The organism is Candidatus Baltobacteraceae bacterium, assembly GCA_036488875.1.
Lineage (GTDB): Bacteria > Vulcanimicrobiota > Vulcanimicrobiia > Vulcanimicrobiales > Vulcanimicrobiaceae > JAFAHZ01.
The window spans coordinates 172,624-229,001 of the sequence record DASXGW010000003.1 but is presented as its reverse complement, the minus strand read 5'-3'; the positions used below and the strand labels follow the sequence as shown (position 1 = coordinate 229,001).

General features: G+C 62.9%; 59 protein-coding genes (2 of these 59 only partly in view). 22 read left to right on the top strand and 37 right to left on the bottom strand.

Annotated features, from left to right (window positions below):
* The 6 genes in view from VGG89_05430 to VGG89_05405 are tightly spaced (at most 25 nt apart) and all read right to left on the bottom strand, a layout consistent with a single transcriptional unit that may run on beyond the window.
* A protein-coding gene (locus VGG89_05430) for an acyl-CoA dehydrogenase family protein (GenBank protein HEY1975960.1) crosses the window boundary here: on the bottom strand, positions 1-475 show its 5' end (the start). It extends 698 nt beyond the left edge of the window; 475 of the gene's 1,173 nt are visible here — the first part of the coding sequence; it begins with the start codon at positions 473-475; the stop codon falls past the left edge of the window.
* Between the two features lie 3 nt (positions 476-478).
* Positions 479-1,468, bottom strand: coding sequence for an aldo/keto reductase (locus tag VGG89_05425; protein ID HEY1975959.1), 990 nt, complete (start codon positions 1,466-1,468; stop codon positions 479-481).
* A gap of 25 nt (positions 1,469-1,493) precedes the next feature.
* Positions 1,494-1,919: a hypothetical protein gene (locus VGG89_05420; protein ID HEY1975958.1), complete on the bottom strand. Its 426-nt coding sequence runs from the start codon at positions 1,917-1,919 to the stop codon at positions 1,494-1,496.
* Between the two features lie 15 nt (positions 1,920-1,934).
* Positions 1,935-2,477: a chromate transporter gene (locus VGG89_05415; GenBank protein HEY1975957.1), complete on the bottom strand. Its 543-nt coding sequence runs from the start codon at positions 2,475-2,477 to the stop codon at positions 1,935-1,937.
* Positions 2,474-3,067 (bottom strand): chromate transporter, encoded by a 594-nt coding sequence (locus tag VGG89_05410; protein HEY1975956.1) that lies wholly within the window; start codon positions 3,065-3,067, stop codon positions 2,474-2,476. Before VGG89_05410 ends, VGG89_05415 begins: the two co-directional genes overlap by 4 nt.
* Positions 3,057-3,500, bottom strand: a complete 444-nt coding sequence (locus VGG89_05405) for an HIT domain-containing protein (GenBank protein ID HEY1975955.1) — start codon at positions 3,498-3,500, stop codon at positions 3,057-3,059. The genes VGG89_05410 and VGG89_05405 overlap by 11 nt, the downstream gene beginning before the upstream one ends.
* Before the next feature lie 56 nt (positions 3,501-3,556).
* Between VGG89_05405 and VGG89_05400 the strand changes: the two genes are divergently transcribed.
* A complete protein-coding gene (locus VGG89_05400; protein ID HEY1975954.1) occupies positions 3,557-4,000 on the top strand; it encodes a hypothetical protein in 444 nt (147 codons plus the stop codon).
* A gap of 10 nt (positions 4,001-4,010) precedes the next feature.
* Here VGG89_05400 and VGG89_05395 read toward each other — a convergent pair whose 3' ends face one another.
* The 4 genes from VGG89_05395 to VGG89_05380 all read right to left on the bottom strand — a co-directional run bounded on the left by VGG89_05395 (position 4,011) and on the right by VGG89_05380 (position 7,565).
* The gene (locus tag VGG89_05395; protein HEY1975953.1) at positions 4,011-4,271 is read right to left on the bottom strand and encodes a DUF5654 family protein; all 261 of its coding nucleotides are present in this window, start codon (positions 4,269-4,271) and stop codon (positions 4,011-4,013) included.
* A gap of 98 nt (positions 4,272-4,369) precedes the next feature.
* A complete protein-coding gene (gene rpsJ, locus VGG89_05390; protein ID HEY1975952.1) occupies positions 4,370-4,678 on the bottom strand; it encodes a 30S ribosomal protein S10 in 309 nt (102 codons plus the stop codon).
* Between the two features lie 169 nt (positions 4,679-4,847).
* Entirely contained in the window at positions 4,848-6,047 is a 1,200-nt protein-coding gene (tuf, locus tag VGG89_05385; GenBank protein HEY1975951.1) for an elongation factor Tu, read from the bottom strand.
* Positions 6,048-6,164: 117 nt separating this feature from the next.
* Positions 6,165-7,565: an MFS transporter gene (locus tag VGG89_05380; GenBank protein HEY1975950.1), complete on the bottom strand. Its 1,401-nt coding sequence runs from the start codon at positions 7,563-7,565 to the stop codon at positions 6,165-6,167.
* Positions 7,566-7,601: 36 nt separating this feature from the next.
* Between VGG89_05380 and VGG89_05375 the strand changes: the two genes are divergently transcribed.
* Positions 7,602-8,507, top strand: coding sequence for a hypothetical protein (locus VGG89_05375; protein ID HEY1975949.1), 906 nt, complete (start codon positions 7,602-7,604; stop codon positions 8,505-8,507).
* Here the strand turns inward: VGG89_05375 and VGG89_05370 are convergent.
* The 6 genes from VGG89_05370 to rpsL all read right to left on the bottom strand — a co-directional run bounded on the left by VGG89_05370 (position 8,445) and on the right by rpsL (position 17,565).
* Positions 8,445-10,754 (bottom strand): hypothetical protein, encoded by a 2,310-nt coding sequence (locus VGG89_05370; GenBank protein ID HEY1975948.1) that lies wholly within the window; start codon positions 10,752-10,754, stop codon positions 8,445-8,447. The genes VGG89_05375 and VGG89_05370 overlap by 63 nt on opposite strands.
* A 104-nt stretch (positions 10,755-10,858) precedes the next feature.
* Positions 10,859-13,306: a hypothetical protein gene (locus tag VGG89_05365; GenBank protein HEY1975947.1), complete on the bottom strand. Its 2,448-nt coding sequence runs from the start codon at positions 13,304-13,306 to the stop codon at positions 10,859-10,861.
* Between the two features lie 3 nt (positions 13,307-13,309).
* Complete coding sequence (locus VGG89_05360) at positions 13,310-14,365, bottom strand: hypothetical protein (protein ID HEY1975946.1); 1,056 nt, start codon at positions 14,363-14,365, stop codon at positions 13,310-13,312.
* A gap of 160 nt (positions 14,366-14,525) precedes the next feature.
* Positions 14,526-16,619: an elongation factor G gene (fusA, locus tag VGG89_05355; GenBank protein HEY1975945.1), complete on the bottom strand. Its 2,094-nt coding sequence runs from the start codon at positions 16,617-16,619 to the stop codon at positions 14,526-14,528.
* Between the two features lie 30 nt (positions 16,620-16,649).
* Entirely contained in the window at positions 16,650-17,120 is a 471-nt protein-coding gene (gene rpsG, locus VGG89_05350) for a 30S ribosomal protein S7 (GenBank protein ID HEY1975944.1), read from the bottom strand.
* A gap of 4 nt (positions 17,121-17,124) precedes the next feature.
* Positions 17,125-17,565 (bottom strand): 30S ribosomal protein S12, encoded by a 441-nt coding sequence (gene rpsL / locus VGG89_05345; GenBank protein ID HEY1975943.1) that lies wholly within the window; start codon positions 17,563-17,565, stop codon positions 17,125-17,127.
* 257 nt (positions 17,566-17,822) lie between these two features.
* On the opposite strand from rpsL, the gene VGG89_05340 reads away from it, so the two are divergent.
* Positions 17,823-18,230 carry a DUF302 domain-containing protein gene (locus VGG89_05340; GenBank protein ID HEY1975942.1) on the top strand — a complete coding sequence of 136 codons (408 nt, stop codon included), beginning with the start codon at positions 17,823-17,825 and terminating at the stop codon, positions 18,228-18,230.
* On the opposite strand, the gene VGG89_05335 is transcribed toward VGG89_05340, so the two are convergent.
* Genes VGG89_05335 through aroF form a run of 3 tightly spaced genes read right to left on the bottom strand, consistent with a single transcriptional unit; the run spans position 18,198 to position 21,132 of the window.
* Positions 18,198-18,956, bottom strand: coding sequence for a prephenate dehydrogenase/arogenate dehydrogenase family protein (locus VGG89_05335; GenBank protein HEY1975941.1), 759 nt, complete (start codon positions 18,954-18,956; stop codon positions 18,198-18,200). The genes VGG89_05340 and VGG89_05335 overlap by 33 nt on opposite strands.
* On the bottom strand, positions 18,953-19,351 hold the full coding sequence (aroH, locus tag VGG89_05330; protein ID HEY1975940.1) for a chorismate mutase: 399 nt from the start codon (positions 19,349-19,351) through the stop codon (positions 18,953-18,955). Before aroH ends, VGG89_05335 begins: the two co-directional genes overlap by 4 nt.
* The gene (gene aroF / locus VGG89_05325) at positions 19,348-21,132 is read right to left on the bottom strand and encodes a 3-deoxy-7-phosphoheptulonate synthase (protein HEY1975939.1); all 1,785 of its coding nucleotides are present in this window, start codon (positions 21,130-21,132) and stop codon (positions 19,348-19,350) included. Before aroF ends, aroH begins: the two co-directional genes overlap by 4 nt.
* Before the next feature lie 227 nt (positions 21,133-21,359).
* On the opposite strand from aroF, the gene VGG89_05320 reads away from it, so the two are divergent.
* Positions 21,360-23,207 carry a hypothetical protein gene (locus VGG89_05320; GenBank protein ID HEY1975938.1) on the top strand — a complete coding sequence of 616 codons (1,848 nt, stop codon included), beginning with the start codon at positions 21,360-21,362 and terminating at the stop codon, positions 23,205-23,207.
* A 90-nt stretch (positions 23,208-23,297) separates the two neighbouring features.
* Here VGG89_05320 and VGG89_05315 read toward each other — a convergent pair whose 3' ends face one another.
* Genes VGG89_05315 through VGG89_05305 form a run of 3 tightly spaced genes read right to left on the bottom strand, consistent with a single transcriptional unit; the run spans position 23,298 to position 25,000 of the window.
* Positions 23,298-24,365: a hypothetical protein gene (locus VGG89_05315; protein HEY1975937.1), complete on the bottom strand. Its 1,068-nt coding sequence runs from the start codon at positions 24,363-24,365 to the stop codon at positions 23,298-23,300.
* Positions 24,366-24,404: 39 nt separating this feature from the next.
* Positions 24,405-24,788 carry a GntR family transcriptional regulator gene (locus tag VGG89_05310; GenBank protein ID HEY1975936.1) on the bottom strand — a complete coding sequence of 128 codons (384 nt, stop codon included), beginning with the start codon at positions 24,786-24,788 and terminating at the stop codon, positions 24,405-24,407.
* Positions 24,785-25,000, bottom strand: coding sequence for a hypothetical protein (locus VGG89_05305; protein ID HEY1975935.1), 216 nt, complete (start codon positions 24,998-25,000; stop codon positions 24,785-24,787). Before VGG89_05305 ends, VGG89_05310 begins: the two co-directional genes overlap by 4 nt.
* A 512-nt stretch (positions 25,001-25,512) precedes the next feature.
* Here VGG89_05305 and VGG89_05300 point away from each other — a divergent pair.
* The 4 genes from VGG89_05300 to VGG89_05285 are packed head-to-tail and all read left to right on the top strand — an operon-like array spanning position 25,513 to position 29,944.
* The gene (locus VGG89_05300; GenBank protein HEY1975934.1) at positions 25,513-27,666 is read left to right on the top strand and encodes a penicillin acylase family protein; all 2,154 of its coding nucleotides are present in this window, start codon (positions 25,513-25,515) and stop codon (positions 27,664-27,666) included.
* Positions 27,666-28,859 carry an acyltransferase gene (locus VGG89_05295; GenBank protein ID HEY1975933.1) on the top strand — a complete coding sequence of 398 codons (1,194 nt, stop codon included), beginning with the start codon at positions 27,666-27,668 and terminating at the stop codon, positions 28,857-28,859. The genes VGG89_05300 and VGG89_05295 overlap by 1 nt, the downstream gene beginning before the upstream one ends.
* Positions 28,817-29,245 (top strand): hypothetical protein, encoded by a 429-nt coding sequence (locus VGG89_05290; GenBank protein ID HEY1975932.1) that lies wholly within the window; start codon positions 28,817-28,819, stop codon positions 29,243-29,245. Before VGG89_05295 ends, VGG89_05290 begins: the two co-directional genes overlap by 43 nt.
* A 9-nt stretch (positions 29,246-29,254) precedes the next feature.
* Positions 29,255-29,944, top strand: a complete 690-nt coding sequence (locus tag VGG89_05285) for a hypothetical protein (GenBank protein HEY1975931.1) — start codon at positions 29,255-29,257, stop codon at positions 29,942-29,944.
* Positions 29,945-29,950: 6 nt separating this feature from the next.
* Here VGG89_05285 and VGG89_05280 read toward each other — a convergent pair whose 3' ends face one another.
* The gene (locus VGG89_05280) at positions 29,951-30,319 is read right to left on the bottom strand and encodes a hypothetical protein (GenBank protein ID HEY1975930.1); all 369 of its coding nucleotides are present in this window, start codon (positions 30,317-30,319) and stop codon (positions 29,951-29,953) included.
* 155 nt (positions 30,320-30,474) lie between these two features.
* Here VGG89_05280 and VGG89_05275 point away from each other — a divergent pair, with 155 nt between their 5' ends.
* The 5 genes from VGG89_05275 to VGG89_05255 are packed head-to-tail and all read left to right on the top strand — an operon-like array spanning position 30,475 to position 34,073.
* A complete protein-coding gene (locus VGG89_05275; protein ID HEY1975929.1) occupies positions 30,475-31,383 on the top strand; it encodes a DMT family transporter in 909 nt (302 codons plus the stop codon).
* Position 31,384: 1 nt separating this feature from the next.
* On the top strand, positions 31,385-31,579 hold the full coding sequence (locus tag VGG89_05270; GenBank protein ID HEY1975928.1) for a DUF3311 domain-containing protein: 195 nt from the start codon (positions 31,385-31,387) through the stop codon (positions 31,577-31,579).
* Positions 31,572-33,041 (top strand): sodium:solute symporter, encoded by a 1,470-nt coding sequence (locus VGG89_05265; protein ID HEY1975927.1) that lies wholly within the window; start codon positions 31,572-31,574, stop codon positions 33,039-33,041. The genes VGG89_05270 and VGG89_05265 overlap by 8 nt, the downstream gene beginning before the upstream one ends.
* Entirely contained in the window at positions 33,025-33,414 is a 390-nt protein-coding gene (locus VGG89_05260) for a RidA family protein (protein ID HEY1975926.1), read from the top strand. The genes VGG89_05265 and VGG89_05260 overlap by 17 nt, the downstream gene beginning before the upstream one ends.
* The gene (locus tag VGG89_05255; protein HEY1975925.1) at positions 33,411-34,073 is read left to right on the top strand and encodes a VOC family protein; all 663 of its coding nucleotides are present in this window, start codon (positions 33,411-33,413) and stop codon (positions 34,071-34,073) included. Before VGG89_05260 ends, VGG89_05255 begins: the two co-directional genes overlap by 4 nt.
* Here VGG89_05255 and VGG89_05250 read toward each other — a convergent pair whose 3' ends face one another.
* The 6 genes from VGG89_05250 to VGG89_05225 form a co-directional block, all read right to left on the bottom strand.
* Positions 34,074-34,490, bottom strand: a complete 417-nt coding sequence (locus VGG89_05250) for a hypothetical protein (GenBank protein HEY1975924.1) — start codon at positions 34,488-34,490, stop codon at positions 34,074-34,076.
* A gap of 80 nt (positions 34,491-34,570) precedes the next feature.
* Positions 34,571-35,212 (bottom strand): hypothetical protein, encoded by a 642-nt coding sequence (locus tag VGG89_05245; protein ID HEY1975923.1) that lies wholly within the window; start codon positions 35,210-35,212, stop codon positions 34,571-34,573.
* Positions 35,209-36,831, bottom strand: a complete 1,623-nt coding sequence (locus VGG89_05240) for an AMP-binding protein (protein HEY1975922.1) — start codon at positions 36,829-36,831, stop codon at positions 35,209-35,211. The genes VGG89_05245 and VGG89_05240 overlap by 4 nt, the downstream gene beginning before the upstream one ends.
* Positions 36,828-37,982, bottom strand: coding sequence for an acyl-CoA dehydrogenase family protein (locus VGG89_05235; protein ID HEY1975921.1), 1,155 nt, complete (start codon positions 37,980-37,982; stop codon positions 36,828-36,830). The genes VGG89_05240 and VGG89_05235 overlap by 4 nt, the downstream gene beginning before the upstream one ends.
* Complete coding sequence (locus tag VGG89_05230) at positions 37,982-38,773, bottom strand: enoyl-CoA hydratase family protein (protein ID HEY1975920.1); 792 nt, start codon at positions 38,771-38,773, stop codon at positions 37,982-37,984. The genes VGG89_05235 and VGG89_05230 overlap by 1 nt, the downstream gene beginning before the upstream one ends.
* A 6-nt stretch (positions 38,774-38,779) precedes the next feature.
* Complete coding sequence (locus VGG89_05225; protein HEY1975919.1) at positions 38,780-39,241, bottom strand: hypothetical protein; 462 nt, start codon at positions 39,239-39,241, stop codon at positions 38,780-38,782.
* Between the two features lie 79 nt (positions 39,242-39,320).
* Here VGG89_05225 and VGG89_05220 point away from each other — a divergent pair, with 79 nt between their 5' ends.
* The 3 genes from VGG89_05220 to VGG89_05210 are packed head-to-tail and all read left to right on the top strand — an operon-like array spanning position 39,321 to position 44,115.
* Positions 39,321-40,355, top strand: a complete 1,035-nt coding sequence (locus VGG89_05220; protein HEY1975918.1) for a hypothetical protein — start codon at positions 39,321-39,323, stop codon at positions 40,353-40,355.
* Positions 40,352-41,890 carry a glycosyltransferase family 39 protein gene (locus tag VGG89_05215; protein ID HEY1975917.1) on the top strand — a complete coding sequence of 513 codons (1,539 nt, stop codon included), beginning with the start codon at positions 40,352-40,354 and terminating at the stop codon, positions 41,888-41,890. Before VGG89_05220 ends, VGG89_05215 begins: the two co-directional genes overlap by 4 nt.
* Before the next feature lie 35 nt (positions 41,891-41,925).
* Positions 41,926-44,115, top strand: coding sequence for a type II secretion system protein (locus VGG89_05210; protein ID HEY1975916.1), 2,190 nt, complete (start codon positions 41,926-41,928; stop codon positions 44,113-44,115).
* 3 nt (positions 44,116-44,118) lie between these two features.
* On the opposite strand, the gene VGG89_05205 is transcribed toward VGG89_05210, so the two are convergent.
* The 3 genes from VGG89_05205 to VGG89_05195 all read right to left on the bottom strand — a co-directional run bounded on the left by VGG89_05205 (position 44,119) and on the right by VGG89_05195 (position 48,199).
* Positions 44,119-45,096 carry a hypothetical protein gene (locus VGG89_05205; protein HEY1975915.1) on the bottom strand — a complete coding sequence of 326 codons (978 nt, stop codon included), beginning with the start codon at positions 45,094-45,096 and terminating at the stop codon, positions 44,119-44,121.
* Positions 45,097-45,198: 102 nt separating this feature from the next.
* Complete coding sequence (locus VGG89_05200; GenBank protein HEY1975914.1) at positions 45,199-45,927, bottom strand: SDR family oxidoreductase; 729 nt, start codon at positions 45,925-45,927, stop codon at positions 45,199-45,201.
* On the bottom strand, positions 45,917-48,199 hold the full coding sequence (locus VGG89_05195) for a bifunctional salicylyl-CoA 5-hydroxylase/oxidoreductase (protein HEY1975913.1): 2,283 nt from the start codon (positions 48,197-48,199) through the stop codon (positions 45,917-45,919). Before VGG89_05195 ends, VGG89_05200 begins: the two co-directional genes overlap by 11 nt.
* A 17-nt stretch (positions 48,200-48,216) precedes the next feature.
* Between VGG89_05195 and VGG89_05190 the strand changes: the two genes are divergently transcribed.
* Positions 48,217-48,981 (top strand): retropepsin-like aspartic protease, encoded by a 765-nt coding sequence (locus VGG89_05190; GenBank protein ID HEY1975912.1) that lies wholly within the window; start codon positions 48,217-48,219, stop codon positions 48,979-48,981.
* Position 48,982: 1 nt separating this feature from the next.
* Here the strand turns inward: VGG89_05190 and VGG89_05185 are convergent, their stop codons facing one another.
* The 3 genes from VGG89_05185 to VGG89_05175 form a co-directional block, all read right to left on the bottom strand.
* Positions 48,983-49,486, bottom strand: a complete 504-nt coding sequence (locus tag VGG89_05185) for a hypothetical protein (protein HEY1975911.1) — start codon at positions 49,484-49,486, stop codon at positions 48,983-48,985.
* Between the two features lie 160 nt (positions 49,487-49,646).
* Positions 49,647-50,309, bottom strand: a complete 663-nt coding sequence (locus tag VGG89_05180) for a class I SAM-dependent methyltransferase (protein ID HEY1975910.1) — start codon at positions 50,307-50,309, stop codon at positions 49,647-49,649.
* Positions 50,306-51,829, bottom strand: a complete 1,524-nt coding sequence (locus VGG89_05175; GenBank protein HEY1975909.1) for an NAD(P)/FAD-dependent oxidoreductase — start codon at positions 51,827-51,829, stop codon at positions 50,306-50,308. Before VGG89_05175 ends, VGG89_05180 begins: the two co-directional genes overlap by 4 nt.
* Before the next feature lie 25 nt (positions 51,830-51,854).
* Between VGG89_05175 and VGG89_05170 the strand changes: the two genes are divergently transcribed.
* Both VGG89_05170 and VGG89_05165 read left to right on the top strand, forming a co-directional pair.
* Positions 51,855-52,040: a DUF3311 domain-containing protein gene (locus VGG89_05170; protein HEY1975908.1), complete on the top strand. Its 186-nt coding sequence runs from the start codon at positions 51,855-51,857 to the stop codon at positions 52,038-52,040.
* Positions 52,040-53,488 carry a sodium:solute symporter family protein gene (locus VGG89_05165; GenBank protein ID HEY1975907.1) on the top strand — a complete coding sequence of 483 codons (1,449 nt, stop codon included), beginning with the start codon at positions 52,040-52,042 and terminating at the stop codon, positions 53,486-53,488. The genes VGG89_05170 and VGG89_05165 overlap by 1 nt, the downstream gene beginning before the upstream one ends.
* Positions 53,489-53,497: 9 nt before the next feature.
* Here VGG89_05165 and VGG89_05160 read toward each other — a convergent pair whose 3' ends face one another.
* Both VGG89_05160 and VGG89_05155 read right to left on the bottom strand, forming a co-directional pair.
* The gene (locus VGG89_05160) at positions 53,498-53,800 is read right to left on the bottom strand and encodes a zinc-ribbon domain containing protein (GenBank protein HEY1975906.1); all 303 of its coding nucleotides are present in this window, start codon (positions 53,798-53,800) and stop codon (positions 53,498-53,500) included.
* Between the two features lies 1 nt (position 53,801).
* Positions 53,802-54,269, bottom strand: coding sequence for an Mpo1-like protein (locus tag VGG89_05155; protein HEY1975905.1), 468 nt, complete (start codon positions 54,267-54,269; stop codon positions 53,802-53,804).
* An 81-nt stretch (positions 54,270-54,350) separates the two neighbouring features.
* Between VGG89_05155 and VGG89_05150 the strand changes: the two genes are divergently transcribed.
* The 3 genes from VGG89_05150 to VGG89_05140 all read left to right on the top strand — a co-directional run.
* Positions 54,351-55,529, top strand: a complete 1,179-nt coding sequence (locus VGG89_05150; GenBank protein ID HEY1975904.1) for a M20 family metallopeptidase — start codon at positions 54,351-54,353, stop codon at positions 55,527-55,529.
* Positions 55,526-56,044, top strand: a complete 519-nt coding sequence (locus tag VGG89_05145; protein HEY1975903.1) for a DNA-3-methyladenine glycosylase I — start codon at positions 55,526-55,528, stop codon at positions 56,042-56,044. The genes VGG89_05150 and VGG89_05145 overlap by 4 nt, the downstream gene beginning before the upstream one ends.
* 250 nt (positions 56,045-56,294) lie before the next feature.
* Positions 56,295-56,378 carry the 5' portion of a hypothetical protein gene (locus VGG89_05140; protein ID HEY1975902.1) on the top strand. The gene runs 78 nt beyond the window's last position, so 84 of the gene's 162 nt are visible here — the first part of the coding sequence; the start codon lies at positions 56,295-56,297; its stop codon lies off the right edge, out of view.

Here is a 56,378-nt window from a genome sequence, read left to right as displayed (position 1 = left end):
CGCTTCCGTCGCGACGCGCGAACGTACGCATGCCGCCCGGATTGCTGCCGAAGTCGGGTTCGGTGAGACCGAAACACCCGATCGCCTCGCCCGCCGACATACGCGGCAGCCACGCGTCTTTCTGCGCGTCGTCGCCCCACCGGTAGATCGCGTACATCGCAAGCGATCCTTGAACCGACGCAAAACTGCGCACGCCCGCGTCGCCTGCTTCCAGCTCCATGCACGCGATGCCGTACGCAACGGCACTCGCACCCGCGCAGCCATAGCCTTGCAGATGCATGCCCAGAAGTCCGAGTTCGCCGAGCTGCTTTCCAAGCTCGCGCGGCAAGGTGCCTTCTTCGAACCACTCGGCGACGTTGGGGAGCACGCGGTCGCGCACGAACGAGCGGACCGTGTCGCGCACGATGCGCTCCTCGTCGGTGTACAGGCTCGCGACGTCCAGGAAGTCGACGGGATCGAGGGCGACTGCGTTCATCTATTACCTATTCACGAAGCTCATATCGGGATAGCGCGCGCCGCTGGCTACGTGGGGCGGAAAGACGGCGTCGAGATCTGCGAGCTCCTCCGCAGAGAGCACTACGCCTTCAGCGGCGAGGTTCTCTTCCAGAAATTTCACGCGTTTGGTTCCGGGGATGGGCACGACGTCGCCGCCTTGCGCGAGCAACCACGCCAGTGCGACCTGCGCGGCGGTGCAGCCTTTCCCATCGGCGACACGCCTGACCTGTTCGACCAACTCCAAGTTCTTGCGGAAGTTATCTCCCATAAAGCGGGGAGAAGTACGGCGGAAATCGTTCTCCTGGAAATCCTCGGGCGACTTCAGTTCTCCCGTGAGAAAGCCGCGCCCAAGCGGGCTGAACGCCACGATGGCGCTTCCGCATTCGCGCGCCGCCGCGAGTTGACCGTTCTCTTCGAGGTCGCGCGACCACAGCGACCACTCGTTCTGCACCGCCGCAATAGGATGCACCGCGTGCGCGCGTCGCAGCGTCTGCGCGCTTGCCTCGGAGAGGCCGAGATAGCGGACTTTTCCCGCGTGCACCAGTTCGGCCATCGCGCCGACAGTCTCTTCGATCGACACGTCGAGGTCGACGCGATGTTGATAGTAGAGATCGACGTACTCTACACCCAGACGCTGGAGCGACGCCTCGCACGCGGCTTTGACGTATTCGGGCCGGCCGCTGATCGTTCGCTTCGACGGATCGTCCGCGTCGCGTACGAATCCGAATTTCGTCGCGAGGAAGACGTCGGATCGCCGTCCGGAAATAGCTTTGCCAACGAGCCGTTCGTTTTCGCCGGCACCGTACACGTCTGCGGTGTCGAGCATCGTGACGCCCAAGTCGAGCGCGCGGTGGATCGTGCGTATCGATTCGGCGTCGTCGCGCGCTCCATAAGCATCCGACATTCCCATGCAGCCCAAACCGATGGCCGAAACGGCCGGGCCGTTGGATCCTAGTTGCCGTTTTCTCATCATGGAGGCAAGACCGGGATTACGCCGGCTATCGTTTCAGAACGCGCGCCAGTTTATCGAAGAGCGCCTCGGTCGAGCGCTCGAACTGATCTTCGAAGCGCCGCCACAGCAGGCGGCCGTCCGTTTCCGAGAGCATTGCGTCGACGCGGTATTCGAGAATGGTTTCTTTGCCTTCGCTCGAGAGGTGGAACCCGTGCGTACCGTCGACGCCCTCGTTCTGGAAGCGCCAGACGATACGCTCTTCGGGGACCGATTCTTCCAATAGGCCGTGGATGCCGAGATGCCACTCTTCGGTCTTGCCGGCAGTCAGCGGTCCGGGCGACCGCATGAAGGGCTGCGACGCGAAGGGCCAGATCTGATCGCCGGACGTGCCCATCTCTTCCAAAAGATGAAAGATGCGACGTTTCGTGCCATGGAACGTTCGCGAACGGGATTGATGCAACTCGATCGGCATGGGTACGCTCGTTCGCTATCTTAAGGCGATTATCCCCACGGCGCCCGACGCCGCGATGAGCAGCGGCGCGCTCAACTTCGTTCGTAGCATCAGCACCGTCACGACCAAGGTAACGGCATAGGCCACGAGTCCCGAGGCGGTGCCGCGGCTAATCGTCCAGACGCTCGACCAGACGAGTCCCACGATCGCCGGCGCCAAGCCGTGCGAGACGATCGCCCGCCACGGCGAAGCCGCAAAGCGCGCCCAGAAGACGTCGACCACCACCATGATGACGCTCGACGGCACGAACATGCCGATCGTCGCCGCCGTCGCGCCGAGCCACGGCCGTCCCGGCATCGCGGCATAACCGATGAGCGCGGCAAACACGGTGGTCGGTCCCGGCACGAGCTTGCCGATCGTGTAGAACTGCGCGAACTGATCGCTCGTGATCCATTGAAACGTCACGACCGCGTCGCGATGCATCTGCGGAATGATGCCTTTGCCGCCGCCGAAGCCGAGCACCGACAGTTGCGAGAAGGTCCACAGAATGTGCAGGACGGTCGTGACGGTAGCGTTCACGAGCCGGCTTTCTTCGCGGGCGCTTTCTGCGAGCGCCGGTACTCGTTGACGATGCCGGCGCCGCCGAAAAGCACGAGCGTCAACAACAGCGGCATCTTGAAGATCGACACGGCCAGCGCCGTGAGAATCAGCAAGGCGATGCGAATCCAGTCGCCGCGCTCGTCCCAGCTCAACTCGAGCGCGTTGCCCACCGTCAGACCGAGCGCACCAACTGCGCAGCCGCGCAGCGCGCCGTGCACGTACGGGTTCGACGCATATTTAAAGTAGAGCGCGCCGGCAATCAGGACGATGACGAACGGCGGAACGCCGGCGCCCAAAAACGCCGCGACCGCGCCGGCGACACCTCGAACGCGCTGTCCGCAATAGATCGCCAAGTTGAGAATATTCGGGCCCGGCAGAACTTGCGCCAGTTCGAGACCGTCCATGAAGATCTCGTTGTCCATCCAGCCCTTGGAAACGACCGAATGGCGTATGCTGGCCTTTTGCCCGCCGCCGAACGCCGTCGATGAGATTGCCGCGAACGTCAGCGCGACGGATAAAAGTGAGGGCCTTGACGTCGGTACCGCGGGTGCGGCGGCGTCAGCTGACATCCGGAAGCGGGCCGTCTACGGTGGGATAGGTGTGCTTGCCCGAGAGAATGTGAATGTGCACGTGCTCGGTGTGCTGGTACGGCGGCAGCACGCCCATCCGAATCATGAATCCCTTTTCTTGTAGACCGAGCTTGAGCGCGACCTTTTGAATGCCGGCGATGAGCCGGTTCCAAATGCGCGAATCGCCCAAACCGAAATCAAGCAGTGTTGGAACCCATCGCTTCGGGATGATCACGACGTGAATTTCCCACCACTCTTCTTTGCTTTGGTCGACGTTGTGCCGGAATGCGAAGACGTCTTCGTCTTCGTAGACGACCTCGTCGGCTTTGGCTCGCGTACCGTCCAAGCGGCCGCGGAACGTGTGCTGCGGGTCGGGCTTCTCCCAATGCTTTTGTTCGGGCCCGGATACGAGCTCGGAAATCCACTGCGACATGCCGAGCAATTCCCCACGCTCCAGGATTTTCCCGGTGCCCGCGATAAGTGCGCACAATGGCTACGGTCGATCGCAGAAAGCTGAAAATCACGCCCGCCGAAGTGCTCTCGGGCGAGCCGAGCTGGCCAAAAGAGCAGCGCGGGTGGGAGAAGATCGTCGGCGACAACCCAGTCGTCTTCCAGGACAAGCACATCGTCGTCTTCCACGACCCGGTTGACGAAGAGCATGAGTCGAAGCGCGTCACCGGCGAGATCCGGTGCACCTTGATCGTCAAAGACAAGGTTGACGTGCACAGCCTGATGGATCTCGGCATTACCGACGAAAATCTGAACGCGCACATCTTGCACGGCATCCAGCAGGCTGCGTACGCGTTAGGTCTCGAGAAGAAAGGTTTCGAGGTGCGCGCGCACGTCTATCCGCCGCTGCAGCACCGTCCGGAGCTCGCGTTCAAACTGCGCGCCGGCAAGCCGCCCAAAAAAGGCGACGCTGCCGCGGGCTAGGCGCCCGCCCTTACTTCTCTTTTTCCACGACGACGACGGTCTTCGGACCGAAGTCTCTTTCCGCGATCTTCCCGAGGAACTGCACGAACACGATCGCGATGACCGTGATGATAACCGCGTAGAGCAGTTCGGCCCAGACTCCGGCGCCCGGCTTGAGGAAAATCGCGATGACATCGGTGATGAACTTGTTCCACGCGCCGGCGGCGATCAGACCGAAAGCCACGGTCGCCAGCGAGATCATCGTGCCTAAGTACGTCGGTTTGATTTCCATGCCGCCGCCTTGCACGGCAAGACAGGGCGGCCCTTCCAAAAATAAAGCAGCCCGGGGCTTTCTCCGGGCTGCTCGTTTCCTTGCTTGAAAACCGAAAACTACGCTTTGAGTTCGATGTCGACGCCGGCCGGCAAGTCGAGGTGCATGAGCGCATCCATCGTCTTGGGCGACGCCTGCAGAATATCGATCAGGCGCTTGTGCGTGCGCATCTCGAAGTGCTCGCGCGACTTCTTGTCGTTGTTGGTCGACCGCTGCACGCAAAACCGGTTGATCTCCGTGGGGAGCGGCACCGGTCCGCTGACGAACGCGCCCGTGCGCTTCGCCGTCTCGACGATGCGCTCGGCGGACTGATCGAGGACCTTGTGGTCGTATGCTTTCAAGCGAATGCGAATCTTCTGCTTAGACATCTTTCTCTTTATTATCGGTAGCGTAGTTCAGTTTTCAAGGATCGTGGTGTCTGGCTTGCTCCCGGCCAAGGATTTTCGTTCGCAGCTAGGCGCGGAAGGGTGAAGCGTACTACGGTACGCGATCCCTTACGCAACGACGCTGCAGGCGAAAAGACTAGGCCGCCGTTGCTTACTCCGACACCGACGTTACGACGCCGGCGCCGACGGTCCGGCCGCCTTCGCGGATAGCGAAGCGCAGACCCTCTTCACACGCGATCGGCGTGATCAGCTCGACGTCCATTTGGACGTTGTCGCCCGGCATCACCATCTCGACGCCTTCCGGCAACTTGATGGTGCCCGTCACGTCGGTCGTGCGGAAGTAGAACTGGGGGCGGTAGTTTCCGAAGAACGGCGTGTGACGGCCACCCTCTTCTTTCGAGAGGACGTAGACTTCGGCTTTGAACTTCTTGTGCGGCTTCACCGAGCCCGGCTTGGCCAACACTTGTCCGCGCTCGATCTCGTTACGATCGATACCGCGCAACAGCACGCCGATGTTGTCGCCGGCGATGCCCGAGTCGAGCAGCTTGCGGAACATCTCGATGCCCGTCACGACGGTCTTCTTCGTCTCTTCCTTCAGACCGACGATCTCGATCTCTTCGCCGACCTTCACCTGGCCGCGCTCGACGCGTCCAGTTCCGACCGTACCGCGGCCGGTGATCGTGAAGACGTCTTCGACCGGCATCAGGAACGGCTTGTCGGTCTGACGCACCGGCTCCGGAATGTAGTCGTCGACGGCATCCATCAGCTTGAAGATCGGATCGGCATCCGGGTCGCCCTTCTTGCCGCTCGAGTTGAGCGCCTTGAGGGCCGAGCCGCGGATGATGGGCGTGTCGTCGCCGGGAAACTCGTACTTGCTGAGCAGCTCGCGGATTTCCATCTCGACGAGCTCCAGCAGCTCTTCGTCGTCGACCATGTCGACCTTATTGAGGAAGACGATGATGCGCGGCACGCCGACTTGGCGCATGAGCAGAATGTGCTCGCGCGTCTGGGGCATCGGACCGTCGGTTGCGGCAACGACCAGGATCGCGCCGTCCATCTGTGCGGCACCCGTGATCATGTTCTTGATGTAGTCCGCGTGACCGGGGCAATCGACGTGCGCGTAGTGACGCTTGGGCGTCTCGTACTCTTGGTGCGAGATCGCGATCGTAATACCGCGTTCTTTCTCTTCGGGCGCATTGTCGATCTGGTCGACGCCGACTTTCTGCGCCAACCCTTCCGTCGAAAGACAGTGCATGATCGCAGCCGTCAGCGTCGTCTTACCGTGGTCGACGTGACCCGTCGTTCCGATATTGACGTGCGGCTTGGTGCGCTCGAATTTTTGCTTCGCCATCTTTTTCCTTACGCGTAACGCGAGCTATAACTGACACAGACGCGCACGACGATCCCCACACCGAGTCCACGGACCCTGGCGTTTAGGCTCGCGTGCGCCAATGACCATGGGAATGTATCAAGCGGGCCCGGCTTCTGTCAAGGCTTGCCCCTGAAGCGCCCGGTGCTCGCCGCGCAGGTGGAGGCGCGATCCGGCATAGAGCTCGTCCCTTAGGAAGACCGAAACCAGCAGCCCGGCCAGGGCCACGCCGGCGACTGCCGCTATCGTGACCGTTAGCCCCCATTGGGCCTGCATGATCGGCATCAGGAAAATCCCGACCGAGGCGCCGATCTTCCCGGCCGACGTTGCCAGCCCGTCACCCGACCCCCGAATGCTGGTTGGAAACTCGACGGCGGCGACGATGTAGGTCGTCCCGTTCGGTCCCGCGTTGACGCTGAGATTGAAGACCGCGAAGCCGGCGAAAATCAGCCACGAGTCGTTGCGGGCGCTGCCCACCGCGACCAGACCGAGGCCGACGACCATGCCCGCGAAGCCCGCGATCTGCATGCGGATGACGCCGGCGTGCTTGACCAGCCAAATACCGGCCGCAAACCCGAGCACGAGCAGAATGTCGAGCCACAGTGCGCCGCGCAGCGCGTGAATATCGCGCGACCAAAACGTGTTCTTCGCGTGCCCGAATCCGGTCGAGGCCAAGATGATCGGCGTGAAAAGCGCCATGCCGTACAGCGCGACGTCCATGCAGAACCACGGCACCGTCGCAAAGATCGTTCGCCCGATGAACTCGCGCGAGAACAACGCGCGAAACGGCAGCATCTCGACCTTCGGCTCTTGCGCAATCGCAAGCTCCACCGGTTGCTGCAGCAGCTCGGACAGCACACGTTTGGCGTCGTCAAGGCGCCCGACGTTATAGAGCCAGCGCGGGCTTTCCGGAAGCTGTCCGCGCAAGATCAAAATCAATATGGCCGGCACGAAACCCATGCCGAGCATCAAGCGCCATGCATCGAGATTGTGCGTGTGCACCAAGAGGATGCCGAGATACGCGCCGGCAACGGCCCCCAATGCCTGAAAACTCAGGCTCGCAAAGAGCAGCTGCGGACGCTGCTTGACCGGCATGAACTCCGCGACGTACGACGCGCCCGTCGGATAGTCGGCACCGATCGCCATGCCCAGCACGAAGCGAATTGCAACGAGCGCCGCAATGCTCCACGCGAAACCGCTCGCAACGGAGATCACGGCGAACAACGTCATCGTCAGCATCGCGACGCGACGCCGTCCCCAGATGTCGGCGTAGCGGCCAAGCAAGGCTCCGCCGGCCACTGCACCAACGGTCGCCGCCGCGCCTATCAACCCGAGCATCGCCGGTTCGGGATGCCAGTACTCCTGGATCAACGGCAGTGCGGCGGCGATGATGAAGAAATCGTAGCCGTCCATGAAAATGCCGAGCGCTGCGAAGATAAAGACCTTCCAATGGAGGCGCCCCATGCGACATGAGTCCATCGCCTGCGCAAAAGACGTCACGCGGACCATAACCCGTGCGTTTCGGTGCACAGAACGATGACTCCGGCCTTATGCCTTGCCGCACTTGTTGCCCAGGCGACCGTCACGCCGACGCCCACACCACAGCCGCTTGCCGACGCGTGGTGGACTGGGCCGATGCTGGCCGCGTCGGCAAACACGTTACCGCGCGGGCACGCCTACTTCGAGCCGTACCTTTACGACGTACAGACGCCGCATACGAACGGATACGGATCGCTGACATATCTGCTTTACGGCGTCAGCGACCGTTTTACGTTCGGCTTCACGCCGACGTTCGGTTACACCGCGGTCGCAAACGCGCCGAGCAGCTCCGGCATCGGCGTCGGTGATACGACCCTTATCGCGCAATACGGATTGACGCGCTTCCAAGTCGGTCACTCGATGCCGACGACGGCAGTCGTTTTGCAAGAGGCGGTGCCGACGGGGCGGTATGACAACCTAGGAAATCGGCCCGCAGATGGACTAGGCGGCGGTGCGTATGCAACGTCGATCGGATTGTACGTGCAAGACTTCTTTTGGCTTCCGAATCGGCGCATCTTTCGCGCGCGACTGGACATGCTTCAGACGTTTTCGCGGCGCGTTGCCGTTTCGGATGTAAGCGTTTTCGGTACGGACGCGGCGTTCCACGGGTATGCCTATCCTGGAAGCAGTTTCTACGTCGACGCCGCGGGCGAGTATAGCGCAACGCGCAACTGGGTGCCCGCGCTCGACGTCACCTATCGCTATACCGACAATACTAGCGTCGTCAGCAATTTAGGTACAGCAACAAACTCCGGCGTGAGCGCCGAATACGCCGTTGCTCCCGCAATCGAATACAACTGGACACCGAGCTGGGGCGTGCTGCTCGGCACGCGTTTCATTCTACGGGGTCGTAATGTGACGCCCAGCACGACGCCGGCGATCGCGATTAGCTTTTTCGATTGACGGCGCGTTGCTGCCGAGCGCGCTTGCAACACCGCCCGTCGTCGCATCGCTGTTTACGGTGCCGGCATAGTTAAAAACCGGAGTCGAATCGCTTCCACCCGCCGACGCACCGCCACCGCCTGCACCCCCGCCGTTTGCCGAACAGCCTGACGCACCGCTATTCGTGGTCGTGAGCGTCCCGGTGTTGACGAAGATCGCCGGTCCGGCAGCAGCACCGCCGCCGCCGTAAATAGTGTCGGCGTCGCCACCCTTTACTGCACCAACGAGGGCCGCCCCGGTTCCGCTCGCTGCGCCGCCGCCGCCGCCCGCTCCGCCGTTTCCGCCCGGCCCGGGAGTGTCGGCGTTTCCGACCGCGATACCACCGCCACCGCCGCCGCCGCCGAATCCGCCGGCACCGCCGGCGCCCGCGGTCGTGCTATTATCCTGGCCGCCGCCGCCGCCGCCGCCGCCGACCCCGCCATTACCGCCGTTACCGGCGATGGTGCCGCCGCCTCCACCGCCGCTTTGGCCCGCGCTGCCTGCGCTATTACCGAAATAGCCGGCGCCGCCCGCGCCACCGGAACCGCCTCCCTCAAAGCCGCCGCCTCCGCCACCGCCGCCGTAACCTCCGGCGCCGGATGCAGCGTTGAGTGCAGGGGCGCCCGCGCCAAGTACCCCGCCGCCGCCGCCGCCGTTGGTCCACACGAAGCCGCCGCTCGAGTTTGCGCCGCCGTCGCCGCCGAGGCCACCGCCACCGCCGGAACCGCCTGCGCTGGCCGATCCGGTTCCGCCGGTACCGCCGGTCACCACGCAGCTCAGAAAATATGCGTTCGTCACGCTGACCGTCGCACCGTTGACGAATATGCCGCCGCCCAGACCGGCGCCGCCGCCACCGCCCCCGCCGGTACCGTTGCCATTACCACCTTTTGCCAGCACGTTTTGAATCTGTAGGTTGTCGATGCCGATCGTTCCCGAGTCGGCCCACAACGCGCGGTACTTACTCGCGCCGTCGATTTTCACGCGCGGCCCCACGCCTCCGAAAAGTACGCCGCCATCAATCGTTTGATTCTGTACCATCGCCGGCAGCGGCGCATTGAGCGTCACCGCGCAACTGCCGCCAAGCGCACTCGCAGAGCACATCGCCGTCGTATCGAAAACGATCGTGTCGCCGCTGCTCGCGTTACAGATTGCGTAACGCAACTCGCCTGCGCTGCCATCGGGGCAGATGCCGGGCTGCGCGTTATTCACCGTATCGGTCGCGAGCGTGACCACGTCGGCACCCGTCGTTGTGATGCTGAACCCGCCGCTTTGCGATTGGCTCGACGCTCCTGAACTGGTCTGAGCGGTGAGATTGACCGCACCGGCATTCGCCGTGTGCGGATCGATGAAGAGCGAGGCTGAGACGGTTGTCGAGGTTGCCGTAACGCTGCTCGGGACGACGAGCACGCCCGTGGGGCCGCTAACCGTGGTCGCCTCCGTCGCAAAGTTTCCGTTGAGCGTCACGTTGACGGCGGTACCGATGAGTCCAGTGCCGCTGTTGAGCGTGACGGAGCTGAGCACCGGTATGGGCGCGAACGTCGCGCTACCCTGCGTCGCGCCGCTCGCGTTCGCGTGAATCACCGCCGACGCGATTCCCGCGCCGTTGTACCCGAGGGTAGCGACGTTGCTCGAGCCGAGCAGCTTGCCCGCCGGCGGGTGATCCGTTCCAGACGTGACGACCGAGGTGGCGCCACTGGTATCGCCGTCGCTTAGCGTAATCGGGTTATCGTAGCTCCCCACAATGGTATTGCCGCCGGCGTCTTTCGCGACGACCGTAAATGCTTTACGCGACGTAAAGGCAGTCCCGATCGTTCCGCTCGGCATAGCCGCAACGCTCAGGGATGCAACGACGCCGTCAAGCGTAAAGTCCGCCGCGTTCGCTTTGCCCTTCAGGACTGACAGCGGCAGCTTCGAGGCTGTCGAGAGCAGCTTCGCTCCGCTGGGAATGTGGCCGCTGACCGGCGCTTTATTGTACGTCGAAATTGTCGCCGAATACGTTCCGGCTTCCAGAGAAAGGGCGATTCGATTGTCGCCCGGCGTCAGCGCGACGGATTCGGTCAGATTCTTCGGACCGGTAAGGCTCAGCGTCGCACCGCGTGTCGATGCGGAGATGTAACGTGCGTGCCGCCGGCCGCGGGGAACGCGAATGTGAACCGTCAGCGTCGCTTTGCCGCGCTGCGTTCGAACTTGCATTTTCGCAATCGCCGTCACCTCGGGATTCGCGGGCAAAACGGTCGTTCGCCCACCTCCGCAAGCAGTAAAAATACCGGCGCACGCAATTAGCGCGCACGCAGGCCGCAAGCGATTGAACACTACGAGCCTCCCGTCGATGATTAACGTACCACCTTGCGACGATGACGCACGCTAAGTGGATGACGCACGCGTAGTGACGGAGTGCTGCTTCCGAGCGCTCCCGAGATGCCGCCCGTCGTCCCGCTCCCGTTCACGGTTCCGCCGTTATTGTAGACCGGCGTCGTATCGGTACCGCCGCCCGTCGCTCCGCTTCCGCCCGCAGCTCCCGCCGTAGCGGTCGTGCAGCTCGATGAACCACTGTTCGTCGTCGTCAGCGTTCCGGTGTTCACAAAGATTGCCGGTCCGGCGGCCGCGCCGCCGCCACCGAAGCCGTATCCTGACGACGCCGATCCGTTGCCGCCGCTAATCGTTGCTAACGCGCCGCCCGAACCGGCCACGGACGCGGCGCCGCCTCCGCCGCCACCCGCGCCACCGTTTGCCCCGGCACCTCCGGTCGTCCCAAACGGATAACCGCCACCGCCACCGCCGGCGCCGAATCCGCCGATCCCCCCTGCACCGGCCGGAAAGCTATCGCCGTAACCACCGCCGCCGCCGCCGCCGCCGAATCCGCCGGCTCCGCCGTTGATCGTGGAGTACGCGCTCCCGGCGGTATTGCCGGCATAAGCTGCGCCACCGGTTCCCCCGGCAAAGATGGGGCCACTGGAGTAATTAATTTGGCCTCCGCCGCCGCCGCCGCCGACTCCGCCGTTACCACCTTGGCCGATGCTCGGGGCTGACCCGGCCCCCAGCACGCCGCCGCCGCCCCCGCCGGGGATCGATTGCAAATTACTCAGGCCGAGATCGCCACTGCCGGGGCCCCCGAGACCGCCGCCGCCGCCGCCGCTCCCCACGCCGGCCGCCGGCGTCCCGCCGCCGCCACCACCGACGGCAGCACAAGTGAGAAAATAAGCGTTCGTTACGTTCACCGCTGCAGTGTTGACGAAGAGGCCGCCCCCGAGACCCGCACCACCTCCACCGCCGCTCAATCCGTACGCGCCGGCGCCGCCTTGGGCTTTGACGTTTTGAATCTGCAGGTTCTGCAGAGTGACCGTACCGCTGTCGGTCCAAAAAGCGCGATACGCAGAGTTACCGTCAATCGTCACGCGCGGACTACCGCCTAAGAAATAGCTGCCGTCGATCGTCTGGTTTTGCACGATTGGTGGAAGCGGGCCGGCCAGCGTAATCGTACACGCTCCGGTTCCGTCGGCCGCGCCGCACATGTCGACGGTGTCGAAGACGATCGTATCGCCGGCTGCTGCGTTACGCATCGTGTAACGGAGATCGCCGGCGGATCCTGAACCGTTCCCGACGACGCCGTTGGAATCGGAAGCCTTTGTGTCGGTCCCGATGGTCACGATGTCGACGCCGGTACCGGAGACCGTAAAGGTCTTTCCGCTACTGGTGCCTCCCGCCGATGTGACCGCGGTCAAACTCGTCGTTCCGTTCGTCGCCGTATGCGGATCGATCAGCACCGTCGCCGTGATTTGCGACGATGTCGCCGTTACGGTTCCCGGGACTGCCACGAGTCCGGTTCCAGCCAGCGTCGTTGCCCCCGCCGCGAACACGCCGGTGGCTGTCTCGCTCGCGGTGCCCCCAATCGTACCGCTATTGACCGTGATCGACGTTAACACCGGCGCCGGCATGAACGTCGCATTGCCGCCCGTTGCGCCGCTCGCGGCCGCACCGATGGCAGCGGAGAGCAGCGAGGTGTTGCCGTCGTAACTCAGCGTCGCTGAATCGCTGGAACTCAACAGCTTGCCGGCCGGCGGCCCATCCGTACCTGATGTTGCAACTGCGGTATGACCGCTTCCGTCGCCGTCGGAGAGCGTTACCGAATTGTCGTACGTGCCGGTGATAATGTTGGCGTCGGCATCTCTTGCGACGACTGTGAACGTTTGCGGCGAACCGAATGCCGTTCCCAGCGTTCCGCTCGGCAATCCGGAAACTGCGAGCGAGGCAACGACGCCGTCGAGTGTAAAGTTCGCGCTATTTGCGACGCCGAGCTGAATAGTAATCGGCAAGTCCGCCGCCGTCGAAAGCAGTTTTGCGGCAACCGGAATGCTGCCGCCGACGGGCGCCTCATCGTACGTTGAGATCGTTCCGGTGTAACTCCCGACGAGCAGCTTCACCGTAATCGTGCAGGTCGTGGTGCCCAAATGCGTCGAGCACCCGTTCGGATTCGCGCCGGGCGTCAACCCGATCGAAACCGTCAGACTCTGTGCACCCGTGAAAGCCAGCGTCGCACCGAGGGTGGAAGGCGATACGTACCTTGCCCGGCGGCGGTGATGCCGGTGACGCGGAATGCGAATCCGGATCGTGAGCGTCCCCTTGTGACGGTGCCTTACGGGACGCTGGTTCGCACCCGGCGCCGTTTGATTCACATCCGGCGCAGTTTGGTTCGTCCCGGCGATCGGCAACGAGTTCCCGGCCGAGCAGCCGACGAGAAGAGCCGTTATGCAGGCGACGGCTGCAAGTTTCGATTGTTTCACCGGCTACGGCCTCCGCTGCTTGTGCGTTTTGAGGTTGATCCCGACGCCATCGGTAGTCACCGCAATGTCGATCGTGACTTTTTGGTCGATCGCGTCGCTGATGACGGCATGGCATGTTGCGGGATGCGTGCTCGTACCAGCGTTTTGAGCCGTCACCGTGAACGCACTGCCGGACTTGCCAAGGCCGGGTGAGAACGTCGCCCAGTTGCCGGCGGCCGACGAATCGTCGGTCTTGTTGCACGTGTCGCTTAACAGCGTAAACGGCGAGGGATGGCTTTCAGACGGCACGAGCGACGCGGTATCGCCGATTGCATAGAGTTGTGCGACGCCGTTGGTCGATTCGCTGCCGTCGCTGCAGACGTCGCCGGCCTGGTTGCATGTAACGGTAACGCTAAGCGCTCCCGGTGTCCGACTCGGGCTTGGACTTGGCGATGGCGTCGTGCTCGAAGCCGCAAGCGCGACGTCGTCGATGAAGAGCGACGCGTACTGTTTGGCGGTGCTCGCTCCGCGTCGGTCTACGCCAAAAAGCACGTACAGTTTTTGGCCGGCGTACTTGCTCAGATCCCAGTTGAACGGTGACCACGTCTTGTTGTTGAGTGCCTGTTTCGCAAGAACGGTCACGTTCGGAGATCCCGTCTTGCTAAGAGCGGCCGCAATCCCGACCTCCATGTAGCCCGTCTTTACGGACTTTACGTTCGTCCGGCCGTAGAGATACGCACTCAACACGCCGCCCACGGGAACCGTTACCTGCTGACAAATGGCCGACAAACCGTGTTTCCATCCCGAGGTTGCCGTCGGCGAGCCGGTAAGTGCGGCAAACTTCTTGCTATGCGGATGTTGCGAGGAAACCTTGACCTTCAGACTCCCGCAACTCACCCAAAACTTCAGCTTCTGACTGAAGCTGCCGTTCTTGATGACGTTGGTGCCGCTTAGGCCATTCGGTTGCGCGTACGATGAGTCGCCAGCGATAGAAGGCGTCAGGGGTGAGGAATAGCCCGAACATCCCGCCGCAATGGCGAGCGCGCCGGCACTAACCAATATAAAAAGACGGCCGTGCATTTAGTCGCTCCCGTTCCGTACACGCGACGTTAATAGGTCGACAGGTTTACTTCGGTTCGAAAGGTATCCTGCGCCCGCCTGCTTGCCTTGGAGCGTCTGCACAAGGGAAACGGCGCCTCTTGCGAAGCGCCGTTCGTGCATTTGGATGAGGTCGACGCCGTTATGCGGATTTCTTCGCGCCGGTCGACTTGGCGACGATCTCTTCTTCGATCGAACGTGGCGCTTTCTCGTAGTGCGCGAACTCCATCGTGTACGTCGCGCGGCCTTGCGTCGCCGACCGCATGTCGGTGGCGTAACCGAACATCTCTGAAAGTGGAACGTTTGCCGTGATGACCTGAGCGCCGCCCGGCGCTTCTTCCGTTCCCATAATGATTCCGCGGCGACGATTGAGATCGCCGGTGATCGCCCCGTAGTAGTCCTTGGGCGTCGTCACTTCGACTTTCATGATCGGCTCGAGCAGAATCGGACCGGCAGCGCGATTGGCTTCCTTCCAGCCCATCGACGCGGCGATCTTAAAGGCCATTTCCGACGAGTCGACGTCGTGGTATGAACCGTCGAACGCCGTCACCTTGAAGTCGAGCACCGGGAATCCGGCGAGCACGCCGCTCTGCGCCGACTCGCGAATGCCCTCTTGCACGGCCTTGGAGTATTCCTTGGGAACCCTACCGCCGACGATCTTCCATTCGAAGATAAATCCCGTACCGGGTTCTTGCGGTTCGACCTTGAGCCAAATGTCTCCGTATTGTCCTTTACCGCCCGATTGACGAATGAACTTGCCTTGTTTTTCGACCGTTTTCGTGATCGCTTCTTTGTACGCCACTTGCGGTTTACCGACGTTGGCCTCGACCTTGAACTCGCGGCGCAGACGGTCGAGAATGATCTCGAGATGCAGCTCGCCCATCCCGGCGATAATCGTTTGCTGGGTCTCCTCGTCGGTGCGCATGCGGAAGGTCGGGTCTTCTTGCGCCAAGCGCGTTAGCGCGGTACCCAGCTTGTCCTGATCGCCTTTGGTCTTCGGTTCGATGGCTTGCGAGATGACCGGCTCCGGGAACGTGATCGACTCGAGCGTGATCGGGTGCTTCTCGTCGCAGAGCGTGTCGCCGGTGCGCGTGTCGGCCAGACCGACCGCTGCGGCGATGTCGCCTGCGCCGATCGAATCGATGTCTTCGCGATGATTGGCGTGCATGCGCAGAATGCGGCCGATACGCTCCTTGCGCCCGGTGCGCGAGTTCAGCACGTAGCTGCCCTTTTCGAGCACGCCGGAATAGACGCGGAAATACGTCAGGTTGCCATAGGGATCGGTAGCAATCTTGAAGCCGAGCGCGCAAAACGGTTCGTTGTCGCTGGGCTGGCGGACGATCTCTTCACCGCTCTTGGGATCCTTACCGACGATCTTCTTTGCGTCGATCGGCGACGGCATGTAGTCGACGACGGCGTCGAGCAGCGGCTGCACGCCCTTGTTCTTAAACGCGGAACCGCAGAGCATCGGCAGCACGGTGCCGGCGATACACGCCTTGCGCAACGCCGTCTTCATGCGATCGATGGGCAGATCTTTGCCTTCGAAGAACATCTCGAGCAGCTCGTCGTCCTGCTCGGCGATAGCTTCGACGAGATTCTGTCGCCACTTCATGGCGACATCCTTGAGCTCGCCCTCGACGTCTTCTTGCTCCATCGTCGAGCCGAGATCGTCGGTGTAGACGACCTTCTTCATCGTGAAGAGATCGACGATGCCCTTGAAGTTGTCTTCGGCACCGATCGGCACTTGGACCGGGACGGCGTTGCCGCCGAGGCGTTCGCGAATCTTTTCAACGACGTTGAAAAAGTCGGCGCCCATGCGGTCCATCTTGTTGACGAAGATGATGCGCGGAACTTTATATTTGTTGGCTTGGCGCCAGACGGTCTCCGACTGCGGCTGCACGGCGGCAACCGAGTCGAACAGCGCGACGAGACCGTCGAGCACGCGCAGCGAGCGTTCGACCTCAACGGTAAAGTCGACGTGGCCGGGCGTATCGATGATGTTGATACGCGTGTCGCGCCACGTCGTCGCGGTCGCGGCCGACGTAATCGTGATGCCGCGCTCCTGCTCTTGGACCATCCAGTCCATCGTCGCGGCGCCGTCGTGCACTTCGCCGATCTTGTGCACGCGGCCGGTGTAAAAAAGGATGCGTTCGGTACACGTGGTCTTGCCCGCGTCGATGTGCGCGGCAATGCCGATGTTCCGCGTCCGTTCGAGCGGATATTCTCTCGTTGCCATGGTTTTTGTCTGTAGCTTGTCTTTAAAGTCTTACCAGCGGTAGTGAGCGAACGCTTTGTTCGCCTCCGCCATCTTGTGCGTATCTTCGCGCTTCTTGATCGTCGCGCCGGTGTTATTGGATGCGTCGAGCAGCTCGTTGGCGAGTTTTTCTTCCATCGAGCGGCCGGCGCGAGAGCGCGCGAAAGCGATCAGCCAGCGCATCGCCATCGCCTGGCGGCGATCGGGGCGCACTTCCATAGGAACTTGGTAGGTCGCACCGCCCACGCGCCGCGGACGGACTTCGACCAGCGGCATCGCGTTGGATAACGCTTGCGAGAAGATGTCCATCGGATCGCGTCCGGTCTTCTCGGCAATGATATCGAGCGCGCCGTAGGTGATATGCTCGGCGGTCGACTTCTTGCCGCGCAGCATCACCTTATTGATGAAGCGCGCGAGCACTTTCGAATTGAACTTGCCGTCGGGCAGAATCTGTCGCTTGGGAGCGGGACCTTTGCGTGGCATCTACTTACTTCTTCTTCTCGCGCTTAGCGCCGTATTTGGAGCGACCTTGTTTGCGGTTGGCGGCGCCGGCCGTATCGAGCGTGCCGCGAATGATGTGATAGCGAACGCCCGGCAAATCTTTCACACGGCCGCCGCGCACGAGCACGACCGAGTGCTCCTGCAGGTTGTGGCCGATGCCCGGGATGTACGCCGTTACTTCCTCGCCGTTGGTCAACCGGACGCGGGCGACTTTACGCAGCGCCGAGTTCGGCTTCTTAGGCGTAACCGTCTTGACTTGCGTGCAGACGCCGCGGCGCTGCGGGTTCCCCGCGACTTCGAAGTTACGGGTCGGCAAGTCCGGATGGCCCGGTTTGGGTCCGGTGAGGATCACGCGGAACGCACGCGTCTTGACCTTTTGCTCGGTCTTTTCGCGACCCCGGCGAACCAGCTGATTAATAGTAGGCAAAGCCTAGCTTCCTCTCAAACACGGTGGCACGCTAAAAAGCGGTCGACATCCCCTTCGACTCCGGGCCTATGGCCCTACGCTCAGGACTGCGCTCGCTTACGCGAGCTTGCCGCTGAGGAAGTTTTAGGGGCAACCCCAGGAGCACCCCCGACACCGCGTCGGGACCCTAGGCTGGACCGCCACGGCAGTATATCAGGGCGTTCGGACGCAGTCAAACGCAGATTGGGCAAGAACTAGTATATCCTGGGGGAACCGCGATGAGCGCAGCCACCGATATCGCCTACGGCCGGGTCGTCGACGTCAGCCTTCCATTCGAAGGTGCCGTCGAGGCGACCATCCGCGCGCTGGAGGCCGAGGGGTTCGCGGTCGTGACCGACTTCGACATCCAAGCCTCCCTACAAAAGAAGCTCGGCGAGACGTTCCGCCCGTATCGGATCCTGGGCGTCTGCAACGCTCAGCTCGCCCGGGCCGCGCTCTCGGTCGAACCCCAGCTCGGTCTCTTGGTCCCCTGCAACGTGGTCGTTCAGGAGATCGACGGACGCGTCATCGTTTCGGCGATCGACGCCAATCTCATCGTGCAAACGGTCCGGAACCGATCGCTCGAGCACGTGGCCGCCGACGCCAACGCGCGCCTAAAGCGTGCGCTCAACTCGATCGCACGATAAGGCCAGCGCTCGCAAGACGGGCTCGACGTTTTCGGCGTTCGCGCTGAGGATCTCGCGCCACATCTGCCGATCAGACTCTCCCAGGCGCAATAATTCGCGCGCGGCAGTTCCCGACAAGGCATAGACGAGCTCAGGGTTGAGCTCGCGAGCACGCTCGGCGTAAGCCCACGCCAAAACCTGAATCGCGTGCGAGGTAAGCGCAGCTATGCGATCGTGTTCGTTGGCGTCGATCGCTAGCGGCGCAGAGCCGAGCGACGCGATGAACGCGCGCGCCCGTGAATCGAGACGAGGATCGCCGCTGGGAACGTACGCCCACGTCTTTGCTTCGAAGAGATCAGCGCGAGCCGCGCGCACGCCGCTCTTCTCGCGACCGGCCATCGGGTGCGTCGCCACGAAGTTGGGAAGGCAGCCGGCCGCATCGACAATCGCGCGCTTGACCGAGGCGACGTCGATAACGAGCGTCGCGCGAATGGCGCGTTCGTTCCTGAGGCGTTCGAGTTCGGCGATCGTATCGTCGACGTGTGCCGCGACGACGACCGCGCCGGCCTGCGCGTACAGTTCGTCGCGCGTTGCCGCCATGTCGATCGCCCCGACCTCGATCGCTTGTGCGAGCGCGCCGGCGTCGGGGTCGTAGCCGACGACGAAGCCGCCGTTGCGCCGAATCCGCATACCGATCGAACCGCCGATCAGCCCGGTCCCGAGGATACCGAGAACGTTCTCTTTCATCTGAGTTGCGCCGCGCGTTTAGCGAGGTCCGGTCGAAGCGCCGCCGCTTTGTCGAGGTAGACGTGTTCGATCGCTTCGAGCGCGCGCGTGGTGTTCACGTGCATCAGCACGCGAATGCAATGGGCGAGCGCACCGGGAACGTCGATTTCGGCGAAGTGCAGCATCGGCACGTGCACCCAGCCCATCTCGCGCGCGGCAAGCGCCGGAAAGCCGGCATGAAGATCGGGCGTGAGGCTAAAGAGCACCGACGCGATATCGTCGAGCTCCACATCGTTGCGCGCGACCATCTCGCCGAGCAGACGCTTGGTCGCCGTAACGATCGCCTCGGCCTCGTCGCGTTCGACCGAAATCGCACCGCGAATGCCGCGAACGCGCCACGGCACGTCCTCACTCACGTGAGCGCGCCGTTGGCGTGCAGTTGATGACTGGAGATCGGGATGCGGTCGAGTTCGGTAACGATCCCCGCAAAATCGGCGAACGTTAGCGCTTGATCCTTGTCGCTCTTGGCTTCGGGCGGATTGGGATGCACTTCGATCAAGAGGCCGTGCGCACCGACGGCTTTCGCTGCGCGGCAGAGCGGACCGATCCAGCGGCGCACGCCGACGCCGTGACTCGGATCGACGAAGACCGGCAGATGCGAACGCTCGCGCAGCACCGGAACGGCCGACAGATCGAGCGTGTTGCGCGTGGCGGGCTCGAACGTGCGGATGCCGCGTTCGCAGAGAATCACGTTGGGATTGCCTTCCGAGAGCACGTATTCGGCGGCGGCGAGCAGTTCGTCGATGGTCGCCGAGAGCCCGCGCTTGAGCAATACCGGGCGGCCGGCGCGTCCGACCGCTTTGAGCAAGTCGAAGTTCTGCATGTTGCGCGCGCCGATCTGCAGCACGTCGATCTGCTCGGCCATGCGCTCGACCTGATCGATCGTCATGACTTCGCTAACCGTCGGCAAACCCGTGGCGCGGCCCGCTTCGGCCAGCAGCGCAACGCCTTCCCATCCGAGGCCTTGAAACGCATATGGACTCGTGCGCGGCTTGAACGCACCGCCGCGCAGCATCATCGCGCCGTGCGCTTTGACCGACTTGGCCGTCTCGAGAATCTGTTCGCGCGATTCGATCGAGCACGGTCCCGCGACGATCACGAACTCGCCGTCGGCGACGCGGACGTTCCCAAAGCGTAAAGCGGTGCCTTCAGGCCGCGAGATCCGCGAAACGCGCGGAAAAGGCGTCTCGGCGGGGACGTTAATCGGCTCGATGCGACGCGCGTGCAGGGCCGCTGCAACCGCTGCCGCGGCAGGCGGATGTTCGTTCGCGCCGATCGGCGCACCGGCGTGCGCGTCATAACTGCCCAGCACCGTCACCGTTCTGCAGCAGCGCTTGAGCTCGGCGATAGCGCTGGCGACGTTGGCGTCGTCGACGTCGCCGTCGAAATCGATATAAAAGATGCGCTCGGTACCGTGTCCGAGGTACGGCTTCGATTCCAGCTTGTCGCCGTTGATGTTGCGCTCGGCCAGAATCGTCAAGCAGCGGGCGAGCGATCCGGTCTTCTCTTCCACGCCGAAGATGAGCGACGTCTTGCGGTGCTTACTCTGCGGATGCGACGACAGCGGATGATCGCCGTTGACGTGTCGCGAGCGCACGATCAAAAAACGCGAGTACGTGTTGGGATCGTCGGTGCAGTTGGCGGCTAGCTCGACGAGATCGTACGTCACGCCGGCGGCCGGCGGCGCCAGTGCGGCAACCGCGGGATTTCCACCGCGTGCGACTTCGCGCGCCGCCACGCCCGTATCTTCGCACGGAATCGCGCGCGCTTGTTCGAGGCCGCCTAAGAAGCGGCCGCATTCGGCGATGACTAGCGGATGCGCGAGAACTTCGCGAACGTCGCGTAGTTCGGCACCAGGAACGCCGAGCAAACGATGATCGGTGCGCCAATGCACTTCGGCGATTGGGGCGAGATTGAACTCCGCAAGCAGATCGTAGCCTTCACGCACCGTGCCGCCGATCGCGTTTTCGATCGGAATCACTCCCACGTCGGCGCGCAAGCTGGCGACTGTCGTCGCCATTTCGCGATAACTCGGCACGCCCACCGTCGTCGCATCGAGGCCGGCTTCGCGCAGGTAGTGCGCAATCACCAGCTGTGAGTAGGCTCCGTCGACCCCTTGGTATACCGCAATCGTCATGTCTATGCTCCGCGTCGTCTCTTCGATGGAAAAAAGAATGAGCCCCCGCCGGTCGGCGGGGGCTCACGTTCAGCTGCTCGTGCTTCGCGCAAACGCCTACCCGTCACCGGCCTCCGAGGCCGCTGAAAGAATACCAGTAAGCGTACGCGCGAACGTTTTTCACGGTGACGGCTATCGAACCACGCGAACGGCGGGTTGTCAACAGCGGCTAAGTGAAAAAGGGGGCCATGCAGCACGAGCGAGCGCAATCGTCCCTGGCTTTCGACTGGTTCATGGCCTTCCTGGCCTTCCTCATGATCTGCGGCCCCCTCATCGACGGATGGGCACACGCGCATGGGGAAGTCGATCAGTCGTTTCTGACACCCTGGCATGCCGTGCTCTACGGAGCCATGGCCATTAACGGCCTGGTGCTGTTAGCCGCCGGCATCGTGGGATTGCGCCGAGGTTACACCTTCCGCAACGCGCTGCCGCCGGGCTATTGGGTCGCGGCGCTCGGCGTCGTGCTCTTTGTCGTGGGCGGCGGGTTCGACGCGTGGTGGCACACGATGTTCGGCATCGAAACCGGCATCGCGCTGCTGATCAGCCCGTCGCATCTCGTGCTCGCGGTTGCCGGCGGAATGATCACGAGCGGACCGCTGCTTTCGATCGCCGCGCAGTACGGTCGCGACGCATCGGGCTGGAAGACCGTGGGCCCGGCGGTGATTTCCGCATGGGCGTTGCTCGTCAATCTCAGTTTCTTCTTGGCGTATGCGCAGCCCATCGAGGACGGCTTCACGCCGCTAACGATGAAGCCAGGAACGGGCGATAACGTGTATCCGAGTTTGTATCGCCTGGAACGCAACGGCGACCTGACGCGTCTTGCCCTGCCGCCGAAGCTCGATCTCGAGACCGTTGACGTTGCGCCCGACGGTAAGCACGTCGTCTATCGCGTCAATCGCTATCAAAATCCCGACTCGCTGCCGCCGAGCGACATCTACGTGGCCGATGCTGACGGTGCGCACGGTGCTGCAATCACGCATTCCGGACGTCACGACACGCAGCCGGTGTGGTCGCCGGACGGGAAGTCGATTGCCTACGTCTCGATGCCAGCTGAAAGTTCCGGTGATTTCGACATTCGCCTGATCTCACCTGACGGCCGCAACGCGCGCGACGTCTTGGCGCAGACCACGACGATCTCGCAGCTTTCGTGGTCACCCGACGGCCGTTCGATCGCATATGGATCGCGAAACGGTACGATTGGTATGATCGCCGTCGTCGACGTTGCAAGCGGCTCGACGCACTGGCTCCCCTTCACCGCCAACGGCAGCACGCCGGTGTGGACCAAACATGGGATCGTTTTCGCGTCCGGCGACGGATCGATTCGCATCGGTTCGCCCGACGGCAAAGACTCGCGCAGCATCGTTCCCAAGAGTGACGGCAGCCCCGCCGTGTCGCGCGACGGGCGTTCGATCGCGTTCCTCAATAACGACCTCGGCGCGGAGCAACTCTGGGTGAGCGACTTCCACGGCGCGCACGCGCGCGACGTGTCGCAGTTTTCCGGTATGGACGTTCAAGATGCCGCCTGGAATCCGGATGGAACGCTGCTATTCGTCGCGCAAGGCCGGCGCGATCCGACGCGCACCGGTATGGGAAAATCCCTTGCCATGACGGCGATGATTCTCGAAGCCGCCGTTCTGGCCGGCGCGATGCTCGCGCTGCTTCGCCGATTCCGCGTACCGTTCGGCACGTTCGCCTTGATGTTCGGCGCGTACGCGCTTGCGATGGCGCTGCAAAGCGACTTCTACGTCTACGCAATTGGGGGTTTCGTTGCCGGATTGGTAGCTGACGTCGTCGTCGCCGTGCTTGGCGAGAAAGCCCGCAGCGGCATTGCCTTCTACACGCTCGGCGCGCTGGTTCCGCTGCTGTTTACCGCGTTCTTCGAAATCACGACCGCGCAAGTCAACGGCGGCAACGGCTGGATCTGGAATCTCACGTCAGGCGCACCGCTATTAGCCGCAGCGGCGGGATTGTTTATTGCCTTCTGCTTTGACTCACCGCTTGGGCAAGGGACTCGTCAAGACGCCGTGTCGTCGTGATACCATCTCGAAGGTGCTGCAGTTTCTTTCGGTCGTGGGCCAGTTAGTGGTTTCGATCATTCAGCCGATCGCAGATAAATTCGTCACGCACTAAGGCTGCCAGACAGCCAAACCGGACGGATATGTCACGCCGTTGCGCCCACCGCCGCTGGCCGTCCACGCGGGGATGCCCTTTCCTGGCGGATACATGACGACGTTTCCGCTGCCGGTACCGCCGCGCCCATTGGCGACGTAGAGGTCTCCCTGCGGATCCACGATCATGGCACGAATGCGGTGGATCCCCTGATTCACTGAGCGGAACAACGTAAAGCTGTAGGGCTTGTAAACGGCTACGGCGCCGTCGAGATCGCGCCATGCTCCTTGGTATCCCGCATAGAGATAATCGTTTTGATCCAGTGACAGGAAATACGAACACCCAGGTTTGCTGCGAATCAATACACCCGTTGGGGAGTATACATCGATGCCGCCGCTGCCTTGCGGACAAACATCCGCGTAGACGTGCCCCGCCGAATCGACGGCTATCGCGTCTGCGTTAGACGCGGGAATCGTCTCGATGGGGCTGGTCCCCGTTGGGCCGTAAACCTGTATCTCGTTACTTGCGACGTAAAGATTAGACGATCGATCCACGGCGATGGCTTCGGGAGATCCGAAGTCATACGGTAACACCGGAATCGTGCGAAGCAGGGTTACAGCACCCTCCGAGTATTCGACTATGCCGGCCGCTCCAATGCCGTCCGACGCGACAAAATACACGTCATTCTGCGCATCGATGACGATCGGAGTTTGCAAAGAATTCTTGAATGCTCCGGGGACAGTGCGAATCAAATACGATAGGCCCGGCGCGTAGACGTACAACGAGCCCTCTGCGATAACGTAGACGTTGCCGTCGTGGTCCACAGCGATACCGGCGGGATGTACGGTATCCCGTGCAATTCGCAACGCCGTCGGTTGACCCACACGGAAGGCCGTCGTCATGCCCTTTTGTTTCGACTGCGTTGGGCCTTTGCTCGCGATGTACAGGTACGCAGCGGCGCTCGATGTTGGGGACGTCACCAAAGCCGGACCGCCGGGAGCCGGAACCGCGGTCGGCGCCGAGGAGCACGCTGTAAGCAAGCCAAGCAGCAGCGCAGCGAATCCGGCGGGCGTGGGGCGAAGCATACCTGAGAAACGTTCCGCCATTATCGTCCGGTTCCCGCGTTAGGTGTCGCCCTCGGCCTGGCGAAGGGCTATCGAGACTTCTTGCGACGTGAAGCCGCGCTGACGCAGCGTCTCCACGAACTTCGTGACGGTGTCGCGTAACGCGCGAGCTCGTTCGGTGCGATCGCGCTTTGGCGCGTCGTCGGCTACGTGCGTGCCGCGGCGGCCGTCGCTCACGAGCCAGCCGGACTCCTGTAACTCCGCATACGCGCGCGCTACCGTGTTGGGCGCGATGCCGAGATCGCCGGCCAGCTGTCGCACCGTCGGAAGGGGCGCTCCCGGCTTTAAATCGCCCCGTTCGATGGCGGATACTAACTGGTCGACGATTTGCCGGTACGGCGGAGCTTCCGCGGCCTCGTCGACGACGATGAACTGTTGGCTCACGCTACGACGAGACGCCGATATTGCAGGCGCAGATTGAACGTCAGTGCTACCGGAAACGTTACCATGGCCGCCACGTACAGCCAAACGAAGTACTCCGTGTGCGGCAGTCCCCAATGCATGAGGCTGAACAGCGCAAAAATCGGAGCGATCGCGAGCACGCAGAGTCCGTTGACGCGAGTGCGCCGAATTCGTTCGTCAACGGTGAGTTCCATCGCGAATACGTGAGTACGATCGCAACGGCCATCGCGAAGCAAGCGCCGGCGTACGGCAGCACCATCGGAACACGCGGAATAAAAACGCTGGCCGCCACGAGTATGGTAAAGATGCCGACGAGGCGGAACGCATTCAGGCTCATGCGTTGCGCGCCCGAACGCGCCTCCAATACATGCCACAAGCGCGCCTGCGTCTCGGAATCGAGATCGCGCTGCGCCTCCTAAACGTTGCGCCGACATCGGTGAACGATTGCGGCGACAGTACTTCCAAGGCGCCTATCGCGAGCAAACCGGCGGCGACCACAGGCGATAGGTCAAAATGAGCGGCCGTGCCGACCATCGAGTCTCCTTTTCATGGCAGATCTTATTGTATTAACACCCTAATACAAACCGAAGCTTTGTGTCAATAGGTTGATACAAAGCATTCGCCTGCGAGGCGCCTGCCCTTCGACTTCGCGCCCTTCGGGCGCTACGCTCAGGATGACATCGGGCGGAGCGCCAATGCTCGGGCTATGAAGCTGCTCGCCGCCGTCGGCCTCTTGCTCGCCTTGGGGTCGGCCGGCACGGTAAGGCCCGACATGGCGCGGTGGCAGCGTGAGGCGGCCGACGTCACGATCGTGCGCGACGATTGGGGCATCGCGCACGTTCACGGCAAGACCGACGCCGATGCCGTTTTCGGGGCGATCTACGCGCAGGCCGAAGACGATTTCGATCGCGTCGAAACCAACTATTTGACCGCGTTAGGGCGCACCGCCGAGTTCGAGGGCGAGAACGCGATCTACGCCGATCTACGCTATCGCTTCTACGCCGATCCCGCGAAGCTCCAAGCGTTGTACGACCGAAGTCCGGCAAACCTGCGCAAGCTCATGGACGCGTGGGCGGACGGCCTCAACTATTTCCTCGCAACGCATCCAAAGGTCCATCCGAAAGTGCTGCGGCATTTCGAGCCGTGGATGGCGCTCAGCTTTACCGAAGGCAGCATCGGCGGCGATATCGAGGATATTTCGCCCATCGGACTGCGCGCGTTTTACGGCGAGGGCCGCGCCGTCGCACTGACGCGACGCACGGACGAGCAGCTGCGCGACATCGGATCGAACGGCATCGCCCTGGCGCCGTCGATGACCAAGCAGGGACGCGCGCTGCTGCTCATCAACCCGCACACGTCCTTCTACTTCCGCTCCGAGCTCCAGATGCGCAGCGACGAAGGTCTCGATGCTTACGGCGCCGCAACGTGGGGTCAGTTTTTCATCTATCAAGGCTTCAATCAAAACATCGGCTGGATGCACACCAGCACCGGCGTCAACGACGTCGACTTTTTTGCCGAAACGATCGTGCGCAAGAACGGCGAGCTCTGCTATCGTTACGGCTCGCAGCTGCGCCCCGTGACGGTCTCGTCGGTCACGTTACGTTACCGGACCCGCGGAGGCGATCTCGCGTCGCGGACGCTTACCGTCTACCGCACTCATCACGGTCCCATCGTCGCCAAAGAGGGCTCCAAATGGATCGCCGTCGCGCTGATGGACAAGCCGGTCGCGGCGCTCAGCCAGTCGTTTTATCGAACCAAAGCCGCCGATTTCGCGTCGTACCGCGCGATCGCCGACCGCTACAAAGCCAACTCCTCGAACAATACGATCTTCGCCGACCGCAAGGGCGAGATCGCCTTCATGACCCCGCAGTTCATTCCGCGGCGAGACAACCGATTCGACTACACGAAAACCGTCGACGGATCGAATCCAGCCACCGATTGGCGCGGTCTTCTTCCGTTGAGCGCGATGCCTAACGTGGTCGATCCGCCCAACGGGTGGGTCTTCAACTCCAACGATTGGGCGTATTCGGCTGCCGGCAGCCATAGCCCTAAGCGCAGTGCCTATCCGCGGTACATGGACCAGCTCGGTCCAAATATGCGCGGCGTGCACGACACGCGGCTGCTGACGGGCCGGCGCAACTTCACGCTCGACTCTCTGCAAGCCGCGGCTTTCGATTCCTACTTGCCGGCCTTTGCTGAAATGATTCCGCGCCTGATCGCCGCGTACGATGAGCTGCCCAAGAGCGATCCGCGCGTCGCGGCGTTGCGCGGACCGATTGCGATGCTGCGCTCGTGGAACTACCGCTGGGCGGCGACGTCGATTCCGACGACCCTGGCCGTCTATTGGGGCGACACGCTGCGCGGCGCAGTGCGCCGTGAAGAGGACGAACTGGAAGCGACGTATTCGCGCATGCTCTACGCACCGCGCGACAAGAAACTCGCGGCGCTCGTCCATGCGGTCGGGCAGCTCGATGCCGACTTTGGAACGTGGCGCACGCCCTGGGGTACGGTCAATCGCTTCCAACGCCTCGACGACGACATCGACGCGCGCTTCTACGATGACAAACCCAGCATTCCGGTGCCGTTCACGTCAGGCTTTTGGGGCTCGCTCGCCGCGTTCTACACGACGCAGACCCAAACGAAGCGGCGTTACGGTATTTCGGGAAACAGCTTCGTCGCCGTCGTGGAGTTCGGCGATCGCGTACGAGCGCGAGCAGTGACGGCGGGCGGCGAAAGCGGCAACCCGGCGTCGCCGCACTTCAACGACGAAGCCGCCCGCTATGCCTCAGGCAACCTGCGCGACGTCTACTACTACGCCGATCAGCTCGCCCGCCACACGGCTCGTACGTACCACCCGTAATGGCGGCTAGCGGAACCCTTCACGAAGAGAAACGGCTCGGCGTTTTAGACGGACTGCGCGGTATCGCCGTCCTGCTCGTGTTGTGGTATCACGTCTGGGAGATCTCGTGGCTCCCGGCGCCCGCATCGTGGCTGGAGTTCGTGCCCGAGACCGGCTTCATTGGCGTCCATCTGTTCTTCTTTCTTAGCGGATTCGTGATCTCGTATCCGTTCGTTCGCGCGGTCGCGCTCGGCCGCGCTCAACCGAGCTGGTCGCACTTCGCGTGGCGGCGATTTCTGAAAATCGTGCCGTCCTACGTGCTCGCCATCGGCGTAGCGTACGCGATCGGCTACGCGCAGGTACAGCCCAACGCGAACACCCTGCCCGACATCGTGACGCACTTGCTCTTTATTCACACGTGGTTTCCCGATCGCTACGGCACCATCAACGGCGTGATGTGGACGCTCGCCGTCGAGGTCGAGTTCTACTGCATCTTTCCGCTGATCTGGCAAAGCTTCAAGCGCGCGCCGTGGTTAACCGCAGCGGTTATGATCGCGATCGCGTGGATATGGCGCGCGTGGTACGCCAAGTGCTGCATGCAGACGCTCTTTCCGACCTACGAAGAGAACCTGCCCGGCTACCTGGACATCTTCGCCTGCGGCATGATCGCGTCGTACGCGTTCGTACGCTTCGGCGATCGCATTCGCGCGTCGCGCTTGGGGGTAGCCGCGCCGGTCGTCGCCTTGGCCGGCATCGTCGGGCTCGTCGCACTGCTCCAGAATCTGTTCGGCTTTCGCCTCGCCGACCAGTGGGCCGGCGTGTGGCAGATCGACAAGCGTCCGCTGCTCGGCGGCTGCTTTGCGCTGGTCGCCTTTGGATCGCTGCTGGCGCCGGCGTGGTGGCAGCTGCTCTTCGATAACCCGCCGCTGCGCTTTCTGGCGGCGATTTCGTACAATCTCTACCTCTACCACCAACTCATTGCGCGCGATCTGCTGAAGTTCCATATTCCGCCGTACATTGGCGACGATCCCCACTTCGATCCGCAGTGGCAAGTGCGCTACACCCAGATCGCCTTTGCCGCGACGATCGCGCAAGCGGCGCTCGTGACCTACGTCTTCGAACGGCCGCTGCTAGGTCTTCCGCTGCCCCCAAGGTGGGCACTGCGCCCGGCGTGGGCACGCTTTTCGAAACCACGATCGCGATCGGGATCTTAGCGACGGTCGCCGGCGCGACGCTGGGCGTCAGCGCGATGGCGTCACATGCCGCCGCAAACGCTGCGATGCGGGGCGTCATGCAAGACGCAGCCGAGGGCGAGATGCGTGTGGCGCTCGACGTGCTGAAGTATCAAGGCGGTGCGCTCGCACCGGCGTCGATCGCGACGACGCTTCCGCTTGCGAGCGCGTCACCGCTGCCCGTTCGAATCTCCGTCAGCTCGTCGGTAGCGCCGGACGGCGCGACGTCGATAACCGTCGGCGTCGTTGCGATCGGCGATCCGACGCAGCAGATCGCGTTGACCGGAACCCTCGACCGCCGCGCGCCGCTGCCCGGTTCGATCCTGCACGCGCCGGGGTTGGCAGCAGCGCCGACCGGCGCGCCTTAGGAACTTCCGATGCTGCTGCGAACGCTCTTCGTCTTGGTGCTGTTTACGGCGCTGTCGGAAACCATCGTTCACGGCGCGCACGCCCTCGCGCAAGGGCTGCTTCGGCGCGAAGCCGCCGTCGCGGTACGTCAGGAGCTCGCCTCCGCAACGGTTCAATCGCGCGAGAGCATCGCCGCCGCCATCGCGGCCGGAGCCGATCCGCGCGACGCGCTTCCCGTCGCGCCGTCGCCGGCGGCGACGTGCGCGATCGCCACGACCGCGGGCTGCGCGCTCCAAGCGAAAGCAACGATTGCGTTTTCGCTTGCCTCCGCAACCGCGTCGCCCTGTCCCAGCGGCGGCTGCACGATCTACGAACAAGACAACGACGCCGTAACCGAAGGCCGCGTCATCGCTGACGTCACCGCCGAGGCATCGAGCGCGAGCGGAACGATCCTCGCGTCGCGCGACGCGCGACTGACGTTCCGAACGTGGCGCGTTGCGCCGTACGCCGCGCTGACCGGAACGCTCGACGAATCGCTGGAAGCGTTAGCGCCGGCCGGCGCCGGAGATGATGGAGGCGCGGTACCGAACGGCACCGCGCCTGGGACTCTCATCGACGTTCTCTATGAAAACCAGCGAACGGGCGCAACCATACCTGCAAACGTATGGCATACGGAGATTCAGCGTCAGGCGGTAACCCCGTCCGCCTGGTCGCCGTAACGCGGACTACGTCGCGGGTGCAGTCTTGAAGATATTCGTGGTCAAGTCCGCGATCACGGGAACGCGAACTTCTTTGCCCTGAAATGCGGTGATCATCGTCCAGAGCCACAGGACGAACCACAGCAATCCAATGAGCGGCAGAATCAGGCCGAGAATGTGCACGATTCCGGTCAAGAATATCAGCGCGAACTCGAGGACGATATATACGCCCCACAGCGTGATCGACTGCGCCGCGGCCCATTTCACGAACGTGTTCGTGCCGCCGCCGACGAGCATGACGATGCCGCCGATGATGCCGAACAGATACGCAAGACCTGCAGCGACGTTGGGTTGAAGACCGAATGGGGTGTCCGAGGGAGGCTGGGAAACCGACATTGCACGCCCTTTCGTTGATTGAAGTCTTCGGTTATGGGGAAGCCTGTTAGCCCCGCGTCCCCTACGAACCTTGTGGCAGCTCGGCGCTCCTTCCCAGCAGCCAGGCGTTTGCTCGTCGCGGGCCTTTCTGACCGCGTCCACGAACAGCGCCGCTCGTGCTCGTTTACGGCGGTTTGCTCTACGTAATCGTCTGCTGGGGCCTCAACGTAGTGCTGATGAAAGGCGCGTTTGCGCACTTAGATCCGCTCGCGTTTACGGCACTGCGCTTCCTCGCCATGACCCCGCTGGCGTTCGGCCTGGTCTACGCGACCGGGGAGCGCGTCCACGTCCGTCGCCAGGACATCGTCCCCCTCGTGGTGTGCGCCGCCTGCGGCTACGGCATCTATCAGTACCTCTGGACGCTGGGACTCGCCAACACCAGCGCGTTTGCGTCGTCGCTGCTCGGCGCGACCGCGCCCGTATTCACTTTAGTGATCCTAGCGCTTACCGGCCACGAACGAATTCGCGCGCTGCGCTGGGCCGGCGCTGCGGTCGCGCTCCTCGGCATCGCGGTTTTCGAAGGCGCGTTTGCCGGACATGCGACGTTTCGCATCGGCGACTTGCTCACGCTGCTGTCATCGGTGTCGTTTGCCGGCTACAACGTCGCCACCGCGCGACTGATTGGGCGGTATTCGCCCGTCGCACTGGTCGCGATCACGATGACGATCGGCGGACTGATGCTCTATCCGGCCGGCATTCCGCGATTACTTCACGCCGATTTGCTGACGATGGGCTGGAATGTCTGGGGGCCGTTTGCCTTCGCGGTCGTCTTCCCGATCGTCTTGACGTGGCCGGTGTGGAACTATGGCATCGCCAAGATCGGTGCGGCGCGGGCGGGACTCTTCGGCTTTCTCGTACCGATCGTCGCCGGCATCGCCAGCACGCTGATACTGCACGCACGATTCGAGCCGCATCAGCTGCTCGGCGCCGGCATTTGTTTGGCCGGAATGACGTTTGCGACAATTTTCGGGCGGTTCTCGCTAGGCGCGATTTGGGCGGAACGCTCGATGCCGTTGGAACGATAGCGTGAATAAGCGCAAGGCGTATTGGTTGCTCGTCGTGCCGTTCGTGGCACTTCTGCTGCCGTTTCTCTACAATCGCCCCGAGCCGGTGCTCTTCGGGATGCCGTTCTTCTATTGGTATCAACTGCTCTGGGTGTTAATTACCGGCGGTCTGTTAGGACTCGTCGTTTATCTCACGCGGGACGCGGGCGATGTCTAGCGGTTCGATCGTTCTGCTGGTACTGGTCGGTGCCGTCACGATTATGGGCTTCCTCGCCGCTCGCTGGGGCGGCGCCAACCTCAACTCGATCGAGGAATGGGCGCTGGGCGGACGCAGGTTCGGCACTCTCGTGTCGTGGTTTTTGCTGGGCGGCGATCTGTATACGGCCTACACGTTCATCGCCGTTCCCGCATTGGTCTATGGCGTCGGCGCGCTAGGCTTCTTCGCCGTTCCGTACGCGACGATCGCTTATCCCGTCGCCCTCGTCGTCTTGGTGCGGTTTTGGGGGATCGCGCGCGAGCGCGGCTATCTGACGACGGCCGATTTCGTGCGCGACCGCTATAACGATCGCGCACTGGAGGTCGCCATCGCGCTGACCGGCGTCGTTGCGGCGATGCCGTACATCGCGCTGCAGTTGGCGGGAATGAAGACGGTCTTCGCGCAGATCGGCGGCGGCTTCGCGGCGCACGACGGACTTTTCGCCCTCACCATTGCGTTCGTGCTGCTTGCGGGCTACACGTACACCAGCGGACTGCGCGCGCCGGCGCTCATCGCATTCGTGAAGGACACACTCATTTACGTCACCGTCATTGCGGCGATCGTCGTGATCCCAGCCAAGCTCGGCGGCTGGGCGCACGTGTTTTCCGCGTCGCAAGCAGTGCTCGCCGCGCGCCCGAAACCGTCGTCGATTTTCTTGACGCCGTCGCAGTACTTCACGTACGCGACGATGGCGTTCGGTTCCGCGCTCTCACTGTTCATCTATCCGCACTCGATTACCAGCGTGCTCTCGGCCAAGAGCAAGGAAGTCCTGCGGCGCAATGCCGCGCTCTTACCGATCTATTCGCTGCTGCTCGGATTGCTCGCGCTGCTGGGGTACTGCGCGTTGGCAGCGGGCATCAAGGTTCCGCAGTCGGCCGCCAGCAACGTCGTGCCGCTGCTCTTCCGGCAGTTCTTTCCCGACTGGTTTGCCGGCGTGGCCGATGCGGCGGTGGTGATCGGCGCGCTGGTTCCCGCAGCCATCATGTGCATCGGCGCGGCGAATCTGTTCGCCAGCAACGTCTTCGCGGAGTTTTCGACGCAGCGGCCGCCGGGCGAAACGCGCGTCGCGAAGCTGCTGACGCTCGCGATGTGCGCCGCGGCGCTTGTAGTGATCTTCTTCGTGCGCGTCCCGTACGTCATCGACTTTCAACTGATCGGCGGCGCGCTGATGCTCCAGATCTTCCCGGCCTTCGTCCTGGGCTTGTGGACGCGCGCCCTTCATCCAAAGGCGCTTTTTGCGGGTTGGGCCTGCGGCCTGATCGCAAGCTGTGCCATGGCCTACGCGACCGGCTTCAATTCGAACTTCACGATTCATGCGTTCGGCGGCTCGTTAACCGGCTTCATTGCACTCTACGCGCTGGTTGTCAATCTTGCGGTTTCCGGGTTGTTGACGCTACCATTACGGCGTGCAGATAAATCCTGAAGGCTGGCCGCGACCCAGCGGCTTTTCCAACGGCGTCGTCGCGACGGGCCGATTCTTGGCCATCTCCGGCCAAATCGGCTGGGACGAGCAGCTGCAGCTGGTCTCCGACGATTTCCTGGACCAAGCGTGTCAAGCGCTCAGCAACGTCATGGACATCCTCGCGGCCGCGGGCGGCAAGCCCGAACACCTCGTTCGGCTGACCTGGTACATTACCGACAAGAACGAGTACCGTGCGTGCTTACGCGAGCTCGGCGCGTGCTACAAGAAAATCGTCGGCGAGCATTATCCCGCGATGGCGCTCGTGCAGGTGGCGGCGCTGCTCGAAGAAGGCGCCAAGATCGAAATCGAAGCGACGGCAGTCCTTCCGGAATGAAGCCTGCGCTCGACCACTTCGTGTTGATCTGCGACCCAGGCGCACCGCAAGCCGACGCACTCACGGCGCTCGGTCTGCTCGAAGGCTCCGCGAACGTACATCACGGACAAGGCACGGCCAATCGGCGGTTCTTCTTTCACAACGCCTATCTCGAGCTCGTTTGGGTCGACGACCTCAGTGCGTCGCGCGCCGAGCCGGCGTTTCGCACGCGGCTGTGGGAACGTTGGGTACGCCGTCACGACGGCGCGTGTCCGTTCGGCATCGCGCTGCGTCCCGACGATCCGGTCGACGCCGAGGCACCGCCGCCCTTTCCAACGTGGGCCTATCACGCGCCCTATCTGCCGTCGCAAGTCGCGATCGGCATCGCGCTCGCGACGCCGCTGACCGAGCCGGAGTTTCTCTACGTGAACTTCGCGACGTCGCCGCAAGCAAAAGCGCGCGAGCCGCTCGAACATCCGCTTGGCCTTCGCGAGCTCACGCACGTGCGCATCGCGGCGCCGGGCGGTGCTCAGTCACCCGGAGCCAGAACGGCGGCGGGATTAGGCATAGCGAGCTTCGCCGAAGAGAACGACTACGTCGCGGAACTGTTCTTCGATCACGCCGTCAAAGGCGAGAGCGCCGACTTACGCCCAGAACTACCGTTACTGCTGCGCTGGTAACTACTTTAAGAGTTCGTCGGAGTTTATATTGAAGCCAGAGATCTTCCAGGCTCCTCGCTGATGTGCAATGACGATCTCAATCGTTCCGGGTCCCTTCTGGAAGCGCGCGTTAAGTCCGTAGTCTTCGGTCGTAATTGGACCGGTCTGCGGGTACCAGCCGGCGTTGACGTTCCAGTTCGCCACCGTGAACGATTTCAAGGGTCCCAGCTTGCGTCGAAAAATTCCGAGCATCCACTCCATTCGCGTTCGCGGTGTCGCCTTGTAAAGCTCTGGAGAGGCCTCTTTATCGAGGTCAATGGCGCTCCAGGTTCCCATAACGCGAGGAAGCGTGGATTTCAGGTAATCCTCACCGTTCGCGCCGTTCTTGTCGGTCAGCGACGTGCCCGCGCAAGCGCAGCAAAACAGCAAGTAACCCATGCATAAAAGGCGGCTCCAAAATTTCACGGCGCAACATTTCGGTGACGAGGCCTGCTTGCCTGCGGTCTGGGACAAAACGCCTACATCTTGCCAGCTGAATCGAGCACGTCGCCGTACTCGAGAACCTGCGCGATGCCGCGCTCGTCCATGAACGCAATCGGAATTCCCTGCGCGATTCCCTCGGCCATTTGCGCGCGATCTTGCGCGTGAACGTGCAGCGACGCGCATTGCGCGAGCTTCACGCCGGCAACAACGGTATCGGCAACGCGGACAGCGATCGAGCCCTTCGCGAGTTGCGCGAGGATCACGAACCCGCGTTGCATCTCGATCGATAGCCAAGCGTCGTCGTGCCGCTCTTGCGTCCACGCGATCGTTCCGTCGCAGGGTGCCAGCACCGGCCGCTCGCCGGCGCCGCCGTCAACGGGAAGAAAATCGTAGGCGAAATATTGATCGCTCTCGCCTTGGTGATGGTTATGCCGGGGGTCCGGGCCACCCGCGGCGACACGCCACGGTTCGGCAAACGGCGACTCGAGCACGATCGGATCGACGGCGCGCCGCCACCAGCGCTGCGCTTCGAACCGCCGGTCGACCAGCCACCACACCGCGATGAGCACGACGAAACACGCGATGGCGAGGAAGCCGGCGCGCGCGATCTGGCCGCCCGCGAAACCCACACCGACCGCGGCGAAGATCGCGACGAGCAGCGCCCGCTGCGGCTTCATTCGATCGCTGCTTGCTGCCGGAGCTTATACCGCTGGACTTTTCCGGTCTCCGTTCGCGGCAGCTCGCGCACGAACTCGATCTCGCGCGGCGCTTTGAACGGCGCGATCTGCGACTTGCAAAACTCGCGCAGCTCGTCGGCCTTCCATTCGGTGGCCGCGCACCCGTCGGCGAGCACGATGAACGCCTTGACGATATGCGTTTCTTTCTCGAGGTCGGGCTTGCCGATGACGGCGACTTCTTTGACGTCGGCATGGGCGATGAGTGCTTGTTCTACCTCGGGACCGGAGATGTTGTACCCGGCAGAGACGATCATATCGTCGGTACGCGCGACGTACCAGCAGTAGCCGTCGTCGTCCATACGGTACGCGTCGCCGGGATAGTTCCAACCGTTTTGCACGTAGTTGGCTTGGCGCTCGTCCTGCAGGTACTTACAACCCGTCGGACCTTTGACGGCGAGCCGGCCGATGGTGCCGTTGGACACGCGGTTACCGTCTTCGTCGTGAACTTCGGCCACGTAACCCGGTACGGCGCGGCCCGTCGAGCCGCCGACGATTTCGTCGACCGGAGCCCCGACAAAAATGTGCAGCATCTCGGTGCTGCCGATGCCGTCCATGATTTTGAGTCCGGTTTTGTCGCGCCACGCCTCCCAAACCGGTTTGGGCAATGTCTCGCCGGCCGAAACGCACGTGCGCAGCGTTCCAACGTTGCAGCGATCCACCATCCCGCACATCGCGCGATAGGCGATCGGCGCGGTAAAGATCGTTGTCACGCCGTGCTCGGCGATGCCGCGCATCAAATGCTCGGGACCCGCCTGCTCGAGCAAAAGCGTGGCCGCGCCGATAGCCAGCGGAAAGAGCAGCAACCCGCCCAGCCCAAACGTAAACGCCAACGGCGGACTGCCGCAAAACAGATCGTCCGGTCGCGACCGCAGCACGCGCGCACCGTACGAGTCGCACGTGGCCAGAATGTCGCGATGGTAGTGCATCGCCGCTTTGGGCTCGCCGGTGGTTCCCGAGGTAAACGCGATCATCGCCACGTCCTCGGCGGCGGTGTCGACGATCGGAAACTCGTCGGATCGGTCGCGCATGGCAAACTCGAGCTCGTCCCCGTCGCCGCCAAAATGCAGCGTTCTAACGCCGCCAGACGCGTCGCATGCGGCCGCGAGTTCGTCGCGCAGGCGCACGTCGCATAGCGCGAGCTTGACCTGCGCCTTCTCCATCATGAAGCGCAGTTCGTTGGCACGATAGAGCGGCATCGTCGTCACCGCAATCGCTCCGGCTTTGAGCACGCCGAGCCAACACGCCGCCAGCATCGGGTTGTTGGGCGCGCGCAACAGCACGCGATTTCCCGGCACGACGCCAAGATCTTCAACGAGCACGCGCGCGATGCGATTGGCCTTGGACGCAAGTTCGGCATACGTCCAGAACGGCTGCCCCGGCGCGACGATGCAGCGCCGTTCCCCGTTGCCTGCCGCGATGTGGCGATCGAGTAAGTGCGCTGCCGCGTTGATCCGCTGCGGATAACGCAGTTCGGGCAAGGTGAAGAGCAGCTCCGGCATATGCTCGGGCCGCGGAAGCCTATCCTCGGCGAAGGTGTCGGCGTGCGCGCTGAGTTTCACTGCGCGTCGAGCGTCTGCTTGGCAATCACCAGTTGTTGGATTTCGCTGGCTCCTTCGTAAATGCGTAAGGCGCGAACGTCGCGGTAGAGCCGCTCCACGATCTCGCCGTGCGTCACGCCGCGACCGCCGAAGAGCTGTACGGCGCGATCGCAGACGCGCCCGGCCGCCTCGGTCGCGAACCACTTCGCCATCGCGGCTTCGCGCGTGATGCGCGGCGCTCCGGCGTCCTTCGTCCACGCGGCCCGATAGACCAGCAGGGCGGCGGCGTCGACGTCGGTCGCCATCTCCGCAATCGCCGCTTGCGTCAACTGCAGCGCAGCCAGCGGCGCTCCGAAGAGCTCGCGTTTCTTGACGTGCGCGAGCGATTCGTCCAGCGCCCGGCGCGCGAAGCCCAGTGCGGCGGCGCCGACGGTGCTGCGGAACACGTCGAGCGTAGCCATCGCAATTTTGAAGCCCTCACCTTCCTTTCCGATGCGCTGCGACGGCGCCACGCGCAGCCGCTCGAAGCTGAGCGTCCCCAGCGGGTGCGGCGAGATCGTGTCGATGCGCTTGCCGACGGTAAATCCCGGCGACGTTGGATCGATCGCAAACGCGGTCAGCCCCTTCGAACCGTCGTCGCTGGTGCGCGCGAAGACGACGTACAGATCGGCGATGCCGGCGTTGGAGATCCAGGTCTTCTCGCCGTCGAGTGTATAGGTACCGTCTTTGAGAACCGCGCGCGTGCGAATTGCCGCAACGTCGGATCCCGCCTCGCGTTCGGAAAGGGCAAACGCCGGCACGCAGCGGCCGTTGGCGACCATCGGAAGATAGCGCTTTTTGAGCTCGGCGCTGCCGAACAGCGTCAGCGCGCCGCTACCCAAGCCTTGCATCGCAAACGCAAAGTCCGCCATCGCCGAATGGTACGCGAGCGCCTCGCGCGCCAGACAGAGCGTGCGCACGTCGAGATCCGTGCGCAGGCCGGTATACATATCGGGCACGCACGCGCGCAGCACCTCGCCCGACGCCAACGCGCGCACCCACGCGCGCGCGCTCGCTTCGGGCCGGCGCTCGTCGTCGAGCACGTCGCTCTTGCTGAGCCATTCGCGAACGCGTCCGTAAAACGCGCGGTGCTCCTCGTCGAAAAACGGGAGCATGAGATCCTGTATCTGCATCAGTCTCCTGCGAACTCCGGCGTCTTCTTTGCGGCGAACGCCTCGTAGGCGCGCTTGAAGTCATTGGTCTCCATGCAAATCGCTTGGGCGCGCGCTTCTGCGTCGATGGCACCGTCCAGCGGCATCGCCCACTCCTCGTGCAGCATCTTCTTGGTCATAGCGTGCGCGAACGTGGGACCCGATGCGAGTTCGTGAGCCGCCTGCTGCGCGCGCATAAGCAGTTCGTCCGGCAGACAGAGCTCGTTGAAAAAGCCCCAGTGTAACGCTTGCGCCGCGGTCATCGCTTTTCCGGTGTAGAGCAACTCGCTCGCGCGGCCGAGCCCGATGATGCGCGGCAAGATGGCGCAGGCGCCCATGTCGCACCCGGCTAAGCCGACGCGCACGAACAGAAACGCGACTTTCGCGCGTTCCGTGCCGTAGCGCAAATCCGACGCCATCGCGAGAATCGCACCGGCGCCCGCGCAGACCCCGTCGACCGCGGCGACGATCGGCTGCGGGCAGGCGCGCATCGCTTTGACGAGGTCGCCGGTCATCTGCGTGAACTCGAGCAACTCGGCGCTCGATCGCTGGGTCAGCGGCCCGATGATGTCGTGCACGTCACCGCCCGAACAGAAGTTTTCACCCGCGCCGGTGAGCACGACCACTTTTACGCTCGCGTCGGTCGCGAGCGCGCGAAACTTGTCGCGCAGCTGCGCGTACAGCTCGAACGTCAGCGGGTTCTTGCGCTCCGGGCGGTCGAGCGTAATGGTGAGAACTCGGCCGTCAACCGCGTAGCCGGCTTTAGTACTCATACTCTCCTAGCGGATGTGGAAGGGCATGTCTTCTTCGACGGCGACGCCGGCGCTGTTGCGTGCGATCACACGCAGTCGATAGTCGCGAATGAAGATGGGCGGCACGTCGAGGACGTCAACCTTGAACGCGAACTTCCCAAAATCGGTGCGAGGGACGTTGATGGAAAAGAGGTTCGTGCGTACTTCGACCGACGCGACGTTCGTGCTGGTTAAAACGCTGCCCCTCCAAAAATCCAGGCATTCGCCGCGTGCTTGCCGGCACAAGTCCAGCGTATTGAAATGCATGCCTTTTATCTGCGGCGGCGCGTCATTTGGTGCGACGATCGGTTCCCGAGCCGCTCGAAGATGCTCGATTGACCCACTGAACGCTACCGGGCCTACGGAAACGTTGTCCGGCACGGGCGGCGGCGGGGACGCGCATGCGGCGGCGCACAGCAACGAGAGGCAGGCCACGAGCACGCGAGTCATTGCGGTCCTGGTCTGACCGAAGTTCGCCTTTTCCTGCCTAGCAAGGACGCGCCGAACGCCGTCACTAAAGGCTTCGCCAATGCAGCAGGAGCGGGCAGTACCACGCAGCCTCGGCTTCGATTATGCCGTCGGAGCGTGCAGCGTCTGGATTGCAAGCGGCTTCTTCCTCGACGCCTGGGCCCATGGTCACGTTCCCGTCGAGTCGTTCTTTACGCCGTATCACGGCGTGTTCTACTCGGGCATGCTGGCGATGATCGTCGTGCTCGCCGTGTTTATCGCGCGCAATCGCCTGCGCGGATATCGTTGGATCGATACCGTCCCGCGCCCATATCGTCTCGCGCTGCTCGGGATTCCGATCTTCATCGTCGCAGGCATCGGCGATATGATGTGGCACCTTATCCTGGGTATCGAAGAGGGCGTCGACGCGCTCTTGAGCCCGACGCATCAAGCGTTGGGGCTCGGCATTTTCTTTCTGTCGAGCGGCCCGATCCGCTCAGTGATCGCCGACCGCACGCCGGCAACGTTCGCTCGGCAACTGCCGCTCGCGCTCGGATTAGCGACCTGGCTCATCCTCGTGCACTTCGGAACCGCGTACGCGTTCGATCCCGCAGCCGGCCGCACCAACGCGCCGCCGCCGATCGCACCGTTTCAAGCGTCCTACTTTACCGCACTTGCCTTCGGCTATTACAAAGTGTCGCTCGGCGTGCTGGTCGTGATCTTCCAAAGCAGCGTGATGGCCGGACTCGGGCTCTGGGCCGCAGTTCGCACGCGGCTGAAGTTCGGCACGCTCACCATTCTGTATTTGCTCGGCAATATTCCGGCGGCCGCGGCCTTTACCAACCAAACGCCGTTGCTGCTCGTGACCGTCGCGCAATCGTTGTGCGCCGGCATCGTCGCCGACGCGTTCGTGGCGCGCTACGATCCGCAGCCGCGGCGCAACACCTTTCTCTGGTTCGCGGCGCTCGTGCCGATGACGTACATCGGCGTCTATCTCGTCGCGACATTGCTGGCCGACGGCCTCTGGTGGGATTGGAACATCGCGCTGGGCGCATGGTTGTGGTCGGGAGTCTGCGGGTTCGCGCTCGGATTGCTTGGGAGCGCGCGGCGCGCATGATCGAAGGCATCCTCGGGATCGTAGCCGAGATGCTGCATCTCGGCACGGCGTGGCGATACGGCTACTTTCGCGACGAGCTCTACTTCATCGCCTGTTCGAAGCACCTGGCGTGGGGCTACGTCGATCAGCCGCCGCTCGTTGCGCTTGCGGCCTTGCTCTCCATGCCGACGGGATACGAACTCACGGCGCTGCGGATTCTGCCCATCGTCGCCGCAGCGCTGACCGTGTTTTTCGCCGTCGCGATGACCAACGAGCTCGGCGGCGGCCGCTTCGCGCAAATCCTTACCGGCCTTGCAACGATGCTCGCGCCGGCGTATCTGCTGCTCGGCAACACGTTAACGACGTCGTCGTTCGAGCCGCTCACCTGGACGTTGCTCGTCTACGCGTGCATTCGTCTCGTCAGCAACATCGTGCGGCAAGACACGTTGCACACGCAGCAATGGTGGATGGCCGCCGCGGGCGCGGTGGTACTCGGCGGGTACGCGAAGTACTCCATCGCGCTGCTGGCCGTCGCCTTACTGGCCGGGCTGTCGTTGACGCGCGAGCGGCGGGTCCTCAACACGCCGTGGCTAGCAATCGCGACCTTGACCGCGATCCTGGCGCTGCTGCCCAACATCTTGTGGCAAGCCTCCCACGGCTGGCCGATCGTCACCGTTCTCCAGGGCGACGCGTCGCATCGGCCCACCTTCCAAAACGGCGTCGCGCTAGAATACGTCAGTTTCTGGACCAACGCACGCGCCTTTGCGCTCGAGCAACTGCTCTATCTCAATCCCGTTTCGGCGCCGATTTGGATCGCCGGCCTGTGCGCGCCGTTCGTGCTTTCGCGCGTGCGCGACATGCGATTCGTCACCTATGCCTATATCTTCGTCTTCATCGTCGCGGCAGCGCTCAACGCCAAAGGCTATTACATCGTCGGCATGTACGCATCGCTCTTTGCCTTCGGCGCGATCGTGATCGAGCGCGCGGCCGTCGCGTTTCGGTACGCGCAGCTCGGCGCGGTGATCGCCGTCGGAATCCTTGCGATGCCGCTCTCGCTGCCGATTCTGCCGGTCGACGCGCTCGTCACGTACAGTCAACGCCTCGGACTCACCGGATCCAACGGGACGCCGGCACATCTGGTGCAGCCGGTATTCGCCGAAGAGTTCGGCTGGGGGCGCCTGGCGCACGACGTGGCCGTACAGTATTTCAAACTGCCGCTCGACGTTCGCCGGCGCACGGCGATTTACGCCGACACGTACGGTGATGCCGGCGCGCTCGATTTCTTCGGCCAGCGATACGGATTGCCGACGGTCATCTCGAGTCAGAACAACTACTATCTGTGGGGCATCCACGGCTATGACGGCTCGACGATGCTTGCGATCGGTGCGTCGCGCATCGACATTTTGCGCAAGTACTACCGCAACGTCACCCTGGTCGCGACGTCGTCCGAGCCGTATCGCTGGGTGGTCGAGGGTCCGGCGCCGATTTACCTCTGCCGCGACCCGGTCGCACCGCTTTCCCAGATCTGGCCGCACCTGCGCTGGTACGGCGCTTAGCCTCGCCGGGCTGATTGCGGGCACCTTCTCGTGGTATGCGAGAAGGTCAACGCGGTTTCACGCTGATCGAAACAATCGTCGCGTGTGCGATCGTCGCGACGCTGCTGGTCGCCGGCGGCTTCTGGATGATGGGACTGCATCCGGGGGCGCTCGCGCAAGCCACAAACGATTACGACGCGGCAATGAGTACTGCGCGTGCGCTGGCGGCGACGTCGTCGAACGGAGCGACCCTCGTCTTCGCGCCGATTACCGGCCGCAGCGGCTTTACACTGCGCGTCTACGCCGGCCGTCCGAGTGCGACCAACGCCGTACAGCCCACGACCGCGATGCCGGTCACGAGCGATGCGAGCATTTCCGAGAAGTCGCTAGGCGCGCCCCCGTTCGCGATCTTCTTCGGCGCGTCTGGACACGTCAGCGGTAAGCCTGCGTATCCCACGGTCGATGCGAACGGAAACGCGACGTTTACCTCGATCGCGGCCGAGCCGGCGTGTCCGACGGGCGGGTTCGTGTTAACGTTCTCCGCGCCGTCGGGTGCGACCGCAACCCGCACCTTGGCCTGCACGTCGAGCGTGGCGAGCGCACCCGGATTACCGAATCCGTCGCCGACGCCGAACGTTCCGATCGTAACCCCGGCAGCGTTGGTCTATCATTGGCCCGCTGACGCGCAGCAAACGTTCGTCGCGACCGAATGGGGATACACCCACTGGTTTGCGGCGACGGGCTTTGCGTGCGGAAGCGGCGTCGCGGCGTTTCCCAACGTCCTGCCGTCGCCGTACTCGCCGGCGTATTCGGCCGCCGAGGCCAAAGCAACGCCCACTCCGCCGCCGAGCACGCCATATTCGTACCCGAACTCGTCGGACAGCATGAACGATGCACCCGCGGCCTTTCCGCTCGATCCCGCCGGTGAAGGACTCTGCACCGCGACGATTGCCGACGATTACGGACAGCAGGCGGATACGAGCGTACAAGTCATGGGCTGGCTCTCGGCGGCGTACGGCGCAAAGACGTACACCCATCTCAGCTCGCCGATGTCGCTGCCGAGCACTGATTTTCCCACGAAGGGCAGCGCGGTGACGATTCCACTATCAAAGACGTACGATAGCGAAGCGTTGGTACCGGCAGTGTCGTTGGATGCGGCGTGCTCGCCCTACGTCAAGGCGTCGGCGGCAAGCGGAACGACCCCGGGTGCGCCATCGTCGAAACCGGCGACGGCGAGCATCACGCTGCTGCTGGTCACCGTGCCCGGATCGCCGATCGACTGCGGCGGAACGATTTACGATCAGTATCCCGGATCGCAGCGCGGTGAAGGCATCGCGTTCAACGCGAACATCGGCAGCGCTGAGGTCGACACCTGGCCGCGCGCGGTACGCTATCCGATGCCGGGATTTGCGGTCGGTCCCTGCGCGATCGATCAGCCGCGCGCGTACACGAACGATACGTTCGGAACGCCCGACGCGAGCGACACGGCGCCATTCTCAAATCAAGGCTCAACTGGACCATACGGCACCGACAGCAACGGATGCATGGTGTACAACAAGGGTCAAAGTGGCGAAGCAGCCGTCGATATGAAGTTCGGCACGGGCAAGTCAGTCAGCGTTTTGGTGAACGAGGTGGGCTACTCAGGCAGTTTCTTGACCTCGCGCGTGTCCGATCAGATCTTTTGTCCCTCGAACTCGCTCTCTTGGTCATGGCAGGGCAATAGCGCCGCGGGGCCGACCGCGAGCCTGATTGGGTCCGCGGAGGCATCACAGTCACAATGCTACTTTGCTCTCACGGACAGTAACGGAACGGTAAGTTCGACAAACACGATTGCCGCAGAGGTTATCCAGCCTTGCGCGAGTGGTAGCGTTTGCTACGCCGAAGCGATCGGTCAATGGTGGAAGTACGATAACAGCAGTAATCCTATCGCCTGCGGCAACAATAACTGTATCACATACTACTACGCCGATGAGGTATACAAATACAGCCCGAGTGCGGGAACGTGGAGCACTTGGCAAAACCGCGAGACCCCGACATATGATAGCGCGGGCCGGCAAACCGGCTGCGCAACGGTTCCCTACAATATCAATTTCACTGCCGATGTCTATACCGGGTCGACTGGAGAGGATGATTACCCGCTGTTGGCCTGGACGCCTACATCTTCTTTGACCCTCGGCGAAAGCACACTACCTGCCAATGTAAAGGCAGGCTGCACGTTCGACCAGGGTGCAGGCTATGGCGGTTGATACCTAAGGCCAGCTTGGATACAATCGGTCTTTCCAGTTGCGGGGATCTCGCGGATACTCGCCGTTGCTAATCCAGACGTCTTGCGGTCTTCCATTTATCAGAGCTTGGTTGAGCGCAGCCACCCAGCGCGAGCGTGGATCAGCGGAGTAGCTGAGCGTTCCTGCGACGCCGACTTCGAAAGCGCCGGCGAGCTTCATTAAGCTTAAGGCGCAGTCTTTATCTCCTGAAGGCTGGAATACGAAACCGCTTGTGATATTTGCGTTGCCGTCCCAAGGATGGAAATGCGGCGAACGCACCTCCCTAATTTGGGCGCGATTGTTTTCCGTTAGCCATTCGTCGACGACCGCCGGGTCGAGATTCCATTTGGCGCGATACGAGTCGAAGGCGCGGATGCAGGGCTTCTCCCAGTGGGATATCGTCACCAAACGGTAGTCGGTGCTGCGTTCCGGCGAGGGAAACGTAATTTGCGGAATCGGCGGCAAGCAGCGCGCGCCCGCGGGAACCTTTCCTGGCGGATAGAGCGTCGGACAAGGCGTCGGCGCGAGCAGATGCTGCGAGCCGCCCTTAAGCCAAATCTGGTCGTGAATCGTTGGGCGTGTAAGATCGCTCGGATCGTCGCTGCCGATGACGAGCAAATAGTGTCCCGCAGGCGCCCTAAAGGAAAATCTCCCATCGACTTGCGTTTTGACGGTGGCGAGCGCGTTCGGACACACGAGCGTCTCGTGCTGCTTCCACGGCTTCTGAGTCTTGGAGGCCCATGGAACGTTCGGCTCCGCACGGCACGGCTTCCACGGTTCCAGCGCAACGCGTACGCCGCGTAACGGTTTGCCCGACGGATCGTCGACGAGTTTTCCCCACGCGGTTGTCACGGTTGCATCCGTGACCATCGACGGTACTGCCGGTGTTGCCGGCGTAGAGCTTTGGCACGCTGAAAGCGCGCTAATACCAAGCAATACGAAGAGATACACCCGACCCTTCATTGCTACTCCCTTACCGTGCGAAGATGCGCCTGCCCTTCGACTTCGCGCCCTTTGGGCGCTACGCTCAGGATGACAGTGGCGGAGCTGTCGCGTGAGTGGCGACTAAACCAGTACGTTCCCGGGGACGACCATGGCTGCGCCGTTATGGTCGCCGGTGACGAACTCCAGCGTCGCTTCGGCGACCTCGTCGACGGTCGCGATGCGTCCGCCGGGGTTGGTGCTCGCGAGGCGTTCGCGCGCTTCTTCTGCCGTACAGCCGGTGAACTTCTTGATGTTCTCGAGGGCCTTGCGCATCATGTCGGTCTCGGTGTAGCCCGGACACACGACGTTGGCGGTGACGCCCGTGCCTTCGAACTCGGCCGCGATCGAGCGCGTGAATCCTACGACCGCGTGTTTGCTCGCGCAATACGCCGAGACGTAGGGGGCGCCCCCCAATCCCGCGACGCTCGCAACGTTGACGATGCGTCCCCACTTGGCGATCAGCATATCCTCGACGGCCTCGCGCGTGCACAGAAACGTCCCAGTGACGTTGGTCGCCATGATGCGTTCCCACATTGCCAGACCCGTGCGCATGAGCGGTGCGGATTCGGCGATGCCGGAGTTGTTGACGAGAATCTCGATCGGTCCGTTCTTCTCGCGGCAGGCTTCGAAGGCGCGACGGACTTGATCTTCGTTCGTGACGTCGGCCGACGCGCCGGCGTGTTCGTGCACCGTGCGGCTGACGATGCTAATCCGCGCGCCGCGTTCGGCCAACGCCTTGGCGATTGCCTGGCCGATGCCCCGGCCGCCGCCCGTCACCAGCGCGTGTTTGCCGGCAATCTCAGATGGCATGCGTCAATCCTTGTTCCTTGGCGCGCTGCACGAGCCGTTCGAGCTGTTGTTTTCCGGGCACGTACTGCACCGGCCACGGCGCCTGCTCGTAACCCAACTGCGCCGCCGCGTGCAAGGTCCAGAACGGATCGGCGAGATGCGGGCGTCCGAGCGCGACCAAGTCGGCGCGGCCGGCGGCGAGAATCGCGTTGACTTGATCGGCTTCGGTGATGTTGCCGACCGCCATCGTGGCAATGCCGATCTCGTTGCGAATGCGATCGGCGTACGGCGTTTGAAACATCCGGCCGTAGACGGGTTTGGCGTCGGGCGAGGTTTGCCCGGTCGAAACGTCGATGAGGTCCGCACCCGCCGCCTTGAACGCGCGTGCGATTTCGACGGAATCGGCGCCGCCGACGCCGCCGTCGACCCAATCGGTTGCCGAAATGCGCACCGACATCGGACGCTCTTGCGGCCATACCGCGCGCATCGCCGCGAATATTTCTAACGGATAGCGCAGCCGGTTCTCCAGCGACCCGCCGTATTCGTCGGTGCGATGGTTGCGCAGCGGCGTGATAAACGACGACAACAAGTAGCCGTGCGCGCAGTGCAGCTCGACCATGTCGAAGCCGGCCTCGACGCCCATTTGGGTCGCGCGCACGAACGCGCGCAGAATCTCGTCCATCTCCGAGCGGCTGAGCTCGCGCGGCACTTGATGGCTTTGCGCGTACGGAACGGCCGACGGGCCGACCACCGGCCAGTTGCCGGCCTCGAGCGGTTCGTCCATGCCCTCCCACATGAGCTTGGTCGAGCCTTTCGGTCCGGAATGGCCCAGCTGCAGGCAGATCTTCGCATTGGAAAACTCGTGCACGAAATGCACGATGCGCTTCCAAGCCGGAACGTGCTCGTCGAGATACATGCCGGTGCACCCGGGAGAGATGCGGCCGTCGCGCGTCACGCACGTCATCTCGGTAAAGACCAACCCCGCCCCACCAAGCGCTCGCGTGCCGAGATGCACCATGTGGAAGTCGTTGGGAAAACCGTCGACCGCGCTGTACATATCCATGGGTGACACGACAACGCGGTTGCGCAGTTCGAGGCCACGCAAAGCAATGGGCGTGAACATCGGTGGAACTCGCCCTTCGGTTACGTTCTCACCGGCGAACCAGCGTTCCACTGCCTCGACATAGGTTGTATCGCGCAGGCGCAGGTTTTCGTGACCGATCCGCTGGCTGCGCGTCAACAGACTGTACGCGAACTGCTCGGCAGGCAAGCTGGCGTAGCGAGCGACGTTTTCGAACCACTCCGTCGAGTTGCGTGCGGCGTTCTGAAGTTTCAGCACTTCAAGCCGCCGAGCGCTAACGTACTCCTCGAGCGCGACGCCGAGGTCCCGCCGCGAGGTCAGGGCGTCGGCGAGGCCGATGGCGTCTTCCATCGCTAGCTTGGTTCCCGAGCCGACCGAGAAGTGGGCCGTGTGCGCCGCATCGCCCAACAGGACCACATTTTCATGGATCCAGCTCGCATTGCTCACGCGGGTGAAGTTGAGCCAGTCGCGGCCGCGCAGGTGCGCGGAGTTGGCCATCAGCGTGTGGCCCCCGAGGTACTGTCCGAACAGCCGCTGGCAGAACGCGATCGTCTCGTCCGTGCCGGCCGAGTCGAGACCGTGCGCGAGCCAGGTCTCCTCACGGCACTCGACGATGAACGTGCTCAGCTGCTCGTCGAACCGATAGGCGTGCACGGTGAACCAGCCGTGCTCGGTCTCCTCGAAAAGGAACGTAAACGCGTCGATCGGCCAGGTCGTTCCCAGCCAAACGAACCGGCAGAGGCGCTTGTCGAGATCGGGCTGGAACGTCGCCGCGTACGTTTGGCGAACGCGGCTGTTGATACCGTCGGCGCCGACGAGCAGATCGCAGTCGCGATACTTCTCGATGTCGTCGGCTTCGGTTTGGAAAGCGACGTCGACGCCGACCCCGGCCGCGCGTTCTTGCAGAATCTGCAGCAGCCGTTTGCGCGCGATACCGGAGAAGCCGTGGCCGCCCGACGTGATCTTGCGGCCCTTGAAAAAGATGTCGATGTCGTCCCAGTGGGCGAAGGCCTGCGTGATCGCGCGGTGCGTCGGCTCGTCGGCGACGCGCAGATTATCCAAGGTCGCGTCCGAGAAGACCACGCCCCAGCCGAACGTGTCGAGAGGCCGGTTGCGCTCGACGACGCGGATCTTCCAGTCCGGGAAGCGCTGCTTGACGAGGAGGCTGAAATACAGCCCCGCGGGTCCGCCGCCGATACAGTTGAGGTGCATGGGGTATGCGGGGAGTTATGAGAGCCGCGGTTTTCGCCCTTTTTCTCTTGGGAGCCACGGCGCCGGTCGTGATCGGCAGCGGCCTCGACGGAACGCGCGCGACGATTCCGGTTCAGGTCGACGGGCGCACGGAGCGTTGCGTGATCGACACCGGTGCGTCGGTCATGCTGCTTTCCGCGGATGCCGCGCGCAACGCGGGCCTGCAGTTCGGCGCGCCGCTCGAAGAGATCGCACCCGACGGGCGGCGCTACGCCGACTATCAGACGACCATCACCGATTTCACGGCAGGATCGTATACCGCTCACGGCATGCCGGCGCGGATTTCGTCGAATTTGCCGAGCAACGTCATCCTCTGCGGCTACGATTTTCTGTCGCGCGTCCCGACCTTGATCGATCGCGATCATAACCAGGTGACGCTCTTCCCTGCGACCGCCGCGGTCGATCGCATGCACTGCGAGCCGGTCGATCTGACGCCGCGGGTTCCACTTGGCTCGATCGACGTCAACGGCACGAAAATCGGCAACGTCGTGCTCGATTCCGGCGCGACCGGCGGCGGCGTGCTCTGGAGCGGCGCCGGATCGAACCTCACGCCGGCGCAATACGGCATGAGTTGCGGCCAAAATGCCGGTATCGCGTTCTACGACGGCGGTCCCGTCGCCCAACTGCAGCTGTGCACCTCGCCGCAGCGACCCGATGGCTACAACGGCCTCGTCGAAACGAACCTACCGACCGTGCATCAAATCGCGATCGATTACCCGAATCGCCGGATGTGTTTCCAATAGCCTAGTGCGCGAAGCGTTTGTACGCAGTCCATCCAAAGTATGCCATGAAAACCCCCCGAACAATATTTGTTTCCAGAATTCCGGGAGGATACGGATTACCGGAGGCATCGTTCGGGTCGATCGCGACGCTGATATTGTGCCCGGGCCGATTCGGATCGAATGTCCCATAAGCGCCGTTGTGCGTACCGGCAAACTTCCACCATTGCAACTGCATAGTTACGCCGCCCTTAATGAGTTCATCCCACACTCCAGCAAAATATCCACCGCTCGTGTAGGCGCCATCGATCTGCGATTCCAACCCCTCGCTTCCCGGAGGGAAGAACACAATCGTGACGCCGTGCGCGTCGGTCACCGGGGCCTTCTTCAACGCCGTCGCGGATGGCGTTGGGACGACAGGCGGCGCGGCGTAGGGCTGTCCTTGGGGAATCGGCGGCCACGGCGAGTCAGCGGCAACCGCCGTCAGCGGAAATATAAAAAGCAAAAGGCCTGTCAAGAGTAAGCGCATGCGCTCTCGTTTCGCGTTGGATTCGCCTGCCCCTCGACTTCGTTATCCTGAGCGAGCGAAGCATGTCCGCCGCCCGGCGAGCATGAAGTAATCACAGACTGGGCGCGAGTAGAGCGACACGTCGCCCATGAGTGCGTCTTTCTCCAAAGCGTTTCCAAGATTAGCGCTTGCGGGCGATCAGAATGCCGTCGCAGATCGGGACGAGCGAGACTTCCACGCGATCGTCGTTGGCGGCGCGAACGCTCACGTTACGGAGTGCGCACGTGTCGGCGTCGTTGACGGACGAGTTCGCGACTCTTCCGCTCCAGAGTACGTTATCGACCAAGATTAGCCCGCCCGGACGGACGAGCTGCAGACAGTACTCAAAATACTTGGCGACGTTCTCCTTATCGGCGTCGATGAACGCCATGTCGAACGGCTCGGTTTTTTCACCAACGATTCGTTCGAGCGTTTCCAGCGCGGGCGCAAGGCGCAGGTCGATCTTGCCGGCTACGCCTGCTTGCTCCCAATACCGGCGAGCGACCGACGTATACTCTTCGCTGACGTCGCAGGCGACGATCCGGCCGTCCGACGGCAGCGCGAGCGCCATCGCTAACGTGCTGTAGCCGGTGAATACGCCGATCTCCAAATAGCGCCGGGCGCCGATAATATGCGCAAGCAGCGCCATGAACTGCGCTTGATCGGGACCGATTTGCATCTGCGCGTTGGAGCGGTGCGACGTCTCCTCACGCAGCGCGCGCTGAATCGCCGTCTCGTGCACGGTCTGTGACAGGATGTACTCTTGCACCGATTGGTCGATGAAATCGCTCTTGCCTACGGTCATGCTCCTACCTTCTGTCGCAGATCGTGGTGAATGGCTGCGGCGGCGCGTTTGCCGGGGAAGCCGCTGACGCAGCCGCCGGGATGCGCGCCCGAACCGCAGAGATAGAGATTCTCGATCGGCGTGCGCGTGGCGAAGCGATCTTCGAAGATCTGTCCCGGCAGCAACTCGCCGTGGAAAATGTGCCCGCCGATCAAACCGAAGCGCCGCTCGAGATCGGGAGCCGCAAGGATGACGCGGTGTTCGATGGCGTTGGGAAGATTCGGCGCAAAGCGTCCGAGGATTTCGACGATCGAATCGGCGGCCGACTCGCGCGCGTTCGGCGACCAGCCGTCGGGGCGATCGCACGGAAACCACTGCGCGAAAATCGAGAGAATGTGTTTGCCCGGGGGAGCGAGCGACGGATCCGTCGGCGTTTGCAGGAAACATTCGATCAACGGTTCCTTGCTTACCCCGCCGGCGCGCGCGTCTTCGTAGGCGCGCTGCAAATACTCGATGGTCGGGGCGACGTGAATCGTCGCGCGATGATGCGGCTGCGGATTGGTTCCCGGACGCGCCGTAAAGTTCGGCAGTTCGCCCAGCGCGAGGTTGAGCTTGAGCGACGGTCCGACGGTTTTCCAACCCAAGACTTTGTCCACGAGGTCAAGCGGGAGTTGGCCGCCGTCGAGCAAGTCGAGAAATGTCGTGCGCGGATGGGCGTTGGAAGCGACGGCTTTGGCGGCGATTTCGGTGCCGTCGTCGAGCACCACGCCGATCGCGCGCTCGCCGAAGGTGAGCACCTTGGCGACGCGACGGCCACTAACGATTTTAGCGCCGTGGGCGCGCGCAGCCGACGCAATTGCGCCGGTCACCGAGCCCATGCCGCCGCGCACGAACGCCCACGCGCCCTGAATGCCCAACACGCGTCCCGCAAGATGGTGCGCCAGCACGTATCCCGTGCCGGGATCGCGCGGACCGAGGTACGTGCCGATCAATCCGTCGTTGACGAGCTCGGCTTGAAGTACGGGCGTCTTGACGTACTTCTCGACAAGTTCGGCTGCCGAACCGCGCAGCAGCGCCTGCGTATCGCCGTCAAAGTTATCGAAGCACGGCTCCGGATCGGAGAACGAATCGAACAGCGCTTTGCCGGCGCGATCGGTGACGTCGCCGTATGCTTGAAACCCCGCGACGTCGGACGGATCGAAAGCCGCAATCTCGCGCGCGTTGGCGGCGCCGTCGCTGCCTAGCAGCAGCGATCGTCCGTCGAGCAATGGTGTAAACGCGTAGGGATCTTTGCGATAGAACTCGAGGCCGTACGAACGCAGCCCGAGCTCTTCGATCAGCCACGGATCGAACGTGCTGAGCACGTACGACGCCATCGACAGCGTGTAGCCCGGCCACACGTCGGTTTGGCTGACGGCCGCCCCGCCGATCTCGGGCTCACGCTCGAAGACGGCCACCGACCGGCCGGACTTGGCTAAGAGCGCCGCACAGACCAGACCGTTATGCCCGGCGCCGATGACGACGACGTCATAGGTTTCCATAGCACCCCTATACTATTAGTTCGTGATGGTTCCATTGCGCGCGGTGCTGGCCGCGATACCGATCGCGGCACTCACGGTTGCCGTGCCGCTGGTCAACCGCGTCGATCCCCGCATCCTCGGCCTCCCGTTCGTGCTCTTTTGGATTCTGGCATGGGTCTTCTTGACGCCCGTGTTCCTGTGGACCATCGGGCGCCTGGAGCGCCGCTGGTGATGAGCGCTCCGGCCGTCGCACTCTCGATCGTCGCCGTCGTCGTCGGCGCAACCATTGCGTTCGCGCTCTTGAGCGTGGGACGCATCAAGATGGACCCGCAGCAATTCATCGTGGGCGGTCGCTCCTTTGGAACGATTTTGCTGTGGGTGCTGCTCGCCGGGGAAATCTACACGAGCTTCACGTTCCTGGGCATGGCGGGGTGGGCGTACGGGAAAGGCGCACCGGCGTATTACATTTTGGCCTACGGCACCTGCGGATACGTCATCGGCTACTTTCTTCTGCCTGCGATTTGGCGCGTCGGGAAAGAGCGCAACTTGCTCACCGGTCCCGACTTCTTCGTCGAACGCTTCGGCAGCCGCGCGCTCGGCGTCGCGATCGCGATCTGTCAGTTCGTGCTGCTCGTGCCCTACGTCACCTTGCAGCTCAGCGGCCTGCAGCACATTCTCCAGATCGCCGGTTACGGTACGTACGACGCGACCGCCGCGGTCGCGATCGCGTTTCTCCTTATCTCCTTCTTCGTCTTTAGCGCTGGCCTGCGCGGTACGGCGTGGGCGAGCGTCGTCAAAGACGTGCTCGTGATCGGCGCCGTGATCTTTGCCGGCATCACGATTCCGACGCAGTTCTTCGGTTCGCACCATAACATGATCGATCAAGTGCTGCGCCGCCATCCGGGCTTTTTGACGCTGCAGCCCCCGACCGCACCCAACGGCACGGTGTGGTACGTCTCGACCGTGCTGCTCACCGCGATCGGTTTCTTCATGGGGCCGCAATCGTTTGCCGCCACGTACAGCGCACGCAGCGACAACGCGCTGCGGCGCAACGCCGTCTTCTTGCCGGTTTATGCCAGCATCGTGCTGCTGCTCGTCTTCTTCGCCGGACTGGCGGCGCTGCTGATCGTTCCGGGATTGACCGGTTCCAACGTCGACCAATCGTTCCTGCTCGTCGTGCAGCGCTACTATCCGCCGTGGGATATCGGGTTCATCGCGGCGGCCGGCTCGCTTGCGGCGCTGGTCCCGGCGTCGGCGCTGCTGCTCGCGGCCGCAAGCGTGTTCGCCAAGAACGTGCTGGGCGAGTTCGGCATCGCGACGAGCGATGCGGCCCGGACGCTGGCGACGCGCATTCTGGTGGTGGTCGTCGCACTGTTGGCACTCGGCTTGTGGCTCGAAGAGCAGCGCACCATCGTCGAGCTGCTGCTGATCTACTACAACGGCATGACGCAGTTCGCGCCGGCGACGATCGGAACGTTTGTTTGGCGACGGATCACGGTCTGGGGCGTGACCGCCGGCATCGCGGTCGGGCTCGTACTCGCGATCGTCTTTGCCAACGCGAGCGAACTGGTGTGGGGAATCAATCCCGGCTTTGCGGCGCTCGCCGCCAACGTCGTCGTGATGATCGTCGTTTCGTTGGCGACCTATAAAGAAAAAGAGCCCGCGGTAGCGAGCTCTTGATGTTGTGTTTTAGCGGTAACTGGGCCGAGTTTGGAAGCAGTCGCGGCAGTATACCGGTTTATCGCCGCGAGGGTTGAACGGGACTTCGGCTACGGCGCCGCACTGACTGCACGTCGCCTGGAACATTTCCCGCGGACGGCCGCCTCCGCCGCCGCGTTCGCCGCCGCCTTGATTGCTGGAGCGCATGGCCTTGCGCGCCTGACGGCAATCGGGACAGCGGTTGGGCTTGTTCTGGAAGCCTTTTTGCTCGTAAAAGCGTTGTTCGCCCGAAGTGAAGGCGAACTCGCGTCCACAGTCGACACAGTTGAGCATTTCATCTACGTACACGAAACGAGAGCTCCTTAGACTCCATGGGGGGTGTTTTCGAACGCACCAGCGAGCCAAAGAGCTCTTCGAAAATATAAAGCGGGCCGATCAGGAGATAGACCAGATTCTCGAAAAACTTGGGCTTGGTACCTTCGAGCTTGTGACCGACGAACTGGAAACCCCATCCGAGGATGAAGGCCGCCAAATTAACCTGCCACACGAGCCGCACTGCCACGAGATACAGGATGGCGAAGACGACGAGCGAGAGCAGGGCGCCGCGTACATCGATAGCGACGTAGTAAATGAGGACGGCGATCGCAGCCACAACCGCGAGATCGACCGGACCGAGATGCACCAGGTGCAAAAGTCCCAAAATCCCCAGAACGATCAATGGGATGCCAATGCTATGACAAACCCGATTGCGCGGGTCTGCGTGGTACGAACCGTATTCGGTAAAGAGTTCCGTTCTGGTCACGTCATGGTTCCCCGATCGACCTGCCCCGCTTCTGCGACCTGGCGGGGACCCGTCCCTGCCGCTCGCGAATCGGCATGGGTGATGGGATCGACAATCACCGTCCCCGAGCGCGTGGCCGACGACGTCGTTCTGATTCGTCGCGATCTGCATATGCATCCGGAGCTCGGCTTTGCCGAACACCGGACCGCCTCGATCGTTGCGGCCCGCTTGCGTCATCTTGGCTACGACGTTGCCGAAGGCGTCGGCGGCACCGGCGTGGTGGGCGTGATGCGCGGCAGCCGCCCCGGACGCACCATCATGCTGCGCGCCGACATGGATGCGCTGCCCATCGTCGAGGAGACCTCGCACGGTTATCGCTCGCAGTTCGAGGGCGTCATGCACGCCTGCGGTCACGACGGGCACGTCGCAATCCTCTTGGGCGCCGCGGCGCTCATCGCCGACGGACGCGACCATCTCGCGGGCACGGTGTGCTTGGTTTTTCAACCAGCCGAGGAAGGGCAAGGCGGTGCGCGCGCCATGATTCACGACGGCTTGTTCGAGCGGTTTGGTATCGAGCGAGCGTACGGACTCCACCTTTCCTCCAAGTATCCCAGCGGCACGCTGGGATTTCGCGAGGGCCCGATGTACGCGTCGAGCGACTCCATCGAAATCAAGGTGCTGGGAATCGGCGGCCACGGATCGGCGCCGCACGACGCGATCGATCCGATCTACACCGCCGCGCAGTTCATCAGTTCCGTGCAGCAAGTGATTACGCGTCAGATCGATCCCCTGGAGCCGGCGGTCGTGACCATCGGCGCGATTCACGGCGGCACGATTCACAACGTCATTCCGCGGACGTGCCAGATGCTTGGAACCGTGCGCACGTTTTCCGAAGACGTTCGCACGAAGATGTCCGAACGCATCGAGCGAGTCTTACGTTCGTGCTGCGAAGCCTCTGGTGCGCGCTATGAGTTTGCCTATTTCGACCGTTATCCGGTGACGTCGAACGACGTCGACCAGACGCAGTACGCGCGCGTGCTTGCGAAGCAGACGATCGGCGACGAACGTGTCGTCGACGCAACGCAACTCATGGGAGCCGAAGATTTCTCGTTTTACGCGCAGTGCGTGCCGGCGTGCTTCTACACGTTGGGATGTCAGGCGGGGGCCGACTCGGCACACCCACACCACTCCAGCCTCTTCGATATCGACGAACGCTCGCTGCCGACCGGCGTCGCGATGATGACGGCGCTGGCGTTTCACGCGCCGTCGAACGCGCCCTGAGCGAAGATTTCGTACCCGACGTCATCGAGCCGAAAAGTCCGAACGACTACTTCGAAGTGATGACGCGCGCCGTCTTTCAGGCGGGCGTTGCCTGGAAACAGATTGCGGCCCATTGGGACGCTTATCGCGCGGCCTTCGCGGGCTTCGATCCGTCCGTCGTGGCACGCTACGACGATCTCGACGTCGAACGCGTCCTTCAAACGCCGGGCATTTTACGCATGCCGCGCAAGGTGCACGCCACGATCAAAAACGCGCGGGAACTCACGCGCATCCAAAGCCAAGACGGTGGAATCGCTGCCTACCTGCGCAGCTTCGAGTCGTACGCGGCGTTCGCAAAAGATTTCAAGAAGCGGTTTGCGTTCATGGGCGATATGAACGTTTGGTACTTTCTGTTTCGCGTGGGCGAACCCGTACCGCGGTTCGAGACGTGGGTAACGAGCATTCCGGGGACACACCCTCGGATGCGCGAGATGGTCGAACGAGCGCGAGAACTCGGCCGCTCGAAAGAATTTTAGAGGCTGTAAGCGAGTTGGCGCCGTTCTTCCGAGCGGCGCTCGTTGAGGCGGCGCTCTTCGGCGATTAACCAACCCAGGAAAGGCTTCAAAGAATCTGGGACGACCTTGCGCCGTTGGAGGTGGCGGCGGTCGCTTACGATCCGTAAGTTGTTGTTCGGCTCCATGCGCGCTGATACGCGCAGTAGGTTGGTCTTGCCTGCTAGGCTGCGCGGCGTTCGAAGCGGCGCCGCTCGGCATAGGAGCGGCGTTCTTGACCGGCCGGCAGGAGCACGAGGGCAGCCCTGCGACGTTCAGCCTGGCGGCGGTCGCCGTTGCAGCGCGGGTCGCGCTTAAG

Coding starts and splice junctions, on each gene's coding strand:
- VGG89_05425 (HEY1975959.1), bottom strand. CDS start 1,468: ATGATGAGAAAACGGCAACTAGGATCCAACGGCCCGGCCGTTTCGGCC.
- VGG89_05420 (HEY1975958.1), bottom strand. CDS start 1,919: ATGCCGATCGAGTTGCATCAATCCCGTTCGCGAACGTTCCATGGCACG.
- VGG89_05410 (HEY1975956.1), bottom strand. CDS start 3,067: ATGTCAGCTGACGCCGCCGCACCCGCGGTACCGACGTCAAGGCCCTCA.
- VGG89_05405 (HEY1975955.1), bottom strand. CDS start 3,500: ATGTCGCAGTGGATTTCCGAGCTCGTATCCGGGCCCGAACAAAAGCAT.
- VGG89_05400 (HEY1975954.1), top strand. CDS start 3,557: ATGGCTACGGTCGATCGCAGAAAGCTGAAAATCACGCCCGCCGAAGTG.
- VGG89_05395 (HEY1975953.1), bottom strand. CDS start 4,271: ATGGAAATCAAACCGACGTACTTAGGCACGATGATCTCGCTGGCGACC.
- rpsJ (HEY1975952.1), bottom strand. CDS start 4,678: ATGTCTAAGCAGAAGATTCGCATTCGCTTGAAAGCATACGACCACAAG.
- tuf (HEY1975951.1), bottom strand. CDS start 6,047: ATGGCGAAGCAAAAATTCGAGCGCACCAAGCCGCACGTCAATATCGGA.
- VGG89_05375 (HEY1975949.1), top strand. CDS start 7,602: ATGACTCCGGCCTTATGCCTTGCCGCACTTGTTGCCCAGGCGACCGTC.
- VGG89_05360 (HEY1975946.1), bottom strand. CDS start 14,365: ATGCACGGCCGTCTTTTTATATTGGTTAGTGCCGGCGCGCTCGCCATT.
- fusA (HEY1975945.1), bottom strand. CDS start 16,619: ATGGCAACGAGAGAATATCCGCTCGAACGGACGCGGAACATCGGCATT.
- rpsG (HEY1975944.1), bottom strand. CDS start 17,120: ATGCCACGCAAAGGTCCCGCTCCCAAGCGACAGATTCTGCCCGACGGC.
- VGG89_05340 (HEY1975942.1), top strand. CDS start 17,823: ATGAGCGCAGCCACCGATATCGCCTACGGCCGGGTCGTCGACGTCAGC.
- VGG89_05335 (HEY1975941.1), bottom strand. CDS start 18,956: ATGAAAGAGAACGTTCTCGGTATCCTCGGGACCGGGCTGATCGGCGGT.
- aroF (HEY1975939.1), bottom strand. CDS start 21,132: ATGACGATTGCGGTATACCAAGGGGTCGACGGAGCCTACTCACAGCTG.
- VGG89_05320 (HEY1975938.1), top strand. CDS start 21,360: ATGCAGCACGAGCGAGCGCAATCGTCCCTGGCTTTCGACTGGTTCATG.
- VGG89_05315 (HEY1975937.1), bottom strand. CDS start 24,365: ATGCTTCGCCCCACGCCCGCCGGATTCGCTGCGCTGCTGCTTGGCTTG.
- VGG89_05305 (HEY1975935.1), bottom strand. CDS start 25,000: ATGGAACTCACCGTTGACGAACGAATTCGGCGCACTCGCGTCAACGGA.
- VGG89_05300 (HEY1975934.1), top strand. CDS start 25,513: ATGAAGCTGCTCGCCGCCGTCGGCCTCTTGCTCGCCTTGGGGTCGGCC.
- VGG89_05295 (HEY1975933.1), top strand. CDS start 27,666: ATGGCGGCTAGCGGAACCCTTCACGAAGAGAAACGGCTCGGCGTTTTA.
- VGG89_05285 (HEY1975931.1), top strand. CDS start 29,255: ATGCTGCTGCGAACGCTCTTCGTCTTGGTGCTGTTTACGGCGCTGTCG.
- VGG89_05280 (HEY1975930.1), bottom strand. CDS start 30,319: ATGTCGGTTTCCCAGCCTCCCTCGGACACCCCATTCGGTCTTCAACCC.
- VGG89_05265 (HEY1975927.1), top strand. CDS start 31,572: ATGTCTAGCGGTTCGATCGTTCTGCTGGTACTGGTCGGTGCCGTCACG.
- VGG89_05255 (HEY1975925.1), top strand. CDS start 33,411: ATGAAGCCTGCGCTCGACCACTTCGTGTTGATCTGCGACCCAGGCGCA.
- VGG89_05250 (HEY1975924.1), bottom strand. CDS start 34,490: ATGGGTTACTTGCTGTTTTGCTGCGCTTGCGCGGGCACGTCGCTGACC.
- VGG89_05245 (HEY1975923.1), bottom strand. CDS start 35,212: ATGAAGCCGCAGCGGGCGCTGCTCGTCGCGATCTTCGCCGCGGTCGGT.
- VGG89_05235 (HEY1975921.1), bottom strand. CDS start 37,982: ATGCAGATACAGGATCTCATGCTCCCGTTTTTCGACGAGGAGCACCGC.
- VGG89_05230 (HEY1975920.1), bottom strand. CDS start 38,773: ATGAGTACTAAAGCCGGCTACGCGGTTGACGGCCGAGTTCTCACCATT.
- VGG89_05225 (HEY1975919.1), bottom strand. CDS start 39,241: ATGACTCGCGTGCTCGTGGCCTGCCTCTCGTTGCTGTGCGCCGCCGCA.
- VGG89_05220 (HEY1975918.1), top strand. CDS start 39,321: ATGCAGCAGGAGCGGGCAGTACCACGCAGCCTCGGCTTCGATTATGCC.
- VGG89_05215 (HEY1975917.1), top strand. CDS start 40,352: ATGATCGAAGGCATCCTCGGGATCGTAGCCGAGATGCTGCATCTCGGC.
- VGG89_05210 (HEY1975916.1), top strand. CDS start 41,926: ATGCGAGAAGGTCAACGCGGTTTCACGCTGATCGAAACAATCGTCGCG.
- VGG89_05205 (HEY1975915.1), bottom strand. CDS start 45,096: ATGAAGGGTCGGGTGTATCTCTTCGTATTGCTTGGTATTAGCGCGCTT.
- VGG89_05200 (HEY1975914.1), bottom strand. CDS start 45,927: ATGCCATCTGAGATTGCCGGCAAACACGCGCTGGTGACGGGCGGCGGC.
- VGG89_05195 (HEY1975913.1), bottom strand. CDS start 48,199: ATGCACCTCAACTGTATCGGCGGCGGACCCGCGGGGCTGTATTTCAGC.
- VGG89_05190 (HEY1975912.1), top strand. CDS start 48,217: ATGAGAGCCGCGGTTTTCGCCCTTTTTCTCTTGGGAGCCACGGCGCCG.
- VGG89_05185 (HEY1975911.1), bottom strand. CDS start 49,486: ATGCGCTTACTCTTGACAGGCCTTTTGCTTTTTATATTTCCGCTGACG.
- VGG89_05180 (HEY1975910.1), bottom strand. CDS start 50,309: ATGACCGTAGGCAAGAGCGATTTCATCGACCAATCGGTGCAAGAGTAC.
- VGG89_05175 (HEY1975909.1), bottom strand. CDS start 51,829: ATGGAAACCTATGACGTCGTCGTCATCGGCGCCGGGCATAACGGTCTG.
- VGG89_05170 (HEY1975908.1), top strand. CDS start 51,855: ATGGTTCCATTGCGCGCGGTGCTGGCCGCGATACCGATCGCGGCACTC.
- VGG89_05165 (HEY1975907.1), top strand. CDS start 52,040: ATGAGCGCTCCGGCCGTCGCACTCTCGATCGTCGCCGTCGTCGTCGGC.
- VGG89_05160 (HEY1975906.1), bottom strand. CDS start 53,800: ATGCTCAACTGTGTCGACTGTGGACGCGAGTTCGCCTTCACTTCGGGC.
- VGG89_05150 (HEY1975904.1), top strand. CDS start 54,351: ATGGGATCGACAATCACCGTCCCCGAGCGCGTGGCCGACGACGTCGTT.